The organism is Streptomyces sp. NPDC040589 (assembly GCF_055594445.1).
On sequence record NZ_JBVIWP010000013.1, the window covers coordinates 69,194 to 126,424 of the forward strand.

Annotated in this window: 52 protein-coding genes and 1 riboswitch (1 of these 53 running past the window's edge); of the genes, 40 read left to right on the forward strand and 12 right to left on the reverse strand. The window is 71.4% G+C overall.

Features of this window, described 5'->3' with window-relative positions:
• Positions 1–143: 143 nt before the first annotated feature.
• A complete protein-coding gene (bldD, locus tag ACZ58V_RS37700; protein ID WP_018570201.1) occupies positions 144–647 on the reverse strand; it encodes a transcriptional regulator BldD in 504 nt (167 codons plus the stop codon).
• Positions 648–913: 266 nt separating this feature from the next.
• Here bldD and pyrR point away from each other — a divergent pair, with 266 nt between their 5' ends.
• From pyrR to ACZ58V_RS37770, 14 genes are all read left to right on the forward strand, one after another.
• The gene (pyrR, locus tag ACZ58V_RS37705; RefSeq protein ID WP_184597184.1) at positions 914–1,480 is read left to right on the forward strand and encodes a bifunctional pyr operon transcriptional regulator/uracil phosphoribosyltransferase PyrR; all 567 of its coding nucleotides are present in this window, start codon (positions 914–916) and stop codon (positions 1,478–1,480) included.
• A gap of 98 nt (positions 1,481–1,578) precedes the next feature.
• On the forward strand, positions 1,579–2,556 hold the full coding sequence (locus ACZ58V_RS37710) for an aspartate carbamoyltransferase catalytic subunit (protein WP_184597182.1): 978 nt from the start codon (positions 1,579–1,581) through the stop codon (positions 2,554–2,556).
• Between the two features lie 5 nt (positions 2,557–2,561).
• The gene (locus ACZ58V_RS37715) at positions 2,562–3,848 is read left to right on the forward strand and encodes a dihydroorotase (RefSeq protein WP_468199011.1); all 1,287 of its coding nucleotides are present in this window, start codon (positions 2,562–2,564) and stop codon (positions 3,846–3,848) included.
• Positions 3,845–4,414 carry a PH-like domain-containing protein gene (locus ACZ58V_RS37720; protein WP_468199009.1) on the forward strand — a complete coding sequence of 190 codons (570 nt, stop codon included), beginning with the start codon at positions 3,845–3,847 and terminating at the stop codon, positions 4,412–4,414. Before ACZ58V_RS37715 ends, ACZ58V_RS37720 begins: the two co-directional genes overlap by 4 nt.
• On the forward strand, positions 4,411–5,553 hold the full coding sequence (gene carA, locus ACZ58V_RS37725; RefSeq protein ID WP_471295755.1) for a glutamine-hydrolyzing carbamoyl-phosphate synthase small subunit: 1,143 nt from the start codon (positions 4,411–4,413) through the stop codon (positions 5,551–5,553). The genes ACZ58V_RS37720 and carA overlap by 4 nt, the downstream gene beginning before the upstream one ends.
• A complete protein-coding gene (gene carB, locus ACZ58V_RS37730; protein ID WP_468199005.1) occupies positions 5,546–8,854 on the forward strand; it encodes a carbamoyl-phosphate synthase large subunit in 3,309 nt (1,102 codons plus the stop codon). Before carA ends, carB begins: the two co-directional genes overlap by 8 nt.
• Before the next feature lie 70 nt (positions 8,855–8,924).
• Positions 8,925–10,031 carry a quinone-dependent dihydroorotate dehydrogenase gene (locus ACZ58V_RS37735; RefSeq protein WP_468199003.1) on the forward strand — a complete coding sequence of 369 codons (1,107 nt, stop codon included), beginning with the start codon at positions 8,925–8,927 and terminating at the stop codon, positions 10,029–10,031.
• A complete protein-coding gene (gene pyrF / locus ACZ58V_RS37740) occupies positions 10,028–10,873 on the forward strand; it encodes an orotidine-5'-phosphate decarboxylase (RefSeq protein ID WP_468199001.1) in 846 nt (281 codons plus the stop codon). The genes ACZ58V_RS37735 and pyrF overlap by 4 nt, the downstream gene beginning before the upstream one ends.
• 277 nt (positions 10,874–11,150) lie before the next feature.
• On the forward strand, positions 11,151–11,474 hold the full coding sequence (locus ACZ58V_RS37745) for an integration host factor (protein WP_003977346.1): 324 nt from the start codon (positions 11,151–11,153) through the stop codon (positions 11,472–11,474).
• A gap of 58 nt (positions 11,475–11,532) precedes the next feature.
• Positions 11,533–12,126: a guanylate kinase gene (gene gmk, locus ACZ58V_RS37750; protein ID WP_382841061.1), complete on the forward strand. Its 594-nt coding sequence runs from the start codon at positions 11,533–11,535 to the stop codon at positions 12,124–12,126.
• 70 nt (positions 12,127–12,196) lie between these two features.
• Positions 12,197–12,469, forward strand: coding sequence for a DNA-directed RNA polymerase subunit omega (gene rpoZ / locus ACZ58V_RS37755; protein WP_003988945.1), 273 nt, complete (start codon positions 12,197–12,199; stop codon positions 12,467–12,469).
• Between the two features lie 115 nt (positions 12,470–12,584).
• The gene (gene coaBC, locus ACZ58V_RS37760) at positions 12,585–13,787 is read left to right on the forward strand and encodes a bifunctional phosphopantothenoylcysteine decarboxylase/phosphopantothenate--cysteine ligase CoaBC (protein ID WP_471295847.1); all 1,203 of its coding nucleotides are present in this window, start codon (positions 12,585–12,587) and stop codon (positions 13,785–13,787) included.
• A gap of 237 nt (positions 13,788–14,024) precedes the next feature.
• Complete coding sequence (gene metK / locus ACZ58V_RS37765; protein WP_468198997.1) at positions 14,025–15,233, forward strand: methionine adenosyltransferase; 1,209 nt, start codon at positions 14,025–14,027, stop codon at positions 15,231–15,233.
• 124 nt (positions 15,234–15,357) lie between these two features.
• Complete coding sequence (locus ACZ58V_RS37770) at positions 15,358–17,511, forward strand: primosomal protein N' (protein ID WP_471295761.1); 2,154 nt, start codon at positions 15,358–15,360, stop codon at positions 17,509–17,511.
• Between the two features lie 87 nt (positions 17,512–17,598).
• Here ACZ58V_RS37770 and ACZ58V_RS37775 read toward each other — a convergent pair whose 3' ends face one another.
• Positions 17,599–18,150 (reverse strand): hypothetical protein, encoded by a 552-nt coding sequence (locus tag ACZ58V_RS37775; protein ID WP_193480188.1) that lies wholly within the window; start codon positions 18,148–18,150, stop codon positions 17,599–17,601.
• A gap of 318 nt (positions 18,151–18,468) precedes the next feature.
• On the opposite strand from ACZ58V_RS37775, the gene fmt reads away from it, so the two are divergent.
• Entirely contained in the window at positions 18,469–19,401 is a 933-nt protein-coding gene (gene fmt / locus ACZ58V_RS37780; RefSeq protein ID WP_468198992.1) for a methionyl-tRNA formyltransferase, read from the forward strand.
• Positions 19,402–19,464: 63 nt separating this feature from the next.
• Positions 19,465–20,892: an RsmB/NOP family class I SAM-dependent RNA methyltransferase gene (locus tag ACZ58V_RS37785; protein WP_468198990.1), complete on the forward strand. Its 1,428-nt coding sequence runs from the start codon at positions 19,465–19,467 to the stop codon at positions 20,890–20,892.
• Here ACZ58V_RS37785 and ACZ58V_RS37790 read toward each other — a convergent pair.
• Complete coding sequence (locus tag ACZ58V_RS37790) at positions 20,873–23,020, reverse strand: MMPL family transporter (RefSeq protein WP_468198988.1); 2,148 nt, start codon at positions 23,018–23,020, stop codon at positions 20,873–20,875. The two genes, ACZ58V_RS37785 and ACZ58V_RS37790, sit on opposite strands and share 20 nt — an antisense overlap.
• A gap of 164 nt (positions 23,021–23,184) precedes the next feature.
• On the opposite strand from ACZ58V_RS37790, the gene rpe reads away from it, so the two are divergent.
• The 7 genes from rpe (at position 23,185) to ACZ58V_RS37825 (ending at position 30,533) form a co-directional block, all read left to right on the forward strand.
• Complete coding sequence (gene rpe, locus ACZ58V_RS37795; RefSeq protein WP_189726416.1) at positions 23,185–23,871, forward strand: ribulose-phosphate 3-epimerase; 687 nt, start codon at positions 23,185–23,187, stop codon at positions 23,869–23,871.
• Positions 23,872–23,949: 78 nt separating this feature from the next.
• Positions 23,950–24,993 (forward strand): sugar-binding transcriptional regulator, encoded by a 1,044-nt coding sequence (locus ACZ58V_RS37800; protein WP_468198985.1) that lies wholly within the window; start codon positions 23,950–23,952, stop codon positions 24,991–24,993.
• Positions 24,994–25,017: 24 nt separating this feature from the next.
• Positions 25,018–25,371 carry a barstar family protein gene (locus tag ACZ58V_RS37805; RefSeq protein ID WP_468199036.1) on the forward strand — a complete coding sequence of 118 codons (354 nt, stop codon included), beginning with the start codon at positions 25,018–25,020 and terminating at the stop codon, positions 25,369–25,371.
• 108 nt (positions 25,372–25,479) lie between these two features.
• A complete protein-coding gene (locus ACZ58V_RS37810; RefSeq protein ID WP_468198983.1) occupies positions 25,480–26,922 on the forward strand; it encodes a GuaB1 family IMP dehydrogenase-related protein in 1,443 nt (480 codons plus the stop codon).
• A gap of 419 nt (positions 26,923–27,341) precedes the next feature.
• On the forward strand, positions 27,342–28,808 hold the full coding sequence (locus tag ACZ58V_RS37815; protein WP_468198981.1) for an amino acid permease: 1,467 nt from the start codon (positions 27,342–27,344) through the stop codon (positions 28,806–28,808).
• A gap of 10 nt (positions 28,809–28,818) precedes the next feature.
• Positions 28,819–29,271 (forward strand): Lrp/AsnC family transcriptional regulator, encoded by a 453-nt coding sequence (locus tag ACZ58V_RS37820; RefSeq protein ID WP_003988931.1) that lies wholly within the window; start codon positions 28,819–28,821, stop codon positions 29,269–29,271.
• Positions 29,272–29,387: 116 nt separating this feature from the next.
• On the forward strand, positions 29,388–30,533 hold the full coding sequence (locus tag ACZ58V_RS37825; protein ID WP_471295849.1) for an MFS transporter: 1,146 nt from the start codon (positions 29,388–29,390) through the stop codon (positions 30,531–30,533).
• On the opposite strand, the gene ACZ58V_RS37830 is transcribed toward ACZ58V_RS37825, so the two are convergent.
• Positions 30,508–31,050 carry a Repetin gene (locus ACZ58V_RS37830; protein ID WP_471295766.1) on the reverse strand — a complete coding sequence of 181 codons (543 nt, stop codon included), beginning with the start codon at positions 31,048–31,050 and terminating at the stop codon, positions 30,508–30,510. The genes ACZ58V_RS37825 and ACZ58V_RS37830 overlap by 26 nt on opposite strands.
• Positions 31,051–31,360: 310 nt before the next feature.
• Here ACZ58V_RS37830 and ACZ58V_RS37835 point away from each other — a divergent pair, with 310 nt between their 5' ends.
• Both ACZ58V_RS37835 and ACZ58V_RS37840 read left to right on the forward strand, forming a co-directional pair.
• Entirely contained in the window at positions 31,361–32,149 is a 789-nt protein-coding gene (locus ACZ58V_RS37835) for a carbon-nitrogen hydrolase family protein (RefSeq protein ID WP_468198977.1), read from the forward strand.
• 44 nt (positions 32,150–32,193) lie between these two features.
• Positions 32,194–33,906 carry a flavin monoamine oxidase family protein gene (locus tag ACZ58V_RS37840; RefSeq protein WP_471295768.1) on the forward strand — a complete coding sequence of 571 codons (1,713 nt, stop codon included), beginning with the start codon at positions 32,194–32,196 and terminating at the stop codon, positions 33,904–33,906.
• Here the strand turns inward: ACZ58V_RS37840 and ACZ58V_RS37845 are convergent.
• Entirely contained in the window at positions 33,903–34,607 is a 705-nt protein-coding gene (locus tag ACZ58V_RS37845; RefSeq protein ID WP_468198972.1) for a DUF5995 family protein, read from the reverse strand. The genes ACZ58V_RS37840 and ACZ58V_RS37845 overlap by 4 nt on opposite strands.
• Positions 34,608–34,782: 175 nt before the next feature.
• On the opposite strand from ACZ58V_RS37845, the gene ACZ58V_RS37850 reads away from it, so the two are divergent.
• Entirely contained in the window at positions 34,783–35,913 is a 1,131-nt protein-coding gene (locus tag ACZ58V_RS37850) for a glycoside hydrolase family 6 protein (RefSeq protein ID WP_468199031.1), read from the forward strand.
• Between the two features lie 4 nt (positions 35,914–35,917).
• Here the strand turns inward: ACZ58V_RS37850 and ACZ58V_RS37855 are convergent, their stop codons facing one another.
• Together ACZ58V_RS37855 and ACZ58V_RS37860 are read right to left on the reverse strand one after the other, a co-directional pair.
• A complete protein-coding gene (locus ACZ58V_RS37855; protein WP_468198970.1) occupies positions 35,918–37,297 on the reverse strand; it encodes a uracil-xanthine permease family protein in 1,380 nt (459 codons plus the stop codon).
• A 119-nt stretch (positions 37,298–37,416) separates the two neighbouring features.
• Positions 37,417–38,625, reverse strand: coding sequence for an MFS transporter (locus ACZ58V_RS37860; RefSeq protein ID WP_471295770.1), 1,209 nt, complete (start codon positions 38,623–38,625; stop codon positions 37,417–37,419).
• A gap of 133 nt (positions 38,626–38,758) precedes the next feature.
• On the opposite strand from ACZ58V_RS37860, the gene ACZ58V_RS37865 reads away from it, so the two are divergent.
• Positions 38,759–40,027 carry an ROK family transcriptional regulator gene (locus ACZ58V_RS37865; protein ID WP_471295771.1) on the forward strand — a complete coding sequence of 423 codons (1,269 nt, stop codon included), beginning with the start codon at positions 38,759–38,761 and terminating at the stop codon, positions 40,025–40,027.
• Between the two features lie 16 nt (positions 40,028–40,043).
• On the opposite strand, the gene ACZ58V_RS37870 is transcribed toward ACZ58V_RS37865, so the two are convergent.
• Complete coding sequence (locus ACZ58V_RS37870) at positions 40,044–40,820, reverse strand: SDR family oxidoreductase (RefSeq protein WP_471295774.1); 777 nt, start codon at positions 40,818–40,820, stop codon at positions 40,044–40,046.
• A gap of 300 nt (positions 40,821–41,120) precedes the next feature.
• Entirely contained in the window at positions 41,121–42,041 is a 921-nt protein-coding gene (locus ACZ58V_RS37875; RefSeq protein ID WP_471295777.1) for an RNA polymerase sigma-70 factor, read from the reverse strand.
• Between the two features lie 254 nt (positions 42,042–42,295).
• Positions 42,296–42,426, forward strand: a riboswitch (FMN riboswitch).
• A gap of 144 nt (positions 42,427–42,570) precedes the next feature.
• Between ACZ58V_RS37875 and ACZ58V_RS37880 the strand changes: the two genes are divergently transcribed.
• The 9 genes from ACZ58V_RS37880 (at position 42,571) to ACZ58V_RS37920 (ending at position 49,954) form a co-directional block, all read left to right on the forward strand.
• Positions 42,571–43,194 (forward strand): riboflavin synthase, encoded by a 624-nt coding sequence (locus tag ACZ58V_RS37880; RefSeq protein WP_468198958.1) that lies wholly within the window; start codon positions 42,571–42,573, stop codon positions 43,192–43,194.
• Positions 43,191–43,835 carry a nicotinamide mononucleotide transporter family protein gene (locus ACZ58V_RS37885; RefSeq protein WP_382840712.1) on the forward strand — a complete coding sequence of 215 codons (645 nt, stop codon included), beginning with the start codon at positions 43,191–43,193 and terminating at the stop codon, positions 43,833–43,835. Before ACZ58V_RS37880 ends, ACZ58V_RS37885 begins: the two co-directional genes overlap by 4 nt.
• Positions 43,832–45,118 (forward strand): bifunctional 3,4-dihydroxy-2-butanone-4-phosphate synthase/GTP cyclohydrolase II, encoded by a 1,287-nt coding sequence (locus ACZ58V_RS37890; RefSeq protein WP_471295780.1) that lies wholly within the window; start codon positions 43,832–43,834, stop codon positions 45,116–45,118. Before ACZ58V_RS37885 ends, ACZ58V_RS37890 begins: the two co-directional genes overlap by 4 nt.
• Before the next feature lie 19 nt (positions 45,119–45,137).
• Complete coding sequence (ribH, locus tag ACZ58V_RS37895) at positions 45,138–45,623, forward strand: 6,7-dimethyl-8-ribityllumazine synthase (protein ID WP_184597131.1); 486 nt, start codon at positions 45,138–45,140, stop codon at positions 45,621–45,623.
• Between the two features lie 34 nt (positions 45,624–45,657).
• The gene (locus tag ACZ58V_RS37900) at positions 45,658–45,930 is read left to right on the forward strand and encodes a phosphoribosyl-ATP diphosphatase (protein ID WP_003988914.1); all 273 of its coding nucleotides are present in this window, start codon (positions 45,658–45,660) and stop codon (positions 45,928–45,930) included.
• Positions 45,931–45,985: 55 nt separating this feature from the next.
• On the forward strand, positions 45,986–46,834 hold the full coding sequence (gene hisG, locus ACZ58V_RS37905) for an ATP phosphoribosyltransferase (protein WP_189726388.1): 849 nt from the start codon (positions 45,986–45,988) through the stop codon (positions 46,832–46,834).
• A gap of 13 nt (positions 46,835–46,847) precedes the next feature.
• Positions 46,848–47,300 (forward strand): PH domain-containing protein, encoded by a 453-nt coding sequence (locus ACZ58V_RS37910; RefSeq protein ID WP_471295783.1) that lies wholly within the window; start codon positions 46,848–46,850, stop codon positions 47,298–47,300.
• A gap of 246 nt (positions 47,301–47,546) precedes the next feature.
• Positions 47,547–48,881, forward strand: a complete 1,335-nt coding sequence (locus ACZ58V_RS37915; RefSeq protein ID WP_468198948.1) for a hemolysin family protein — start codon at positions 47,547–47,549, stop codon at positions 48,879–48,881.
• Entirely contained in the window at positions 48,878–49,954 is a 1,077-nt protein-coding gene (locus ACZ58V_RS37920) for a hemolysin family protein (RefSeq protein ID WP_468198946.1), read from the forward strand. Before ACZ58V_RS37915 ends, ACZ58V_RS37920 begins: the two co-directional genes overlap by 4 nt.
• Before the next feature lie 23 nt (positions 49,955–49,977).
• On the opposite strand, the gene ACZ58V_RS37925 is transcribed toward ACZ58V_RS37920, so the two are convergent.
• Positions 49,978–51,840 carry an AAA family ATPase gene (locus ACZ58V_RS37925; RefSeq protein WP_468199029.1) on the reverse strand — a complete coding sequence of 621 codons (1,863 nt, stop codon included), beginning with the start codon at positions 51,838–51,840 and terminating at the stop codon, positions 49,978–49,980.
• Between the two features lie 433 nt (positions 51,841–52,273).
• On the reverse strand, positions 52,274–52,930 hold the full coding sequence (locus tag ACZ58V_RS37930) for a uridine kinase family protein (protein ID WP_468199026.1): 657 nt from the start codon (positions 52,928–52,930) through the stop codon (positions 52,274–52,276).
• A 196-nt stretch (positions 52,931–53,126) separates the two neighbouring features.
• Here ACZ58V_RS37930 and ACZ58V_RS37935 point away from each other — a divergent pair, with 196 nt between their 5' ends.
• From ACZ58V_RS37935 to ACZ58V_RS37945, 3 genes are all read left to right on the forward strand, one after another.
• Positions 53,127–54,512, forward strand: a complete 1,386-nt coding sequence (locus ACZ58V_RS37935) for a peptidase C39 family protein (protein WP_468198944.1) — start codon at positions 53,127–53,129, stop codon at positions 54,510–54,512.
• 91 nt (positions 54,513–54,603) lie between these two features.
• The gene (locus tag ACZ58V_RS37940; protein ID WP_471295787.1) at positions 54,604–54,750 is read left to right on the forward strand and encodes an SCO1431 family membrane protein; all 147 of its coding nucleotides are present in this window, start codon (positions 54,604–54,606) and stop codon (positions 54,748–54,750) included.
• Between the two features lie 97 nt (positions 54,751–54,847).
• Entirely contained in the window at positions 54,848–55,507 is a 660-nt protein-coding gene (locus ACZ58V_RS37945; protein ID WP_468198939.1) for a TetR/AcrR family transcriptional regulator, read from the forward strand.
• A 51-nt stretch (positions 55,508–55,558) separates the two neighbouring features.
• Here ACZ58V_RS37945 and ACZ58V_RS37950 read toward each other — a convergent pair whose 3' ends face one another.
• Positions 55,559–56,827, reverse strand: a complete 1,269-nt coding sequence (locus tag ACZ58V_RS37950) for a glycoside hydrolase family 18 protein (protein WP_471295790.1) — start codon at positions 56,825–56,827, stop codon at positions 55,559–55,561.
• A 331-nt stretch (positions 56,828–57,158) separates the two neighbouring features.
• Between ACZ58V_RS37950 and ACZ58V_RS37955 the strand changes: the two genes are divergently transcribed.
• Positions 57,159–57,231 carry the start of an acyl-CoA dehydrogenase family protein gene (locus ACZ58V_RS37955; protein ID WP_471295792.1) on the forward strand. The gene runs 1,100 nt beyond the window's last position, so 73 of the gene's 1,173 nt are visible here — the first part of the coding sequence; its start codon is at positions 57,159–57,161; its stop codon lies beyond the right edge, outside the window.

Sequence of the window (57,231 nt, forward strand, 5' to 3'; positions counted from 1 at the left end):
CGCGTAAAACTAGGCCTGCCCGGTCTTTCGGTCTGCCCAGAGGCGGGGGAGACACGCCCAAAAAAAAAGCTAAGCGAGCGCACCAAAACCCCGTCCCCCCCCCCCCCCCCCGGCGGCACGTTTCTGCGCTGGCCCCTGAGGGCTCAGGCCTCCTCGTGGGAGGCGACCGCGCGGCGCGCGTCCGCGTCCAGGACACCCCAGCTGATCAGCTGCTCGGTGAGGACGGACGGCGACTGGTCGTAAATGACGGCGAGTGTGCGCAGGTCGTCCTGGCGGATCGAGAGCACCTTGCCGTTGTAGTCACCGCGCTGCGACTGGATCGTGGCCGCGTAGCGCTGCAGGGGGCCCGCCTTCTCGGCCGGCACCGTGGCCAGCCGCTCCAGGTCCAGGACCAGCTTCGGCGGCGGCTCGGCGGCGCCGCCCGGGGTGGTGCCCGGAAGCAGCTCCTGCACGGGGACGCCGTAGAAGTCCGCCAGCTCGGCGAGGCGCTGTACGGTCACGGCGCGGTCGCCGCGCTCGTACGAACCGACCACGACCGCCTTCCAGCGTCCCTGGGACTTCTCCTCGACACCGTGGAGGGAAAGGCCCTGCTGGGTGCGGATCGCCCGGAGCTTGGCCCCGAGCTGTTTGGCGTATTCGCTGGACATATAGCTCCCCGGCACTGTGTCGACGCGGTCAGCTGTGTTGCCGGGCCGCGCGGCTGGTAACTCACTGTGAGGTTACGCAGCGTTACTCTGCCGCGTCAAGCCGAATGGTCCGCACCGACTCTTCCGTGGTATCAGCACTCGGTTAGGCCGAACGGGTGATCCGGGAGGGCTGTCGGAGTGATCGCGGGGACCTGCTACCGTGTATGGCGCAATCCCGACGTCCTTTAAGGTCCGTCCCGTGAGGCGGAGAAGGAGGTCCGTTTCGTATGGACACGCACGACACGCAGTCCGATGCCCGGCCCGTTCTCGAAGGGCCCGACATCGCGCGGGTGCTGACCCGCATCGCCCATGAGATCGTCGAGCGCGCCAAGGGCGCCGACGACGTGGTGCTCCTCGGCATTCCGACCCGGGGCGTCTTCCTCGCCCGGCGGCTCGCCGACAAGCTCGAGCAGATCACCGAGCGCAAGGTTCCGTGCGGCTCGCTCGACATCACCATGTACCGCGACGACCTGCGCATGCACCCGCCGCGTGCGCTGGCCCGCACCGAGATCCCCGGTGACGGCATCGACGGCAAGCTGGTCGTCCTCGTCGACGACGTGCTCTTCTCCGGCCGCACCATCCGGGCCGCCCTCGACGCGCTGAACGACATCGGGCGCCCGCGCGCGGTGCAGCTCGCCGTCCTCGTCGACCGCGGTCACCGCGAACTGCCCATCCGCGCCGACTACGTCGGCAAGAACCTCCCCACGTCGTTGCGGGAGACGGTCAAGGTCCAGCTCGCCGAGGAGGACGGTCGCGACACCGTGCTGCTCGGTGCCAAGCAGACCTCCCAGTAGCGCCTCAGGCGTACGCCGCTGTCGTACGCCGGCTCAGTGCGCCCTCGGGCGCGCCCGTCTGCCCGAATTCTCCTGAACTGCCTTACGGAGCCTGACAGATGCAGCGTCATCTCATCTCGGCCGCCGACCTCACCCGCGACGACGCCGTCCTGATCCTCGACACCGCCGAGGAGATGGCCCGGGTCGCCGACCGGCCGATCAAAAAGCTGCCGACCCTGCGCGGCCGCACGATCGTCAACCTCTTCTTCGAGGACTCCACCCGGACCCGGATCTCCTTCGAGGCCGCCGAGAAACGGCTGTCGGCGGACGTCATCAACTTCTCCGCCAAGGGCTCCAGCGTCTCCAAGGGCGAGTCCCTGAAGGACACCGCCCAGACCCTTGAGGCCATGGGCGTCGACGCCGTGGTCATCCGGCACGGCGCCTCCGGAGCCCCGTACCGGCTGGCGAACTCCGGCTGGATCGACGCGGCCGTCGTCAACGCCGGCGACGGCACCCACCAGCACCCCACGCAGGCCCTGCTGGACGCCTTCACCATGCGCCGCCGCCTGGTCGGCACGGACGCCGGACTCGGCCGGGACCTCGAGGGCAAGCGCATCACGATCGTCGGCGACATCCTGCACAGCCGGGTCGCCCGCTCCAACGTCGACCTGCTGCACACCCTCGGCGCCGAGGTCACCCTCGTCGCCCCGCCGACCCTGGTGCCCGTCGGCATCGAGACCTGGCCCTGCGAGGTGTCGTACGACCTCGACAGCACGCTGCCCAAGTCCGACGCGGTGATGATGCTGCGAGTACAGCGCGAGCGCATGAACGCCGCCTTCTTCCCGACCGAGCGCGAGTACTCCCGGCGCTACGGCCTCGACGGCGACCGCATGGCGCGGATGCCCGAGCACGCCGTCGTGATGCACCCCGGCCCGATGGTCCGCGGCATGGAGATCACCGCCGAGGTCGCCGACTCCGACCGCTGCACCGTCGTCGAGCAGGTCGCAAACGGAGTGTCCATCCGGATGGCCGTCCTGTACCTGCTGCTCGGTGGCAACGAACCCGCCGTCACCCAGTCCCGTACCGAGGAGAAGTAAGACCCATGAGCAAGATCCTGATCCGTGGTGCGAAGGTGCTGGGCGGCGAGCCGCAGGACGTGCTGATCGACGGCGGGACGATCGCCGAGGTCGGCAGCGGGCTGTCCGCCGAAGGTGCCGAGATCGTCGAGGCCGACGGCAAGGTGCTGCTGCCGGGCCTGGTCGATCTGCACACCCACCTGCGCGAGCCCGGCCGTGAGGACTCCGAGACCGTCCTGACCGGCACGCGGGCGGCGGCCAGCGGCGGCTACACCACCGTGTTCGCCATGGCCAACACCTTCCCCGTCGCCGACACCGCCGGTGTCGTCGAGCAGGTCTGGCGGCTCGGCAAGGAGCACGGCTACTGCGACGTCCAGCCCATCGGTGCCGTCACCGTCGGCCTGGAGGGCAGGAAGCTCGCCGAGCTGGGCGCCATGCACGAGTCGGCCGCCGGCGTCACCGTCTTCTCCGACGACGGCAAGTGCGTCCACGACGCCGTGATCATGCGCCGCGCCCTGGAGTACGTGAAGGCCTTCGGCGGTGTCGTCGCGCAGCACGCGCAGGAGCCGCGGCTGACCGAGGGCGCCGAGATGAACGAGGGCATCGTCTCCGCCGAGCTGGGGCTCGGGGGCTGGCCCGCGGTGGCCGAAGAATCGATCATCGCCCGGGATGTCCTGCTCGCGGACCACGTCGGCTCCCGCGTCCACATCTGCCACCTGTCGACCGCCGGGTCCGTCGAGATCGTCCGCTGGGCCAAGTCCCGCGGCATCGCCGTCACCGCCGAGGTCACCCCGCACCACCTTCTCCTCACCGACGAGCTGGTCCGCTCCTACAACCCGGTCTACAAGGTCAACCCGCCGCTGCGCACCGAGCGCGACGTGCTGGCCCTGCGCGAGGCGCTCGCCGACGGCACGATCGACATCGTCGCCACCGACCACGCCCCGCACCCGCACGAGGACAAGGACTGCGAGTGGGCCGCGGCCGCCATGGGCATGGTCGGCCTGGAGACCGCGTTGTCAGTGGTGCAGGAGACCATGGTCGACACGGGTCTGCTGGACTGGGCCGGCGTCGCCGACCGGATGTCCGTCAAGCCCGCGCAGATCGGACAGGCCACGGGCCACGGACGTCCCGTCTCGGCAGGTGAGCCCGCCAACCTCACCCTGGTCGACACGGCATACCGTGGGCTCGTGGAACCCGCGGGCTTCGCCTCGCGCAGCCGCAACACCCCCTACGAGGGGCGCGAGCTGCCGGGCCGTGTGACGCACACGTGGCTGCGGGGCAAGGCCACGCTCGTCGACGGGAAGCTCACGTGACACCTGTATTCCTGCTGGCCGCCGAGAAGGAATCGGCGCAAGTGACCGACTGGGCCGCCCGCATCGGCTGGGTCGTCGGCCTCGCCCTGTTCGTCGCGCTCGTCTACTGGCTGATGCGCGAGGGCTGGAAGTGGCGCGGCACCCTCCAGGGCGACCTGCCCGAGCTGCCCGTCACCCCGGACGACCCGGGCCCCGGGAAGCTGGCCATGAGCGGCCGCTACCACGGCTCCACCACGGCCGGTCAGTGGCTCGACCGCATCGTGGCCCAGGGCCTGGGTACCCGCAGCCGCGCCGAGCTCACCCTCACGGACGCCGGGCTCGACGTCGTACGCCCAGGGGCGAGCGACTTCTTCGTCCCGGCCGCACAGCTGCGTGAGGCCCGGCTCGACAAGGGCATCGCCGGCAAGGTCCTCACCGAGGGCGGCCTGCTGATCGTCACCTGGGCGCACGGCGACCGGCTGATCGACTCCGGGTTCCGCTCCGACCACGCGGCCGAGCACAACGAGTGGGTCGAAGCCATCAACTCCATGATCGAAACGAACACCAGGGAAGGCGCCGAACGATGACCACCTCCACCAGGGGAGCCGTCAAAACTCCCGCCGTACTCGTCCTGGAGGACGGCCGGATCTTTCGCGGCCGTGCTTACGGGGCCGTGGGGGAGACCTTCGGCGAAGCGGTGTTCTCCACCGGCATGACCGGCTACCAGGAGACCCTGACCGACCCCTCGTACCACCGCCAGGTCGTGGTGATGACCGCGCCGCACGTCGGCAACACCGGCGTGAACGACGAGGACCCCGAGTCGAAGAAGATCTGGGTCTCCGGATACGTCGTGCGCGACCCCGCGCGCGTGCCGTCCAACTGGCGCTCCCGGCGCTCGCTGGACGAGGAGCTGGCGAAGCAGGGCGTCGTCGGCATCTCCGGCATCGACACCCGCGCCCTCACCCGCCATCTGCGCGAGCGTGGCGCCATGCGCGTCGGCATCTTCAGCGGGGAGGCGGTGCGGGAGGACGGCACGCTGCTGGCCCGCGTCCAGGAAGCCCCCCAGATGAAGGGCGCGAACCTCTCCGCCGAGGTCGCCACCACCGAGCCGTACATCGTGCCCGCGATCGGTGAGAAGAAGTTCACCGTCGCGGCCGTCGACCTCGGTATCAAGGGCATGACCCCGCACCGCATGGCCGAGCGCGGCATAGAGGTGCACGTGCTCCCCGCCACCGCGACCGTCGAGGACGTCTACGCGGTCGACCCGGACGGCGTGTTCTTCTCCAACGGCCCGGGTGACCCGGCCACCGCCGACCACCCCGTCTCCGTCATGCGGGGCGTCCTGGAGCGCGGCACCCCGCTCTTCGGCATCTGCTTCGGCAACCAGATCCTGGGCCGCGCGCTCGGCTTCGGCACCTTCAAGCTGAAGTACGGCCACCGCGGCATCAACCAGCCGGTGCAGGACCGTACGACCGGCAAGGTCGAGGTCACCGCGCACAACCACGGCTTCGCCGTCGACGCACCGCTCGACCAGGTCTCCGAGACCCCGTTCGGCCGCGCCGAGGTGTCGCACGTCTGCCTGAACGACAACGTGGTGGAGGGGCTGCGGCTTCTCGACCGCCCCGCCTTCAGCGTCCAGTACCACCCCGAAGCGGCAGCCGGCCCGCACGACGCCGCCTACCTGTTCGACCGCTTCGTATCCCTGATGGAGGGCCAGCGTGCCTAAGCGCACCGATATCCAGTCCGTCCTGGTCATCGGCTCCGGCCCGATCGTCATCGGCCAGGCCGCCGAATTCGACTACTCCGGCACCCAGGCGTGCCGCATCCTGCGCGCCGAGGGCCTGAGGGTCGTCCTGGTGAACTCCAACCCGGCGACGATCATGACCGACCCGGAGATCGCCGACGCCACGTACGTCGAGCCGATCACCCCCGAGTTCGTCGAGAAGATCATCGCCAAGGAGCGCCCGGACGCCCTGCTGCCCACCCTGGGCGGCCAGACGGCCCTCAACACGGCCATCTCGCTGCACGAGGCGGGGACCCTCGACAAGTACGGCGTCGAGCTCATCGGCGCCAATGTCGAGGCGATCAACAAGGGCGAGGACCGCGACCTCTTCAAGGAGGTCGTCGAGGCCGTCCGTGCGAAGATCGGGCACGGCGAGTCCGCCCGCTCGGTCATCTGCCACTCGATGGAGGACGTCCTCGCCGGCGTCGAGACGCTCGGCGGCTACCCGGTCGTCGTCCGCCCCTCCTTCACCATGGGCGGCGCCGGCTCCGGCTTCGCCCACGACGAGGAGGAGCTGCGCCGCATCGCCGGGCAGGGCCTCACGCTCTCGCCGACCACCGAGGTGCTCCTGGAGGAGTCCATCCTCGGCTGGAAGGAGTACGAGCTGGAGCTGATGCGCGACAAGCACGACAACGTCGTGGTGGTCTGCTCCATCGAGAACTTCGACCCCATGGGCGTGCACACCGGCGACTCGATCACGGTCGCGCCCGCGATGACGCTGACCGACCGCGAGTACCAGACCCTGCGCGACATCGGCATCGCCGTCATCCGCGAGGTCGGCGTCGACACCGGCGGCTGCAACATCCAGTTCGCGGTGAACCCCGAGGACGGCCGGGTGATCGTCATCGAGATGAACCCGCGCGTGTCGCGTTCCTCGGCGCTCGCCTCCAAGGCGACCGGCTTCCCGATCGCCAAGATCGCGGCCAAGCTCGCCGTCGGCTACACGCTGGACGAGATCCCGAACGACATCACGCAGGAGACCCCGGCCTCCTTCGAGCCGACGCTCGACTACGTGGTCGTGAAGGCCCCGCGGTTCGCCTTCGAGAAGTTCCCGAGCGCGGACGCCACCCTCACCACCACCATGAAGTCGGTCGGCGAGGCCATGGCCATCGGCCGCAACTTCACCGAGGCCTTCCAGAAGGCCCTGCGCTCGCTGGAGAAGAAGGGCAGCCAGTTCACCTTCGTCGGCGAGCCCGGCGACAAGGCTCTCCTCCTGGAGGAGGCCGTCCGCCCCACCGACGGCCGCATCAACACCGTCATGCAGGCCATCCGCGCGGGCGCCACGCCCGAGGAGGTCTTCGAGTACACGAAGATCGACCCGTGGTTCGTCGACCAGCTCTTCCTCATCAAGGAGATCGCCGACGAGCTGGCCGAGGCGCCCGAGCTGACCGCCGACCTGCTCGCCGAGGCCAAGCGGCACGGCTTCTCCGACACGCAGATCGGTGAGATCCGCGGCCTGCGCGAGGACGTCGTCCGCGAGGTGCGGCACGCGCTGGGCATCCGCCCGGTCTACAAGACGGTCGACACCTGCGCCGCCGAGTTCGCCGCGAAGACGCCGTACTTCTACTCCTCCTACGACGAAGAGAGCGAGGTCGCGCCCCGCGAGAAGCCGGCCGTCATCATCCTGGGCTCCGGCCCGAACCGCATCGGCCAGGGCATCGAGTTCGACTACTCCTGCGTCCACGCCTCCTTCGCGCTGAGCGACGCGGGCTACGAGACGGTGATGGTCAACTGCAACCCGGAGACCGTCTCCACGGACTACGACACCTCCGACCGCCTGTACTTCGAGCCGCTGACGCTCGAGGACGTGCTGGAGATCGTCCACGCCGAGCAGCAGGCCGGACCCGTCGCGGGTGTCGTCGTCCAGCTCGGCGGCCAGACCCCGCTGGGCCTGTCGCAGGCGCTCAAGGACAACGGCGTGCCGATCGTCGGCACCTCCCCGGAGGCCATCCACGCCGCCGAGGACCGGGGCGCCTTCGGACGGGTCCTCCAGGAGGCCGGCCTCCCGGCCCCCAAGCACGGAACCGCCACCACCTTCGCCGAGGCCAAGTCCATCGCCGACGAGATCGGCTACCCGGTCCTGGTCCGCCCGTCGTACGTCCTGGGCGGGCGCGGCATGGAGATCGTCTACGACGAGACGCGCCTGGAGGCGTACATCGCCGAGTCGACCGAGATCAGCCCGTCCCGGCCGGTCCTGGTCGACCGCTTCCTCGACGACGCGATCGAGATCGACGTCGACGCGCTCTACGACGGCCAGGAGCTCTACCTCGGCGGCGTCATGGAGCACATCGAGGAGGCCGGCATCCACTCCGGCGACTCGGCGTGCGCCCTGCCCCCGATCACGCTCGGCGGCTTCGACGTCAAGCGCCTGCGCGCCTCCACGGAGGGCATCGCGAAGGGCGTCGGCGTCCGCGGCCTGATCAACATCCAGTTCGCGCTGGCGGGCGACATCCTCTACGTCCTGGAGGCCAACCCGCGCGCCTCCCGGACCGTCCCCTTCACCTCGAAGGCGACGGCGGTGCCGCTGGCCAAGGCCGCCGCCCGGATCTCGCTGGGCGCCACGATCGCCGAGCTGCGCGCCGAGGGCCTGCTCCCGGCCACCGGCGACGGCGGCGAGCTCCCGCTCGACGCGCCGATCTCCGTCAAGGAGGCGGTCATGCCGTGGTCGCGCTTCCGCGACATCCACGGGCGCGGCGTCGACACGGTCCTCGGCCCGGAGATGCGCTCCACGGGCGAGGTCATGGGCATCGACTCCGTCTTCGGCACGGCGTACGCCAAGTCGCAGGCGGGCGCCTACGGCCCGCTGCCCACCAAGGGCCGCGCCTTCATCTCGGTCGCCAACCGCGACAAGCGCTCGATGATCTTCCCGGCGCGCGAGCTGGTCGCCCACGGCTTCGAGCTGATGGCCACGTCCGGCACGGCCGAGGTGCTCAAGCGCAACGGCATCAACGCCACCGTCGTGCGCAAGCAGTCCGAGGGCACCGGCCCGAACGGCGAGAAGACCATCGTCCAGCTCATCCACGACGGCGAGGTCGACCTCATCGTCAACACCCCGTACGGCACGGGCGGCCGCCTCGACGGCTACGACATCCGTACGGCGGCCGTGGCACGGTCCGTGCCGTGCCTGACGACGGTCCAGGCGCTCGCGGCGGCGGTCCAGGGCATCGACGCCCTCAACCGCGGCGACGTGAGCGTCCGCTCGCTCCAGGAACACGCGGAACATCTGACCGCGGCCCGCGACTAGCAGCCCCGAGGGGGACACCGGAAACGGTGTCCCCCTCTTCGTGAGGACGCCACGTCTTCGTGAGGACATCATGTACAAGATCTTCTTCAGTCTCGTCTTCAAGCGGCTGGACCCGGAGCAGGCGCACCACCTCGCCTTCCGCTGGATCCGCCTGGCCGCCCGCGTCCCCGTGCTGCGCACCTTCCTCGCGGCCGCCCTCGCGCCCCGCCACAAGGAGCTGCGCACGGAGGCCTTCGGGCTGCGCATGCACGGCCCCTTCGGGCTCGCGGCGGGCTTCGACAAGAACGCCGTGGGTATCGACGGCATGGCGATGCTCGGCTTCGACCACGTCGAGATCGGCACGGTGACCGGCGAGCCGCAGCCCGGCAATCCCAAGCAGCGGCTGTTCCGGCTGGTCAAGGACCGGGCGCTGATCAACCGCATGGGCTTCAACAACGACGGCTCGCTGCGCGTCGCCGCCCGTCTGGCCTCCCGTACGCCGGTCTTCAGGACCGTCGTCGGCGTCAACATCGGCAAGACCAAGGTCGTACCCGAGGAGGAGGCCGTCGCGGACTACGTGAAGTCCGCCGAGCGGCTGGCGCCGTACGCCGACTACCTCGTGGTCAACGTCTCCTCCCCGAACACGCCCGGTCTGCGCAATCTGCAGGCCACGGAGGCGCTGCGCCCCCTGCTGAGCGCCGTCCGCGAGGCCGCCGACGGCGCGGTGTCCGCACGGCGTGTCCCGCTCCTGGTCAAGATCGCGCCGGACCTCGCCGACGAGGACATCGACGCCGTCGCCGACCTCGCCGTGGAACTCGGCCTGGACGGGATCATCGCCACCAACACCACCATCGCGCGCGAAGGACTCGGCCTGAGGTCCGACCCCGCCCTGGTCAAGGAGACCGGCGGCCTGTCCGGGGCGCCCCTCAAGGAACGCTCCCTGGAGGTCTTGCGCCGCCTCTACGCGCGCGTGGGCGACCGGATCACCCTGGTGGGCGTGGGAGGCGTCGAGAACGCCGAGGACGCCTGGCAGCGCATCCTGGCCGGTGCCACGCTGGTCCAGGGCTACAGCGCCTTCATCTACGAGGGGCCCTTCTACGCCCGCGACCTCCACAAGGGGCTCGCCGCGCGCCTGCGCACCAGCCCGTACGCCACGCTCGCCGACGCGGTGGGCGCCGACGTGAGGAAGACGGCATGAGTGGTCTCGAACCCTTCGGCGCGCGTCTGCGCCGGGCCATGGACGAGCGCGGCCCGCTCTGTGTCGGCATCGACCCGCACGCCTCCCTGCTCGCCGAGTGGGGCCTGAACGACGACGTGGCAGGGCTGGAGCGGTTCAGCCGCACGGTCGTCGAGGCCTTGGCCGACCGGGTCGCGGTGCTCAAGCCGCAGAGCGCGTTCTTCGAGCGGTTCGGCTCGCGCGGACTGGCCGTCCTGGAGACGTCGGTGGCCGAGGCCCGGGCGGCGGGCGCCCTGGTCGTGACGGACGCCAAGCGCGGCGACATCGGCTCGACCATGGCCGCGTACGCCGAGTCGTTCCTGCACAAGGACGCGCCGCTGTTCTCCGACGCGCTGACCGTCTCGCCCTACCTCGGCTACGGCTCGCTCAGCCCGGCCGTCGCACTGGCCCGGGAGAGCGGGGCCGGACTGTTCGTGCTGGCGCTGACCTCCAACCCGGAGGGCGGCGAGGTCCAGCACGCCGTACGGTCCGACGGCCGGAACGTCGGAGCGACGATGCTCGCGCACCTGTCCGCCGAGAACGCGGGGGAGGAGCCCCTGGGGTCCTTCGGCGCGGTCGTCGGCGCCACCCTCGGTGACCTGTCGTCGTACGACCTGGACATCAACGGCCCGCTCCTCGCGCCCGGCATCGGCGCCCAGGGGGCGACGCCGGCCGATCTTCCGGGGGTCTTCGGGGCGGCGGTGCGCAATGTCGTGCCGAACGTCAGCCGGGGAGTGCTACGCCACGGTCCCGACGCGGTCGCGCTGCGTGACGCCGCGGAACGCTTCGCGGAGGAGATCCGTCACGCTGTGACCTCCTCCTGACCACTTCCTGACCTTCTTGTGAGTCCTCCGACGAGTGGCCGGGGACGGGCTTGAGTCTGAATACATCCTCAAATCCGGGGCAGTATGTCCTAAATGTCTGTTCAGATGAAGGCTGACCAGGACTTTTCCGCTGTTCTCGCTGACTCTGGCGGACTTGCCCGCTAGTCTCCGACGAGAGTCAACGGGCAAGCGTGTTGCTCGTGGCTCCCCAGGTGTGGGGCGACTAGGTTCCTCACCGGTCCGTATCCGACAGTTCGACATCCGAGGTGACGTAGGCGTGGCTCTTCCGCCCCTTACCCCTGAACAGCGCGCAGCCGCGCTCGAAAAGGCCGCCGCGGCTCGCCGGGAGCGGGCCGAGGTCAAGAATCGACTCAAGCACTCCGGCGCCTCCCTTCACGAGGTCATCAAGCAGGGCCAGGAGAACGACGTCATCGGCAAGATGAAGGTCTCCGCTCTTCTTGAGTCCCTGCCGGGCGTGGGCAAGGTCCGCGCCAAGCAGATCATGGAGCGACTCGGCATCTCCGAGAGCCGTCGTGTGCGCGGCCTCGGGTCCAACCAGATCGCCTCCCTGGAGCGCGAGTTCGGCAGCACCGGTTCCTGAACCGGGCACTCCGGGGAAGCGAGTCCCGGGCACTCCGGGATTGCTGGATAATCGCTGCATGGCTGCAACACCCCGGGGGACGTCCCCCGTACCCCCGGACGTACGTCCGCGGCTGACCGTGCTCTCCGGCCCCTCCGGGGTCGGCAAGAGCACGGTCGTCGCCCATATGCGCAAGGAACATCCCGAGGTCTGGCTCTCCGTGTCGGCGACGACCCGCAAGCCCCGCCCCGGCGAGAAGCACGGAGTCCACTACTTCTTCGTCACCGACGACGAGATGGACAAGCTGATCGCCAACGGCGAACTGCTGGAGTGGGCCGAGTTCGCCGGCAACCGCTACGGCACGCCGCGTGCGGCCGTGCAGGAGCGCCTGGAGGCCGGTGAGCCGGTCCTCCTCGAGATCGATCTGCAGGGTGCCCGTCTGGTCCGGGAGTCGATGCCCGAGGCCCAGCTGGTGTTCCTGGCTCCTCCCTCCTGGGAGGAGCTGGTGCGCAGACTCACCGGGCGGGGTACCGAACCGCCCGAGGTGATCGAGCGCCGGCTCGAGGCGGCGAAGATCGAACTCGCCGCCGAGCCGGAGTTCGACACCACCCTGGTCAACACCTCCGTCGAGGACGTGGCTCGCGAGCTGCTAGCCTTGATGGACGTGGTGTGACCATCGCTGATCGATCCGATCCTCGCTGATCACCCCGACAGACTCTTTCCCACCCATCGGAAGGTAGAGCGTGTCCTCTTCCATCTCCGCGCCCGAGGGCATCATCAACCCGCCGATCGACGAGCTCCTCGAGGCCACCGACTCGAAGTACAGCCTCGTGATCTACGCGGCCAAGCGGGCCCGCCAGATCAACGCGTACTACTCGCAGCTCGGCGAGGGCCTCCTCGAGTACGTCGGTCCCCTCGTCGACACCCACGTCCACGAGAAGCCGCTCTCGATCGCCCTCCGCGAGATCAACGCGGGGCTGCTCACGTCCGAGGCCGTCGAGGGCCCGGCGCAGTAAGTAGTATTTCCAGCTTGACGCTGACTTTTCCACAGGCCCGGCAGGTCGACTGCCGGGCCTGTGGTGTGTCATGGAGTCGTACGTTGTGCCCGTTGCCGAGGTCCGGGGAGAACCGGTGGACAAGCCGAAGGTCGTTCTGGGGGTCAGTGGCGGCATCGCCGCGTACAAGGCCTGTGAGCTGCTGCGGCGGCTGACGGAGTCGGGCCATGACGTGCGCGTGGTGCCCACGGCCTCCGCGCTGCACTTCGTCGGCGCCGCCACCTGGTCCGCGCTCTCCGGGCACCCGGTCTCCACGGAGGTGTGGGACGACGTGCACGAGGTCCCGCACGTCCGCATCGGACAGCAGGCCGACCTGGTCGTCGTCGCCCCGGCCACGGCCGACATGCTCGCCAAGGCGGCCCACGGCCTCGCCGGCGACCTCCTGACCAACACCCTGCTCACCGCCCGCTGCCCGGTCGTCTTCGCCCCCGCCATGCACACGGAGATGTGGGAGCACCCGGCCACCCAGGAGAACGTGGCGACGCTGCGCCGCCGCGGTGCCCTCGTCATCGAGCCGGCCGTGGGCCGTCTCACCGGCGTCGACACCGGCAAGGGCCGGCTGCCCGACCCGGGCGAGATCTTCGAGGTGTGCCGCCGGGTGCTGGCCCGGGGCGTGGCCGAGCCGGATCTCAAGGGCCGGCATGTGGTGGTGAGCGCGGGCGGCACCCGCGAGCCCCTGGACCCGGTCCGGTTCCTGGGCAACCGCTCCTCCGGCAAGCAGGGCTACGCCCTCGCCCGCACCGCTGCCGCCCGCGGCGCCCGCGTCACGCTGATCGCGGCCAACAGCACCCTGCCGGACCCGGCCGGGGTGGACGTCGTCCCCGTCGGCACGGCCGCGCACCTGCGCGAGGCGGTGCTGACAGCCGCCGCCGACGCCGACGCCGTGGTCATGGCGGCGGCGGTGGCGGACTTCCGTCCGGTGGCCTACGCGGCCGGGAAGATCAAGAAGAAGGACGACCAGGAGCCGGAGCCGATCGCCCTGGTGCGGAATCCGGACATCCTCGCGGAGATCTCCACCGACCGGGTTCGCCCCGGACAGGTGATCGTCGGCTTCGCCGCGGAGACGGACGACGTGCTCGCCAACGGCCGCGCCAAACTGAAGCGCAAGGGCTGCGATCTGCTGGTGGTGAACGAGGTCGGGGAGCGCAAGACCTTCGGTTCCGAGGAGAACGAAGCCGTCGTGCTCGGCGCCGACGGCAGCGAGACCGCGGTGCCGTACGGACCCAAGGAAGCCCTGGCCGAAACCGTGTGGGACCTGGTGGCCGGGCGCCTCGGCTGATGTTTCAGTCGCCCTGCGCCTCGGCGAAACCCGGCCGATCGGGGCGTGGCGCCTCTGGCCAACGCCGCTCGCGATTGGGCAGAATGCCCGTGCCGCAGGTCACAGCACTCCCGAGTGGCGAGACAGGGGGGCCGTGGCCGAAGCGTGACCCGTAAACTGTTCCACGGACGGCGCGAGGTGCAGCCCTCGCCGTCCGCCAATGATCAGACAGCAGCCGCTGCAACCCCAGGGAGCGTTGTGTCCCGTCGCCTGTTCACCTCGGAGTCCGTGACCGAGGGTCACCCTGACAAGATCGCTGACCAGATCAGCGACACCATTCTCGACGCGTTGCTCCGCGAGGACCCGACTTCTCGCGTCGCCGTCGAGACCCTGATCACGACCGGCCTGGTGCACGTGGCCGGCGAGGTCACGACCAAGACGTACGCGGACATCGCGACGCTGGTCCGGAACAAGATCCTCGAAATCGGCTACGACTCCTCGAAGAAGGGCTTCGACGGCGCCTCCTGCGGCGTCTCGGTGTCGATCGGCGCACAGTCCCCGGACATCGCCCAGGGTGTCGACACGGCGTACGAGTCCCGTGTCGAGGGCGACGAGGACGAGCTCGACAAGCAGGGCGCGGGCGACCAGGGCCTGATGTTCGGCTACGCGACGGACGAGACCCCGACGCTCATGCCGCTGCCGATCTTCCTGGCCCACCGCCTGTCGAATCGCCTGTCCGAGGTGCGCAAGAACGGCACCATCCCCTACCTGCGCCCGGACGGCAAGACCCAGGTCACCATCGAGTACGACGGCGACAAGGCGGTCCGCCTGGACACCGTCGTGGTCTCCTCCCAGCACGCCTCCGACATCGACCTGGACTCGCTGCTGGCTCCGGACATCAAGGAGTTCGTCGTCGAGCCGGAGCTGAAGGCGCTGCTCGACGAGGGCATCAAGCTCGACACGGAGAACTACCGTCTCCTGGTCAACCCCACCGGCCGCTTCGAGATCGGCGGCCCGATGGGCGACGCCGGCCTGACCGGCCGCAAGATCATCATCGACACCTACGGCGGCATGGCCCGCCACGGCGGCGGTGCCTTCTCCGGCAAGGACCCGTCCAAGGTCGACCGCTCCGCGGCGTACGCGATGCGCTGGGTCGCCAAGAACGTCGTCGCCGCGGGTCTCGCCACCCGCTGCGAGGTCCAGGTGGCGTACGCGATCGGCAAGGCCGAGCCGGTGGGCCTGTTCGTCGAGACCTTCGGCACCGCCAAGATCGACGCCGAGAAGATCGAGAAGGCGATCGACGAGGTCTTCGACCTCCGTCCGGCCGCCATCATCCGCGACCTCGACCTGCTCCGCCCGATCTACGCCCAGACCGCGGCGTACGGCCACTTCGGCCGTGAGCTTCCCGAGTTCACGTGGGAGCAGGCGGACCGTGTGGACGCGCTGCGCAAGGCGGCGGGCCTGTAGGTCCGACGCCCTTACGGCACCGAGCGAGGCCCGGCACCCTTCGGGGGGCCGGGCCTCGTCGTGCCCCCCCCAGGGGCCTCGCCGGGGCCGCCGGTTGTCAGTGGTGTTTGGTAAGAATGCAAGCGTGAGCAGCGAGAACGGACAGGCGGACGGCGGTGCGCAGAGTGCGCCGCCCGAGCAGCTCGCGCTCATCCGGGAGAGCGTGCGGAAGGCCAACACGCCCCGGGCCAAGCCGCGGACCTGGCGGGGGGCCGCGCTCGCCAAGGAGCTGCCCGTCGCGCGCGTCCTCGTCGACAAGGGCGTGCTCCATCTCGACCGGTACTTCGACTACGCGGTGCCCGAGGAACTGGACGCCGAGGCCCAGCCGGGCGTGCGGGTGCGGGTGCGGTTCGGGGCCGGGCGGCACCGGGTGCGGGACGGACGGCGTGAGGGCGGCGGGCTGATCGACGGGTTCCTCGTCGAGCGACTGGCCGAGTCCGAGTACTCCGGGCCGCTGGCCGCCCTCGCCCAGGTCGTGTCGCCCGAGCGGGTGCTGAGCGAGGAACTGCTGGGGCTGGCCCGGGCGGTCGCCGACCGGTACGCGGGCAGCCTCGCGGACGTCCTGCAACTCGCGGTGCCACCGCGTAACGCGCGCGCCGAGCAGCGGGCCTCGCCCGCCCCCCTGCCGCCGCCCCCGGCTCCCGAGCCGGGATCCTGGCAGCGGTACGAGCGGGGAGCGGCCTTCGTGGAGTCCCTGGCGTCCGGCGGCGCGCCACGGGCCGTGTGGAACGCCCTGCCGGGGCCGCAGTGGAGCGAGGAACTGGCCCGGGCCGTCGCGGCGACCCTGGCCTCCGGGCGCGGGGCGCTCGTCGTCCTGCCCGACGGACGGGCCGTCGCGCGGGCCGACGCCGCACTGACCGCCCTGCTGGGGGAGGGGCGGCACGCGGTGCTCACCGCCGACGCGGGTCCCGAGAAGCGGTACGCGCAGTGGCTCGCGGTGCGGCGCGGTTCCGTACGGGCCGTGATCGGGACGCGGGCCGCGATGTTCGCGCCGGTCCAGGACCTCGGGCTCGTGGCCCTCTGGGACGACGGGGACGACAGCCACAGCGAGCAGCACGCTCCGCAGCCCCATGCGCGGGAGGTGCTCCTGCTGCGGGCGGCCCAGGACAAGTGCGGCTTCCTGCTGGGCAGCTGGGGCTGCACGGTGGAGGCCGCACAGCTCGTGGAGAGCGGGTGGGCCCGGCCGCTCGTCGCCGCGCGGGAGCAGGTGCGGGGAGCCGCTCCGCTCGTGCGCACCGTGGGGGACGGGGACCTCGCCCGGGACGAGGCCGCCCGGGCCGCCCGGCTGCCGACCCTCGCCTGGCAGGCCGTCAGGGACGGCTTGAAGCACGGCCCGGTGCTGGTGCAGGTGCCCCGGCGGGGATATGTGCCGCGCATGGCGTGCGCCAACTGCCGGGCGCCCGCGCGGTGCCGGCACTGCTCCGGGCCGCTGGAGACACGGGACGGCGGTGCCCTGTGCTGCGGGTGGTGCGGCCGCGAGGAGAGCGGCTGGCACTGCCCGGAGTGCGGTGCCTTCCGGCTGCGCGCCTCGGTGGTGGGCGCGCGGCGGACCGCCGAGGAACTCGGGCGCGCCTTCCCGGCGGTTCCGGTGCGGACCTCGGGGCGTGAACACGTGCTCGACACGGTCCCGGGGGCGCCCGCGCTGGTGGTGAGCACGCCGGGGGCCGAGCCGGTCGCCGAGGGCGGGTATGCGGCGGCGCTGCTGCTGGACGGCTGGGCCATGCTGGGTCGGCCCGACCTGAGGGCCGGGGAGGACGCGTTGCGGCGGTGGATCGCGGCCGGGGCACTCGTCCGGCCACAGTCGGCCGGCGGCACGGTGGTGGTCGTCGCCGAGCCGACGCTGCGCCCCGTCCAGGCGCTCGTGCGGTGGGATCCCGTCGGTCACGCGGTGCGGGAACTCGCCGAGCGGGCCGAGCTGGGGTTTCCGCCGGTGTCGCGGATGGCGGCCGTGTCGGGGCCGGCGGAGGCGGTGGCCGAGTTTCTCCGTACGGCCGAACTGCCGTCGGAGGCCGAGGTGCTGGGGCCGGTGCCGTTGCCCGTCCCGGCCGCGGGGCGACCGCGGCGGGTGGGGGCGCCGCCGCCGGGGGAGCAGTGGGAGCGCGCGTTGCTGCGGGTGCCGCCGGGGAAGGGAGCCGCGCTGGCCGCCGCGCTCAAGGCCGCGCAGGCCGCGCGGATGGCTCGGGGGAGTGCGAGCGGGGCCGGCGTCTGGGTGCGGATCGATCCGGCTGACATCGGGTGAGCTGCCGCGGAAGGTCCGGCGGGCATCGCCCGGATGTGCGGCTGCCCTCCCGAAGGCGTCCCGGGAGGGCAGGGCAAGGGGCGCGGTTCAGCCGTTGCGCGGGCCGGGGAACGCCGTCGGCCGTGCCTCGTCGCGGAGTGCGGGGCTGCCTGCCGTCGGCTGTGTGGGCATGGAGCGGGCCGCGGGGACCGTCGGGACCGTGGGCAGGCCGGTGGGCATACTGACCGTGCGACTGGCCGTCGGCTCCGGTGTGCGCTCCGGCTCGGCCGCGGCCGACTGGGCCGTGGCCGCGGCACGGCGTGCGCCGTAACGGCGGTGCACCGCCTGTTTGGTGACTCCGAGCGCGGAGCCCACCGCGTCCCAGGAGAAGCCGAGTGAGCGGTCGAAGTCCACTGCCGCGGTGACCAGGGTCTCGACACTGTCCCGCAGCTCCTGGGCGAGACGTACCGTCGGGGCGGGGGCGCGTCCGTAGACGACGAAGCCCGTGGAGGGGCCGGAGCGGCGCGGGCGGTAGACGTTGCCCAACTGGGCGGTGAGTGTGCGCAGTGCGTCCACCTGCCGGCGGACCCGCTCGATGTCCCGCACCAGCAAGTGCAGGCTGGCCCGAGCCTGGGCGTCGTGGGTTGCGTGGTCGGCCATGAACAAGCCTCTCGAACCGGCGTTGAAAGGAATGGGCCGTGATCACGGCCCGTTGTGGTCAACTCTGTCTTGACCAACGCGGATTCGCTCCGCGGGTCACGGTGTGGGGGCGTGGGGGCATATGCGTGCGCCCGTTTGCGCGGGGTGTGCGCCTGGGCCTTCGGCCTGGTCTCCCACTCGCGCACCGCCCGTAGCAGCCGATCAAGAGGTTGAGCTCTCCCATGGGGGCCGGGCGCCGTCGGCGGCTTTCCGTCGTATGGCTCATAGACTGGTGTGCTGCCCGTCGTTCATCCCCGCCCGAGAGGCCCCCACCACCCCATGAAGCTCGTCTTCGCCGGTACACCCGAGGTCGCCGTTCCCGCTCTGGACGCTCTTCTCGCCTCTGGGCGGCACGAGGTGGCCGCCGTCGTCACGCGGCCCGACGCGCCGGCCGGGCGCGGGCGCAGGCTGGTCGCGTCGCCCGTCGCCGAGCGCGCGGAGGAGGCCGGGATCGAGGTGCTGAAGCCCGCGAAGCCGAAGGACCCCGAGTTCCTGGAGCGGCTGCGGGAGATCGCGCCGGACTGCTGTCCCGTCGTCGCGTACGGGGCGCTGCTGCCGCGCGTCGCCCTCGACGTCCCCTCCCACGGCTGGGTCAATCTGCACTTCTCCCTGCTGCCCGCCTGGCGCGGGGCCGCGCCCGTGCAGCACTCCATCATGGCCGGGGACGAGATCACCGGGGCTTCGACCTTCCTCATCGAGGAAGGGCTCGACTCGGGGCCGGTGTACGGGACGGTGACCGAGGAGATCCGGGCCACCGACACCAGCGGGGACCTGCTGACGCGGCTCGCCTTCGCCGGTGCCGGGCTGCTCGCGGCGACCATGGACGGGATCGAGGACGGCACGCTGAAGGCCGTACCGCAGCCGGCCGACGGCATCAGCCAGGCCCCGAAGGTCAACGTCGAGGACGCCCACCTCGACTGGGGCGCTCCCGCGCTGCGCGTCGACCGGATGGTGCGGGGCTGCACCCCGGCTCCCGGCGCCTGGACCACGTTCCGCGGTGAGCGGCTCAAGCTCATCCAGGTCGCCCCCGTGCCCGACCGGACGGACCTCGCTCCCGGGCAGATCTCCGCGGGGAAGAACAACGTGTACGTCGGCACCGGTTCGTACGGTGTCGAGCTGCTGTGGGTGCAGGCCCAGGGCAAGAAGCCGATGAGGGCGGCGGACTGGGCGCGCGGCGTGCGGATCGGCGAGGGGGAGCGGCTCGGGGGCTGATGCCCCCGCTCCGGCGGCGTAGGCTGGACGGCGCACTTCTTCTCACACCCGGAGCACCTTTTCGTGAGCGAACAGCCCCGTCGGCCGCGCCCGTCCGGCAAGCCCTACCGCCGGCCCAAGAAGGACCCCGTCCGCATCCTCGCCTTCGAGGCGCTGAGGGCCGTGGACGAGCGGGACGCCTACGCCAACCTCGTCCTGCCGCCGTTGCTGCGCAAAGCGCGGGAGAACGAGGGACCCGAGAAGTTCGACGCGCGGGACGCGGCGCTCGCCACCGAGCTGGTGTACGGGACGCTGCGCTGGCAGGGGACGTACGACGCGGTCATCGCGACCTGCGTGGACCGGCCGCTCGGGGACGTCGACCCGCCGGTGCTGGACGTGCTGAGCCTCGGTGCGCACCAGTTGCTCGGGACGCGGATCCCGACCCACGCGGCCGTGTCCGCCACCGTCGAGCTCGCGCGGGTCGTGCTCGGCGACGGCCGGGCCAAGTTCGTCAACGCCGTGCTGCGGAAGATCGCGCAGGACGATCTGGACGGCTGGCTCGAGCGGGTCGCGCCGCCCTACGACGAGGATCCCGAGGACAACCTCGCCGTCGTCCACTCGCATCCGCGATGGGTCGTCTCCGCGCTGTGGGACTCCCTCGGCGGCGGACGCGCCGGTATCGAGGAGTTGCTGCGAGCCGACAACGAGCGGCCCGAGGTGACCCTGGTGGCGAGGCCCGGGCGGGCCACCGCCGAGGAACTGCTCGATGAGGACGCCGCCGTGCCGGGGCGCTGGTCGCCCTATGCCGTGCGGCTGACCGAGGGCGGCGAGCCGGGCGCCATCGAGGCCGTACGGGACGGGCGCGCGGGTGTGCAGGACGAGGGCAGCCAGCTCGTGGCGATCGCCCTCGCCAACGCGCCGTTGGACGGCCCCGACCGGCGGTGGCTGGACGGGTGCGCGGGGCCCGGCGGCAAGGCCGCGCTGCTCGGCGCCCTCGCCGCCGAACGGGGTGCGCTGCTGCTCGCCTCCGAGAAGCAGCCGCACCGCGCCGGGCTCGTGGCGGGCGCGCTGGACGGCAACCCGGGGCCGTATCAGGTGATCGCCGCGGACGGGACCCGTCCGGCGTGGCGGCCCGGCAGCTTCGACCGGGTCCTGGTCGATGTGCCGTGCACCGGTCTCGGCGCCCTGCGGCGCCGCCCCGAGGCACGCTGGCGGCGCCGGCCCGACGACCTGGAGGGGTTCGCGCCGCTGCAGCGCGGGCTGCTGCGCACCGCCCTGGAGTCGGTGCGGGTCGGCGGCGTCGTGGGCTACGCGACGTGCTCGCCGCACCTCGCCGAGACCCGGGCCGTGGTCGCCGACGTGCTCAAGCAGATGCCGGACACCGACCTCGTCGACGCGCGGCCGCTGCTGCCCGGCGTAACGGATCTCGGCGACGGACCCGACGTACAGTTGTGGCCGCATCTGCACGGGACCGACGCCATGTACCTGGCACTCATTCGTCGGACCGGCTGACCCCCGCTCCGACGCTCTCCCGGTTCGCCGCACCGCCGTCCTCCCTGGCCATCCGGTGCGGCCACCACACCTTCGGTCCCATGTCCAGGAACAGGGACGTCACCAGGACCGAGCGCACGATGAACGTGTCGATGAGGACGCCGAGGGCGACCGCGAAACCGATCTCGGCGAAGGCGACCATCGGGAGGGTGCCGAGGGCGGCGAACGTGCCGGCCAGCACCAGGCCCGCGGAGGTGATCACCGCGCCGGTGGCGGCGAGCCCCGTGACCACACCCCGTCTGGTGCCGTGGCGGGCCGCCTCCTCGCGGATGCGCGTGGTGAGGAAGATGTTGTAGTCGATGCCCAGGGCGACCAGGAAGACGAAGACGAACAGCGGGAAGTCGGTCGCCTCGCCCGCGTAGTCGAAGATGTACCGGAAGGCCAGCGCGCTGAGGCCGAGCGCCGCCGCGAACGACAGGATCACCGTGCCGACCAGCACCAACGGGGCGATCAGGGCGCGCAGCAGGACGCAGAGGATCAGCAGGACGACCAGCAACACCAGCGGAATGATCAGCACGTTGTCGTGCGTGGTCGCCTTGTCCATGTCGAGCAGGGCCGCCGTACCGCCGCCCACCTGGGCGTCGGCGCCCGGCACCGCGTGCACGGCGTCCCGGACCCGCTCCACGGTCTGTTTGGCGGCCTCGCTGTCCGCCGGGGCGGTCATGGTGGCCTCGAAGAGGACCTTGCCCTCGTAGATCGGTTTCGTGCCCGGCGGCAGTCCCAGAGACGTCGGGACCACGCCTTGCGTCTCCGCGACCGTTCGGCCCACCTGCTCGGCCTGCGCCCGGTTGCTCACGATGACCAGCGGATCGCCGCTGCCCGCCGGGAAGTAGCGCGCCGACACCTCCTGGCCGGTGATCGAGTCCGGTTTCCCGGTGAACGCGTCCGCGTTGCTGATGCCCTCCGCGCGCAGCTGGATCAGGCCCAGTGAGCAGATCGCCAGGGCGAGCGCCGTCACGGCCCAGGTGATCCGCGGGCGCCCGGCGATACGGCGGCCCGTGCGCGCCCAGACGCCGCTCTCGGTCGGGTCGGGGCTGCCGTAGTGCGGGATCGCCGGCCAGAAGATCCACCGGCCGCAGATCACCAGCAGGGCGGGGAACAGGCTCATCATCGCCAGCAGGGCGACGGCGACTCCGATCGCGGCGACCGGGCCCAGGCCGCTCGTGGAGTTCATCTCGGCGGCCAGCAGCACCAGCATGCTCAGCACGACCGTCGCGCCGGAGGCGAGCACCGCAGGGCCGGCCCGGTGCAGCGCCAGGGCCATCGCCTCGTGCCGGTCCTCGTGCCGGCGCAACTCCTCCCGGTAGCGGGCGACCAGCAACAGGGCGTAGTCCGTCCCCGCGCCGAAGACGAGCACCGTGAGGATGCCGGCGCTCTGGCCGTTGACCGTCAGGCCCGCGTGCTCGGCCAGCAGGTAGATCAGCGCCTGGGAGGTGAAGAGCGCGCAGACCACCGCGATCAGCGGCACCACCAGCAGGGTCAGGCTGCGGTAGGTGATGAGCAGCATGACGATGACGACGACCATCGCCGAGAACAGCAGTGTCGAGTCGATGCCCTCGAAGGCCTCGGCGAAGTCCGCGGAGGTGCCGCCCGGGCCGGTGATGTGCACGGCCAAGCCGCCGCCGCCCTCGCCGACGTCGTCCCTGATGGAGTCGACGGCGGGCGAGATCCGCTCCCAGCCCTGCTCGTCCATCGTGATCGGCACGAGGACCTGCGCGGCCCGCGGGTCGACCTGCCGGTCGTAGACGGGCCCGCGTGTCTCCGCGCCCCGGATGCCGTGGTCCCGCAGCTGCTTGAGCTGTCGCACGTCCTCGGCGATCTGCGCCCGGTCCTGAGCCGTCAGCCCGCCGTCCCGGGCGTAGATCACGACCGCCGGGATCTGCTCCGGCCGGAAGTCCTCGGAGATCTCCAGCACCTGCGTCGACTCCGCCGACCCCGGCAGCCAGGACGCCGCGTCGTTGTCCTGCGCATCGGTGAGCTTCATAGCGAACGGCGCCGCCACGAACAGCACGACCAGCCACAACACCAACACCAGCCACTTGGCCCGCCGCCCGCAGACAAGATGCCCGATGCCCTGCTTCCCGGTCATGGAGTCTCCCTCGGCGAATGCGCCCCGTAAGGGGCGCGGGGCGGTGACACAGGCGGCTCCGCCGCGTGGGCGCGAGCAACCCCGTACCACCCGCAGCCGAACGGATCAGCCAGCCTTTCGGGACCCCCGCCGCCCAAGCCCGGTGCAGCGCATAGGCTTAGGCCATGGCCGCGCAGATCAACCCCAGCATCCTGTCCGCCGACTTCGCCCGTCTCGCGGACGAGGCGAAGGCCGTGGAGGGAGCCGACTGGCTCCACGTCGACGTCATGGACAACCATTTCGTCCCGAACCTCACGCTCGGGGTGCCGGTCGTAGAGTCGCTCGCCCGTGCGACGGACACTCCGCTGGACTGCCATCTGATGATCGAGGCCCCCGATCGGTGGGCGCCCCAGTACGTGGAAGCGGGGGCCGGTTCCGTCACCTTCCATGTCGAGGCGGCCGCCGCTCCGGTCCGGCTCGCCCGGGAGATCCGTGCCAAGGGCGCCCGCGCCTCCATGGCGCTGAAGCCCGCGACACCCATCGAGCCGTACGAGGACCTGCTCCCCGAGCTCGACATGCTGCTGATCATGACGGTGGAACCGGGCTTCGGGGGACAGGCCTTTCTCGACATCATGCTTCCGAAGATTCGCCGCACCCGCGAGTTGATCAGCAAGCACGGTCTGGAGCTCTGGCTCCAGGTCGACGGCGGAGTTTCGGCGTCCACCATCGAGCGCTGCGCCGACGCCGGAGCCGACGTCTTCGTGGCCGGATCGGCGGTCTACGGGGCAAAAGACCCGGCCGAGGCGGTACGTGCACTACGCACGCAGGCTGAGGCGACGACGGCCAAGGCATCCTGGGCCTGCGACCACTGAGCCACAGCAAAGTGAACGGCTTCGATCAGGGCTGATCAAGTGCGCCGGATCTGCAAGGATGAACGGCGAATCCAGAGTGTGAACAGCAGTGAGGAGATCGCCGTGTCGGGTATGTCGGCGGGCCGGTCAGCCATGCGGATGGGACCCGCTGAGCTGGTGCAGGCGGCGGCCATGGCCCGCCGCTTCTACCTCGAGGGCAAGTCCAAGATCCAGATCGCGGAGGAGTTCGGCGTCAGCCGCTTCAAGGTGGCCCGGGTCCTGGAGACCGCCCTCGAACGGGATCTCGTGCGTATCGAGATCCGTGTGCCGGCCGAACTGGACGCGGAGCGCTCGGACGCGCTCCGCGCCCGCTACGGCCTCAGGCACGCTGTCGTGGTCGAGTCCCCGGCCGAGGCCGAGGAGACACCGGACCCCGAGAACCTGGGAGAAGTGGCCGCCGACCTGCTCGGCGAACTGGTCAACGAAGGTGATGTGCTGGGACTGGCCTGGGGCCGTTCCACGATCCACATGGCGGCGGCGCTCGACCGGCTGCCGCCGTGCACGGTGGTGCAGCTGACGGGCGTGTACGACGCCGGGACCGCCGAGCGCGGCTCCGTCGAGGCCGTACGCCGCGCCGCCCAGGTGTCCGGGGGCGACGCCCACCCCATCTACGCGCCGATGCTGCTGCCCGACGCGGCCACGGCCACGGCACTGCGCAACCAGACGGGGATCGCCCGGGCCTTCGAGCACTTCGACAAGGTCACCGTCGCCTGTGTCTCCATCGGCTCCTGGGAGCCGGGCATCTCCACGGTGCACGACATGCTCAGTGACGAGGAGCGCGCGCACTACGCCTCTCTCGGTGTCGCCGCCGAGATGTCCGCGCACCTCTTCGACGCGGAGGGCCGCCGGGTCGGCCGGGACCTGGGCGAGCGGTGCATCACGGTCAAGACCCACCAGCTCCGCCGCGTCCCCGAGGTCGTCGCCATCGCGGGCGGGCAGCGCAAGGGGCCCGCGATCGACGCGGTGCTGCGGTCCGGGCTGGTCACCAGCCTGGTCACGGACACGTCGGCCGCGGACTACCTGATGACGGCGGGCCCGGCGCCGAAGTCCGCGCTCAACAGGGCCGACCCGGACGGAGCCTGACGGATGGTGAGGGAGTCGCACCAGGTGCCGGACGACCCGGCGGGCCGGATCGTGCTCGTTCTGGACCTCGACGGCGTCACGGACAAGGCGGGCCTCATGGACCGCTGCGCCCGGGACCTGGCCCTGCCCGACTGGTTCGGCCGCAACTGGGACGCCCTCGCCGACTGCCTGGCCGACCCCGCCCTCTGGCCCGAGGGGTCCGAGGAGCGGGGGCTGCTGGTCGTCGTACGGGGCTGGCGGACGTACGCCGAGACGCGGCCCGAGGAGTGGCAGGTCGCGGAGGAGATCTTCGCCGAGGCGACGGACCGGGGCCCGGGCCTCTTCGTGACCCTCGGGCTTGGAGCATCCTCCGAGAGGCCTCCTGACCAGCCTGGATGATCTGCTCAGGGACGTCCGGGCCCTCGTCGTGGGAGAATGAAGTACGTGCTCTTTCCCCCGGACCGTCCGGTTCGGGGGTCACCTCTGATCGACTGGGATGTGCAGCACGTGCGTTTCCTCAATGACATCCAGCCCGGGTACGACCTGACGTACGACGACGTCTTCATGGTGCCGAGCCGCTCCGCGGTCGGCTCGCGGCAGGCCGTCGACCTCAGCTCCCCGGACGGCACGGGCACCACCATCCCGCTCGTCGTCGCCAACATGACCGCCATCGCAGGCCGCCGCATGGCCGAGACCGTGGCCCGCCGCGGCGGCCTCGTGGTGATACCGCAGGACATCCCGAACGACGTGGTCACCGACGTCGTCTCCTGGGTGAAGAGCCGGCACCTGGTGCTGGACACCCCGATCATCCTGTCCCCGCACCAGACGGTCGCGGACGCGTTGGCGCTGCTGCCCAAGCGCGCGCACAACGCCGGTGTCGTCGTCGACGAGAACCACAAGCCGGTCGGCGTGGTCACCGACGCCGACCTGTCCGGCGTGGACCGCTTCACGCAGCTCGCCGAGGTCATGTCCCGGGACCTGCTGCTCGTCGACGCGGACATGGACCCGGGCGAGGCCTTCAACACCCTCGACCACGCCAACCGCCGCTACGCCCCCGCGGTCAACCGGGACGGCTCGCTCGCCGGCATCCTGACCCGCAAGGGCGCCCTGCGCGCCACGCTCTACCAGCCGGCCACCGACGCGCAGGGCCGGCTGCGCATCGCCGCCGCCGTCGGCATCAACGGCGACGTTGCGGGCAAGGCCCGGCAACTGCTGGACGCGGGTGTCGACGCGCTCGTGATCGACACGGCCCACGGCCACCAGGAGTCGATGATCAGCGCCCTGAAGCTGGTGCGCGACCTCGACCCGCAGGTGCCGATCGTCGCGGGCAACGTGGTCGCCGCCGCGGGTGTGCGCGACCTGATCGAGGCCGGCGCGGACATCGTCAAGGTCGGTGTCGGCCCCGGCGCCATGTGCACCACGCGCATGATGACCGGCGTCGGACGGCCGCAGTTCTCCGCCGTGCTGGAGTGCGCCGCCGAGGCGAAGAAGTACGGCAAGCACGTGTGGGCCGACGGCGGCGTCCGCCACCCCCGTGATGTGGCCATGGCCCTCGCGGCCGGTGCGTCCAACGTGATGGTCGGCTCCTGGTTCGCGGGCACCTACGAGTCCCCGGGCGACCTCCAGCACGACGCCCAGGGCCGGGCGTACAAGGAGTCCTTCGGCATGGCCTCCGCGCGTGCCGTGCGCAACCGCACGTCGGAGGAGTCGGCGTACGACCGCGCCCGCAAGGCGCTGTTCGAGGAGGGCATCTCCACCTCCCGCATGTTCCTCGACCCGGCCCGCCCGGGAGTCGAGGACCTGATCGACTCGGTCATCGCGGGCGTCCGCTCCTCCTGCACCTACGCCGGAGCCGGCTCCCTGGAGGAGTTCGCCGAGAAGGCCATCGTCGGCATCCAGAGCGCCGCCGGCTACGCCGAGGGCAAGCCCCTGCACGCCAGCTGGAGCTGACACGCCAACGCCCTTGCGTACGGCCCCCGGTGTCCCGCCCTGCGGGAAACCCGGGGGCCGTTTCGGCTGGCGTGGGCCCTACCGTCGGTGCATGGAGATCGCCGCCTGCCCGGTGATCAACGGCTTGATCGACGGCGTCCCGCATGACCGGGCCGACCCCCGCGCGTTTCGCGTCAGGGCCCTCTGACGGCTCCTTGCGCAACGGTCGACAGCCGTCCCGCAACGAACACCCACCGAGTCCCGAGGAACGCAACGATCTTGCGGGGATGCGCAAGGTTGCTGCATTTCACCAGCAACGCCGATCCTCGTAGGCTGTCGCCTCGTACGTGGCGTGGCAGGGACCCCGCTCGGTGGGTCTCTGCTCCAGAGGTGCCGCCGGTCCCTGCCGCCCTGACCGGCAGCGATAAGGAGCCCAGCACGTGCTCGACCAAGGCGCACCCCCGCACAGCAGTAGTCAGACCGACCCGCCCGCCCCGGGCGTCGGTGCGCGCCTCATGCGTCGCAAGCCGGTGGAGAACCTGGTCGAGGAGGGTGGCCAGGGTGAGGGAGGGTCGCTGCGGCGCTCCCTCGGCCTGTGGCAGCTCACCATGATCAGCATCGGTGCCACCCTCGGCACGGGCATCTTCGTCGTCCTCGGCGAGGCCGTCCCCAAGGCGGGCCCGGCCGTCACGCTCTCCTTCGTCATCGCCGGCCTCACCGCCCTGTTCTCGGCCCTGTCGTACGCCGAGCTCGCGGGCACCATCCCGGTCGCCGGGTCCTCGTACTCGTATGCGTACGCAACGATGGGTGAGCTGATCGCCTGGATCTGCGGCTGGTGCCTGGTCCTGGAGTACGGCGTGTCCGTCGCGGCCGTCGCGGTCGGCTGGGGCGAGTACCTCAACGAACTGCTCGACGGGACCATAGGCGTCACCATCCCGGCCGCCCTGTCCGCCCCGCCCGGCGACGGCGGCGTGTTCAACCTGCCCGCGCTGATCGTCGTCCTGCTCGCGATGGCGTTCCTGCTGGGCGGTGCCAAGGAGTCCGCCCGCGCCAACACCGTCATGGTCATCGTGAAGATCGCCGCGCTGGTGATGTTCTGCGCCATCGGCGTCCAGGGCTTCCGCTCCGGCAACTACGAGAACTTCATGCCGCTGGGCATGGCGGGTGTCAGCGCCGCCGGAGCCACGCTGTTCTTCTCCTACATCGGCTTCGACGCCGCCTCCACCGCCGGCGAGGAGGCGAAGAACGCCCAGCGCGACCTGCCCCGGGCGATCATGCTGTCGCTGGTCATCGTCACGGCGCTGTACGTCCTCGTCGCCGCCGTCGCGGTCGGCGCCAAGCCCTGGAAGAACTTCACCGACTCCGAGGCCGCCCTCGCCCAGATCATGCGCGAGGTCACCGGGCAGACCTTCTGGGGCACGCTGCTGGCGTTCTGCGCGGTCATCGCCATCGCGAGCGTGGTCCTGACCGTGCTGTACGGCCAGACCCGCATCCTCTTCGCCATGTCCCGTGACGGGCTGGTGCCGAAGGTCTTCTCCAAGGTCCACCCGAAGACCAAGACCCCCCGCGCCAACACCCTGATCGTGTCGCTGTTCTGCGGTGTGCTCGCCGCCGCGATCCCGCTCGGCCAGCTCGCCGACGCCACCAGCATCGGCACCCTGTTCGCCTTCGCGCTCGTCAACGTGGCCGTCGTGGTCCTGCGCCGGACCCGCCCGGACATGCCCCGCACCTTCCGGGTGCCGCTCTCCCCGGTCATGCCGGCGCTGGGCTTCGGCTTCTGCCTCTGGATGATGGGCAGCCTGTCGGCCGTGACCTGGGTGGTCTTCGGTGTCTGGATGGCCGCCGGGCTCGTGTTCTACTTCGGGTACGGCTACCGCCGTTCCCGACTCGCACCATCCGAGAAGTGATCTACCCACTGTGCTGAACGATCTCGACGAACGCATCGTGCACGCCCTCGCCGAGGACGCCCGCCGCTCCTACGCCGACATCGGCCAGATCGTCGGCCTGTCCGCACCCGCCGTGAAACGGCGCGTGGACCGGCTGCGCGCCACCGGAGCCATCACCGGCTTCACCGTCCGGGTGGACCCGGGTGCCCTCGGCTGGGAGACCGAGGGGTTCGTCGAGATCTACTGCCGGGGGAACACCTCCCCGGAGACCATCCAGCGGGGCCTGGAGCGCTATCAGGAGGTCGTGGCCGCGTCCACCGTCACCGGGGACGCGGACGCGATCGCCCAGGTCTTCGCCTCCGACATGCGGCACTTCGAACGGGTCCTGGAGCGGATCGCCGGGGAGCCGTTCGTCGAGCGGACCAAGTCCGTGCTCGTGCTGTCGCCGCTGCTGCGGCGCTTCTCGTCGGGATCGCCGACGTAATCCAGCGGCGTGATCGGCCCGACCGGCCTACCATCGGTGTCATGACCTGGCGACATTGATCCACAGCCGCGCCTTCCGAGGAGCGCCGTGGGCGCCGTACGTCCGGCGTCCGCCGGCTGACCGGCACGCTGTACCGCTACGCGTTCCTCGAAGAGTTCGTCCTGCTCTACCCGGTGTACGCGCTGTTGTTCCGCGACACCGGGCTGTCGGTCTGGCAGATCTCCTCCCTGTTCGCCCTGTGGTCGGTCACCGGCGTGGCTCTCGAGGTCCCGTCGGGCGCCTGGGCCGACGCCGTGTCGCGTCGCCGGCTGCTCTGGCTCGGCCCGCTGCTCACCGCCGCCGGCTTCGCCCTGTGGACGCTCCTCCCGTCGTACGGCGCCTTCGCGCTGGGCTTCGTGCTCTGGGGCATGGGCGGAGCCCTCGCCTCCGGCGCGTGCGAGGCGCTGGTCTACGACGAACTGGAGCGGCTCGGCGCGGCCGACCGGTACGCCCGTGTCATGGGCCGGGCCCGTGCGGCCGGCCTGGTGGCCGTGATGGCGGCGACCGGACTGGCCGGACCCGTGTTCGCCTGGGGCGGCCACACCGCCGTAGGCGCCGCCAGCGTGCTGGTGTGCCTGCTGGCGGCGGCCACGGCGACCCGGCTCCCGGAACACCGGACCCCGACGGCCGGGCAGGACGGCTGGACCGCGACCCTGAGGGCCGGGCTCGCCGAGGCCCGCGCCGACCGGTCCGTACGCGGAGCGATCCTGCTGGTCCCGGCCGTCACCGCCGTGTGGGGCGCCCTCGACGAGTACACGCCGCTGCTGGTCCGGGACACCGGAGTCTCCGACGCGCTGGTGCCCTACCTTCTGCTGCTGATCTGGGCGGGCGCCACAGCCGGAGGACTGCTGGCCGGGGCGGGCGAACGCCTCGGCACGAAGGGCCTCGCGGCGCTGCTCGCGGGCACGGCACTCGCCCTGGCCGTGGGCGCCGGTGCCGGCACCCTGGCCGGAATCGCCCTCGTGGCACTCGCCTTCGGCGGCTTCCAGGCGGCGAGCGTGCTGGCCGACGCCCGGCTCCAGCAGCGCATCGACGACTCCGGCCGGGCCACCCTCACCTCGGTCGCCGGGCTGGGCACGGACCTGGCCACCGTCGCCGTGTACGTCGGCTACGGGGCGCTCGGCACGGCCACCGGACACGGCACGGCCTTCGTGTGGTTCGCCGTGCCGTACCTGGTGACCGCGCTGCTGCTGGCTGCTAGAGGTCGGGCTGCCAGGGGGTGACCGAGAAGTCGCCGGTCCCCTTCTTGACCTTCTCGAAGGGCGCCGAGCCCACGCACTTGGGCAGGTCCTTCGTCTCGACCGGGGAGCCCGTCGAGGCCCAGCTGTAGCCCAGCCGGTCGCGGTGACCGAGGTCGTGCACGGTGATCCCGACCCGCTTGCCCTTCGCGCCGGGCAGGTCGGAGGAGGTGATCACACCGGAGACGACGGCCACCTTGCCGCCGGTGAGCAGGCAGTCCACCTTCGCCTTCGCCCGGGCGCCCTCGCCGTTCAGGTAGTGGCTCCACTCGAACGTACCGGTGGCCTTCATCGGGTCGGCCTTGTCCTTCGCGGCCAGATGCGCGTCGAAGGAGAAGGTGATGTCGTCCCCGGCCGAGCGGTACAGCTTGGCCTTGCCGGTGAGCGCGGCGGCCTCACGCTTGCTCTCGTCGGGGGCGGAGGCTCCGGCGGAGCCTGCCGCGGCGGCGACGGTGAGCAGCAGCGCGGAGCCGAGTAAGGCGGTCTTCGTACGGCGGTTCATGGCGGTCCCTTCCGCAGGTGACGCACGTCAACTGGACGCTCACCACTGTCCCGGCGCGGCGCCCGTGCCACATCGCTCCGGGGACGTGACCCCGCCTCCGCCGCCCGGAGGGGAGTACCGCACGGGCCTGCGCCCAGGGGATGACGGGACATACGACCGCGGGGCTTGCAACGAATCGCCGTCGGCCCCCCGAGGGACGCAATGATCAGCTCATCGGCGCGCAACGGCTGCTCCTTGTCCGCCCGAGCCCGCCGACCGTACCGTCTATCAGGCCCCCGAAATCCCCCCCGCGTCCCGGTGAGGAACACGCATGCGCACCGCCCTGCTCCAGAGCTCCGGCCGCCCCGGCTCCACCGTCGAGAACCTCAAGTTCCTCGACGAGGCCGCGGGCCGGGCCGCCGCCGCGGGCGCCGGGCTGCTCGTCACGGCGGAGATGTTCCTGACCGGGTACGCGATCGGCGACGACATCGGCCGCCTCGCCGAGCCCGCCGACGGAGACTGCGCGGACTCCGTCGCCGAGATCGCGACCGGCCACGGTCTCGCGATCGCCTACGGCTACCCCGAGCGGGCGGGCGACGCCGTGTTCAACTCGGCCCAGCTGATCTCCGCCGACGGCACCCGTCTCGCGAACTACCGCAAGACCCACCTCTTCGGCTGCTTCGAGCGCGACCACTTCACACCGGGGGACCAGCCGGTCGTCCAGGCGGAGATCGACGGTCTGCGCGTCGGGATCCTGATCTGCTACGACGTGGAGTTCCCGGAGAACGTCCGCGCCCACGCCCTCGCCGGCACCGACCTGCTGCTCGTCCCGACGGCCCAGATGCACCCGTTCCAGTTCGTCGCCGAGTCGATGATCCCGGTGCGTGCCTTCGAGAACCAGATGTACGTCGCGTACGTCAACCGGGTCGGCCGGGAAGGCGAGTTCGAGTTCGTGGGGCTGTCCACGCTCGCCGGGCCCGACGGGGTCGCCCGCACCCGGGCCGGACGGGGCGAGGAGCTGGTCCTCGCCGATGCCGACCCGGTCCTCCTCGCCGCGTCCCGCGAGGCCAACCCGTATCTGCTGGACCGGCGCCCGGGCCTGTACGGGTCGCTCGCCTGATCCCCCCGCACCTATCTGTTTCTTCTGCAAGGAGTCCGTACCCCATGACGTCCACCGTGCCCAACGCCGTCGAGCACGCAGACGCGCAGCAGCCGCCGATCACCATGTTCGGCCCGGACTTCCCGTACGCCTACGACGACTTCCTCGCCCACCCGGCGGGTCTCGGGCAGATACCCGCGACCGAGCACGGCACGGAGGTCGCGGTCATCGGCGGCGGCCTGTCCGGCATCGTCGCCGCGTACGAGCTGATGAAGATGGGCCTCAAGCCGGTCGTCTACGAGGCGGACCAGATCGGCGGCCGGCTGCGGACGGTGGGCTTCGACGGGTGCGACGAGTCCCTCACCGCCGAGATGGGCGCGATGCGCTTCCCGCCGTCGTCCACGGCGCTCCAGCACTACATCGACCTGGTCGGTCTTCAGACCCAGTCCTTCCCCAACCCCCTCGCGGAGGCGACCCCGTCGACCGTCGTCGACCTCAAGGGCGAGTCGCACTACGCCGAGACGGTCGCCGACCTGCCCCAGGTCTACCGGGACGTCGCCGAGGCGTGGAACCGGTGCCTGGAGGAGGGCGCCGACTTCTCCGACATGAACCGGGCCCTGCGCGAGCGGGACGTCCCGCGCATCCGCGAGATCTGGTCGCGGCTCGTCGAGAAGCTCGACAACCAGACCTTCTACGGCTTCCTCTGCGACTCCGAGGCGTTCAAGTCCTTCCGGCACCGCGAGATCTTCGGACAGGTCGGCTTCGGCACGGGCGGCTGGGACACCGACTTCCCCAACTCCATCCTGGAGATCCTGCGCGTCGTCTACACCGAGGCCGACGACCACCACCGCGGCATCGTCGGCGGCTCCCAGCAACTGCCGCTGCGCCTCTGGGAGCGCGAGCCCGCGAAGATCGTCCACTGGGCGCAGGGGACCTCGCTCGCGAGCCTGCACGACGGCGGCGAGCCGCGTCCGGCGGTGACCCGGCTGCACCGCACGGCCGGCAACCGCATCACGGTGACCGACGCGCACGGCGACATCCGCACCTACCGGACGGCGATCTTCACCGCCCAGTCCTGGATGCTGCTGTCGAAGATCGACTGCGACGACTCGCTCTTCCCGATCGACCACTGGACGGCCATCGAGCGGACCCACTACATGGAGTCCTCGAAGCTCTTCGTGCCCGTGGACCGGCCCTTCTGGCTCGACAAGGCCGTCGACGACAGCGGAAATCCGACCGGCCGGGACGTCATGTCGATGACGCTCACCGACCGTATGACGCGCGGGACGTACCTGCTCGACGACGGCCCGGACAAGCCCGCCGTCATCTGCCTCTCCTACACCTGGTGCGACGACAGCCTGAAGTGGCTGCCGCTGTCCGCGAACGAGCGGATGGAGGTCATGCTGAAGTCACTCGGCGAGATCTATCCCAAGGTCGACATCCGCAAGCACATCATCGGCAACCCGGTGACCGTCTCCTGGGAGAACGAGCCCTACTTCATGGGCGCGTTCAAGGCCAACCTGCCCGGCCACTACCGCTACCAGCGGCGCCTGTTCACGCACTTCATGCAGGAGGAGCTGCCCGAGGACAAGCGCGGCATCTTCCTCGCCGGCGACGACATCTCCTGGACGGCCGGCTGGGCCGAGGGCGCCGTCCAGACCGCACTCAACGCGGTCTGGGGCGTCATGCACCACTTCGGCGGCACGACCGACCCGACCAACCCGGGGCCCGGCGACGTCTATGACGAGATCGCGCCCGTCGAGCTGCCGGAGGACTAGGAGTACTCGGGTAGGGGCGTGAGCAGCATGCGCCCCGCGAGGCCCGCCGCCGCGTCCAGGTGCTCGGTGAACTCCTGGGCCACGTCGGGGAGTCCGCGCAGTGCCCACAGGGCCCGGGCCGCCGTCCAGGTGGCGTCCCGGGCGCGGTCCAGGCTCCAGGAGCCCAGCAGATGGGTCAGCGGGTCGGCGATCTGGAGGAGATCGGGGCCCGGCATCAGATCTTCGCGGATGCGCTCCTCCAGCGAGACGAGGAGATCGCCCACCGTGTCGAACTCGTCCTCCAGCTCGGCGGGTGCGCAGTCGAGCGTACGGCAGGTGTCCACGACGGCCAGCGCGAGATCGTGCCCGATGTGCGCGTTGATGCCCGCGAGGGCGAACTGCAACGGCCGTACCCCGGGATGGCGGCGGAACTGGAACAGCGGCCGCCAGCAGGCGGGTGGGCGCCGCTCTCCGGCCGCCGCCGCGACGGCCTCCAGGTACCGCTCCGCGAACCGTACGTCCAGCGTGATCGCGGCGTGCGGGTCCGCGAACCGCCCGGTGTCGACGTACCGGTCCACCGCCTCCGTCACGGCGAGGTAGACGCGGTTGAAGACGGCCACCCCGTCCCGGGGGTGCAGGGCCGCGTCGAGGGCGCGCATACGGGAGATGACTCCGTCGACCGGAGTGTCCACGGCTGGGGGGACTTGTTCGCATCGCGGCATGCGGGCAGAGTCCCAGCTCTAGGCTGGCGGGAGTACCGGCTGGCCCGGCGCTTCCCCGAAACGAGGGAACGCCGCCCGCCGCAGGGGGAGGGGGAGCAGCACCGTGTCAGGCTTACGTGCCCAGCGCCTGGCCGCCCGCAGGGCCGAGCGCAGGCGCGCCGCCCGGCGCGGCGCGATGGTCGTGGCGGCCTCCGTCGTGGTCGCGGCCGGCGTGGTCGCCGGGGCGCTCTCCGCGGTCGACGACCGGCGATCCTCGGACGAGGCCCGGGCCCCCGAGGTGTCCGCCTCGCCCCGTCTTGCGCCCCTGCCCGCGGTGCCCTCGGTGTCCCCGTCGGTCTCCGGCTCCGCCTCGCCCACACCGTCTTCGACGAAGAGCGCCGTCCCCGCGCCCTCACCCCCGAGGACGGAGACCGGGAAGCAGAAGCCGGCCCGTGCCGTGACCGGACGGCTCTACCGCCACCCCGACTCCCAGGTGCTCGACTGGATCCGGGCCCACGACGGCGACCCGCGCCACGCGGTCATAGCGTCCCGCATCGCCGTCCGGCCGGCCGCCGTCTGGTTCGCCGACTACGCCCCGGACACGCTCACCGCCCGGGTCGCCGCGGTGACGTCCGGCGGCGCGGCACAGGGCCGGGTGCCCGTCGTCGTGCCGTACGCGATACCCGGCCGGGACTGCGGCGGTCACTCCCAGGGCGGGGCGCCCGACCTGGACGCGTACGACGCCTGGATCGACCGGTTCGCGGCCGGGCTGGGATCCGGCGAGGTCATCGTCGTCCTGGAGCCGGACTCGGTCGCCCAGACCGAGTGCCTCTCCGCCGGTGCACGCGCGGACCGCTTCGCCTCGCTGGCCCGGGCCGGCCGGGTCCTGAAGGCCGCCAGCCCCCGGGCACGCGTCTACTTCGACGCGGGACACTCGGGCTGGAACGCGCCCGGCAAGCAGGCGGCATGGCTGCGGCAGGCCGGTGCCGCATCGCCCGAGTCCTCCGACGGGATCTTCAGCAACGTCTCCAACTTCCACACCACGGCCGACGAGGTCGCCTACGTCCGGCGGGTCCTGGACGCCCTCGGCGGCCCGGCGAGCCTGGGCGCCGTCATCGACACCAGCCGCAACGGCAACGGCGCCCCGGCCGACGGGGAGTGGTGCGACCCGTCGGGCCGCAAGCTCGGCCGGACACCGACCCTCGGCACCGGCGAGGCCCGGATCGACGCCTACCTGTGGGTGAAGCTGCCCGGGGAGTCGGACGGCTGCAAGGGCAGGCCGGGGACCTTCACGGCGTCGTACGCCTACGACCTGGCCTCGCCGTAGGACGCTACGACTTGGCGTCGTCGTAGGAGGAGGTGCCCTCGTCCAGCAGCGGATGCTGCGTCTTCAGATGGGCCGGGGCGAAGGCCCGCAGGGCGTGGTAGCCGGTGATGACGACGATCGTGCCGAGCGCGATACCGCTCAGCGAGAACGTGTCCGTGAACTTCATGGAGACGTTGCCGACGCCGATGATGATGCCCGCCGCCGCCGGGACCAGGTTCAGCGGATTGCGCAGATCCACCCGGGCGTTGAGCCAGATCTGGGCGCCGAGCAGGCCGATCATGCCGTACAGGATGACGGTGATGCCGCCGAGCACCCCGCCCGGGATCGCCGCGACGACCGCGCCGAACTTCGGGCAGACGCCGAACAGCAGGGCGAAGCCGGCGGCGGCCCAGTAGGCGGCCGTCGAGTAGACGCGGGTCGCGGCCATCACGCCGATGTTCTCGGAGTACGTGGTGTTGGGCGGGCCGCCGACCGCGGTGGACAGCATCGAGCCGACGCCGTCGGCCGAGATCGCCGTGCCGAGCTTGTCGTCCAGCGAGTCGCCGGTCATCTCGCCGACCGCCTTCACATGCCCGGCGTTCTCCGCGACCAGCGCGATGACGACCGGCAGGGCGACCAGGATCGCCGACCACTCGAAGGACGGGCCGTGCAGCGTCGGCAGCCCGATCCAGTCGGCCTGCCCCACGCCGGACAGGTCCAGCCGCCAGTGGTCGGTGACCTTGCCGCTCGCGTCCACCGAGTGGATCTTGCCGAAGACCAGGTCGGACACCCAGGAGAGGCCGTATCCGAAGACCAGCCCGAGGAAGATCGCGATCCGCGACCAGAAACCCCGCAGACAGACGACCGCCAGACCGGTGAACAGCATCGTCAGCAGGGCCGTCCACTGGTCCTGCGGCCAGTACGTCGAGGCCGTCACCGGTGCCAGGTTGAAGCCGATCAGCATCACCACGGCGCCGGTCACGATCGGCGGCATCGTGGCGTGGATGATCCGCGCCCCGAACCGCCGCACGGCGAGCCCCACCAGGAACAGCGCGGCGCCGACGACGAAGACCGCGCCGGTGACGGTGGCGCTGCTGCCGCCCTGCGCGCGGATGACCGCCGCCACACCCACGAAGGACAGCGAGCAGCCCAGGTAACTGGGGACGCGACCGCGTGTGGCCAGCAGGAACACGACCGTCGCGACGCCCGACATCATGATCGCGAGGTTGGGGTCGAGGCCCATCAGGACCGGAGCCACGAAGGACGCCCCGAACATGGCCACCACGTGCTGGGCGCCGAGCCCGGCCGTGCGGGGCCACGAGAGCCGCTCGTCGGGGCGGACCACCGCGCCGGGCGCCGGGGTGCGTCCGTCGCCGTGCAGTTTCCAGCGGACGCCGAGATCCATGGTGCGGTATCGCTTTCGTCGTGCGTGCGAGTATCCGGACCATTGTCCGGGTGCGTCGGCGGTGCTGGTGACCGGGGCCGATCAGGGCGTGCGCGTGGCCACCCGGGCCGGGTGTCGGCTCAGGGCCGCGGGTCGGGAACCGCCGCCGCGTCCGGCCGGCTGATCTTCGCCCGGTCGCCCGGGCGCAGCACCCGCGCGAACGCCACCAGGCCGCAGGACAGCAGCGTCACCAGGCAGAACGACACCATCAGACTGGTCGCCTGGGCCAGCATGCCGATCGCGCTCGGCGCGATCAGGCCCGAGGTGTACGTGATGGTCGCGACGCCCGCGATGGCCAGGCTCGGGTTGGAGCCGCTGCGGCCCGCCGCCGCGAAGCACAGCGGTACGACGACCGCGATGCCCAGGCCCATCAGCGCGAACCCGCTCATGGCCACCGCCGGACGGTCCGCGACGACGATCAGCAGACCGCCGAGAACGGCGAGCACGCCGCTGACCCGTACGGTCCGTACGGCACCGAAGCGGTCCACGACCCTGTCGCCGGCGAACCGGGCGACGGCCATGGTGAGCGTGAAGCCCGTCGTGCACGCCGCCGCGAGACCCGCCGAGGTCTCCAGCTGCTCGCGCAGATAGACCGCCGACCAGTCCAGGCTCGCGCCCTCGGCGAACACCGCGCAGAACCCGATCGCGCCGATGAGCAGCGCCGACCGGGGCGGCAGCGCGAACCTCGGGGGCGGCTCCTCGTCCTCGGCGGGCTGGAGATCGAGCACCCACCGGCAGGACAGCACGCCGACGACGGTGAGGACCACCGCGGCCAGCACGTGGTGCAGCCGGGCGTCCGAGCCGAGGTGCGCGGCGAGCGTGCCGGCCGCCGAGCCGATCAGGGCACCCGCGCTCCACATGCCGTGCAGCCCGGACATGATCGACCGGCCGAGGCGGTTCTCGACCTCGACGCCCAGCGCGTTCATCGCCACGTCCGCCATGCCCGCCGTCGCGCCGTAGGTGAACAGGGCCAGGCAGAGCGTGAGCAGGTTCGGGGCGAGGGACGGCAGGACCAGCGCGAGGGTCCACAGGGCGATCAGTCCGCGCAGCGCGTTGCGGGCTCCGAACCGGTGGCTGACGCTGCCGGCGAGCGGCATCGCGACGGACGCGCCGAGCGCGGGGAAGGCGAGCGCGATCCCCAACTGCCCGGCGCTCACGCCCGCGTGGTCCTGGATCCAGGGCACGCGGGTGGCGAACGAACCGGTCACGGCGCCGTGCACGGCGAAGACCGCGGCCACGGCGTACCGGGACCGTCTCACCTCGCGCAGTTCGTCGACCACGTTGCCCATTCTGCGGTCCCCCTCCAGGTCTCTGCCGCGCTCACGTCAGGCGGCCGTAAACTATCAGGAACCCTGCCTGATAATAAGAGGGTTTCCCGGCGGGCCACGGCCGGCGGACCCGCCGATCTGGAAGGATCCCGGCATGCCCGCATCCCCGAGCACCGCCCGGGCCATCAACGACCGGCTCGCCCTGCGTCTGCTCCAGCAGGAGGGCCCGCTGACGGCAGGGCAGTTGAAGCAGCTGACCGGTCTGTCCCGGCCGACCGTCGCCGACCTCGTCGAACGCCTCACCGCCGCGGGTCTGATCACGGTCGTCGGGGAGGCGGGGGAGCAGCGGCGCGGGCCCAACGCCAAGGTGTACGGCATCGTCGCCGACCGGGCGCACCTCGCCGCGCTGGACATACGCACCGAGGGCGTCTCCGTGGCCCTCGCCGACCTGGTGGGCCGGGTCCTGGCCGAGGCGTCGGTGCCCATCACGGGTGACATGGGAACGGGTCCCGCCGTGGAACAGGCGGTCGCCCTGGTCGAACGCGTGGTGAAGGAGGCCGGCGCCGACCGGCCGCACACCGTCGGCATCGGGGCGCCCGGCCTGATCGACCCGGCCAGCGGCGAACTCCGTGACTCCTCCGGGCTGCCGGAGTGGCACCGGCGCCTGGTCGCGGCCCTCCAGGAACGACTGCCCGAGGCACGGGTGAGCGTCGAGAACGAGACCAACCTCGCGGCGCTGGCCGAGCAGCGCGACGGCGCCGCCCGGGACCGGGACACCTTCGTCCTGCTGTGGCTGGGTCACGGCACGGGCGCGGCCGTGGTCCTCGACGGCGCGCTGCGCCGCGGTGCCTCCGGGGGCACCGGCGAAATCGGCTTCCTCCCGGTCCCGGGCGCGACCACGCTGCCGTCCGCGACGGACTGCGAGGGCGGCTTCCACGGCCTGGCCGCGGCGACCGCGGTCGTGGACCTGGCGGCGGAATGCGGGGTGCCGGCGGAGCCGGGGCAGGAGCCGTCCGAGGTGGGGGTGGTACGGGCGGCGGTGGGTGTGGTGCGGGGTGCGGTGGGACAGGTGCGGGCGGCGGAGGGCGAGAGCTCTCGGCCCGAGAGCCCGGACGAGACGCCCGAGCCCGCGGACCGTTTCCTCGACGCCCTCGCCGATCGTCTCGCCGTCGGAGTCGCCTCCGTGGTGGCGATTCTGGACCCCGGGTGCGTGGTGCTCGGGGGTGAGGTCGGGCAGGCCGGGGGTGAGGAGCTCGCCGGCCGGGTGCAGGACCGCATCGCCCGGATGACGCCGCTGCCCACGGAGGTACGGACGACCACCCTGGGCGGCGGCGCGGTCCTGCGCGGCGCCCTCCTCACGGCCCGTGACCGCGCTCAGGAGGAGCTCTTCACCCCCGGGGAGCGGCCGATCCAGCGCTGGTAGGGCACCCGGGACCCTCCTACGCCTGGGACCGCCCGCTCCCCGTCCGTACCTGCCCGCCCCCGAACCGCCGGGCCAGATACTCCTCGAACGTCCCCGTGCCGACCGCCCGCCGCGGCGTCAGATGACCCCCGCCACGGAAGCCGCGGTACGCCGCTCCCCACAGCGGTACGTTCACCACCGCACGACGCCGCCCGGACGCCTTCAGGTACGCGCGGGCCAGCGACTCGAACGTCCGCACCTCCGGCCCGCCCATGTCCTCGACCCGTCCCGCCGGCGCACCCGCCGCCAGCTCGACCAGCCGGTCCGCGACCTCGGCCACCTCGACCGGCTGGTCCCGGACACCGGCCGGCAGGAAAAGGACCGGCAGCTTCGACAGCCCCTGCAGCACCATGACCAGCAGGTCGTAGAACTGCGTCGCCCGCAGCACGGTCCAGCCGAGCCCCGACCCCTCGACCAGCCGCTCCACGGCGAGCTTGCTCTTGTAGTAGCCGAAGGGCACCTGGTCGACGCCCACGATCGAGATGTAGACGAGGTGCCGCACACCGGCCCCGCGCGCCGCTCCGATCAGGTTCGCCGCCGCCTGCTCATCGCCCTTCTGCGCCGACGCGCAGTGCACGATCGTGTCCACACCGGCGACGGCCGCGTCCAGCGCGTCCCCGCTCTCCATCAGGTCGACCGCGTACGGCTGGGCGTGCCGGCTGAGCGCCCGCACCTCGTGCCCGTCCGCGCGCAGCCGCTCGGCGACGAGCCGGCCGAGTGTTCCGGTGCCGCCGGTCACCAGGATCGTGGTCATGCCGTTCAGTCCCTTCGAAGGCCCGGGCGCTCCGGCTGGAGCGCCCTTCGTCAGCTGAGACCGAACAGCCCCTGCCGAATGTGACAGACACACCCGGCAATCCCACGACCGGGCCCGACGGGTCCCACGACCGGGCCCGACGGGTCCCACGACCGCGCCCGACGGGTCCCACGGCCGGGCCCGACAGGTCCTACGGCCGGGCCCGGCGCGTCCTACGACCGGGCCCGACGGGTCCCACGACCGGGCCCGACAGGTCCCACGACCGGGCCCGGCGCGTTCTACGGCCGGGCCCGGCGCGTTCTACGACCGGGCGAGCTGGCGCCGTGCGAACGCCAGCTTCTCCGGATTGACCACGGCCCGCACCCCGGTGACCAGCCCGTCGCGTATCTCGAACGCCGCCAGCCCGACGAGCGTGTCGCCCGCCCAGGTCGCCAGCCCTGGCGCGCCGTTGACCTCGACCGGCACGAAGTCCAGACCCACCGAGAACTTCGGGCCCCCGCCCGCCAGGAACTGGGCGATCCTGGGACCGCCCTCGATGGGCCACCGGGCCGCCGTGACCTTGCCGCCACCGTCGCTCCACCACGTGGCATCGGCCGCGAGCAGCTTCTCCAGTCCGGCCAGGTCGCCGTCGCGGGCCGCCGTGATGAACGACGTGACCAGCTCCTCCTGCTGCTCGGACGCGGGCTCGAAACGGGCCTGGGGCTCGCCCACCCGCCGCACGGCCCGGCGGTACACCTGACGGCAGTTCGCCTCGCTCAGATCCAGAACCCCGGCGATCTCCCGATGCCCGTACCCGAACGCCTCCCGCAGCACGTACACCGCCCGTTCGGTCGGTGTGAGCCGCTCCAGCAGCACCAGCATCGCCATCGACACGGCGTCCCGCTGCTCGGCCGACTCCTGGGGGCACCACCCACGCCCTTCAGGCAGTGGGGGAGGACCGAGCGCGCCGTGCCCGGTGACCACCGGCTCCGGCAGCCAGGTTCCGACATACCGCTCGCGCCGGGCGCGCGCGGACGTCAGCCGGTTCAGGCAGAGGTTCGTGACGACCTTGGCGAGCCAGGCCGCCGGACGCTCGATCCCCGCACGGTCGGCGCCGCTGTAGCGCAGATACGCGTCCTGGACCGCGTCCTCGGCCTCCTCGGCGGAGCCCAGCAGCCGGTAGGCGAGCGAGAACAGCCGGGGCCGGTGGACCTCGAACTCGTCGGCGATCGTCGTGGTCATGGGGCTCACCCTGCCAGAACGCCGTCCGTACGGCGTGGGAAGGCCCGGCGACGGGCAAGGGCCGTCGTCACCGCCGCCGGGCCGGTCCGCGAGGTCGTGTCAACCCTGGAGCCGACCCTAGAAAGGACTAGACCACACCGTCAATAGGTGTGTACCAACCTCGGTGAGCGCGGCGATACGGTCTGTGAGGCAGCCCACACCCTTCGCCTCTTTGAACGTCGATCAGGCGTGGCACACTGGCCGTGTACCAGTAGCAGCGCACTCCGGGGTCGGTGAAAGTCCGAACCGGCGGTTACAGTCCGCGACCCGGTCGCCTCCAGCGATCGGTTGACCAGGTGAAATTCCTGGACCGACGGTTAAAGTCCGGATGGGAGGCAGTGCGCGGCGGGCAGGCATACGTGCGTGCCGCCGAAGAAGTCCGTCCTCCGGGCGGACTCCGTCCGGCGTCACCCCCGGTGTCCCTGCTCGTACATCTGTCGTCATCGACAGCCCCGGAGTCCGTGCCCGAAGAGGCAGGAGGACCCGGGAAGTGTTCACCGGAATCGTCGAAGAGCTGGGCGAGATCACCGCCGTCGAGACCCTCGACGACGCCTGTCGCTTCCGCCTGCGCGGTCCCATCGTCACCCAGGGCGCCAAGCACGGCGACTCCATCGCGGTCAACGGCGTCTGCCTCACGGTCGTCGACCACGAGGGCGACGAGTTCACCGCCGACGTGATGGCCGAGACCCTGAACCGCTCCAGCCTGGGCGCCCTCGCGGTCGGCACCCGCGTCAACCTCGAACGCCCCATGGCCGTCGGCGAACGCCTCGGCGGGCACATCGTGCAGGGCCACGTCGACGGCACGGGCGAGATCCTGGAACGCAAGCCGTCCGAGCACTGGGAGATCGTGAAGATCTCCCTCCCCGCGGACCTCACCCGCTACGTGGTCGAGAAGGGCTCCATCACCGTCGACGGCATCAGCCTCACCGTCGTCGACGCCGGCCCCGACTACTTCACCGTGAGCCTCATCCCCACCACCCTCGCCCTGACCACGCTCGGCCACAAGGGACCCGGCGACCCGGTCAACCTCGAGGTGGACGTCATCGCCAAGTACGTCGAACGGATGCTGGGCGACCGTGTGCTGGGCGACCGTGTGCAGGGGGCGGACCGGTGAACTGGCTCAACTCCGAGGCCTTCTCGCTCTTCGGCCAGCACATCAAGTGGTCGGACATGATCGGCAACGTGATCGGTCTGATCGGCCTCGCCTTCGGCTGGCGACGCTCCCTGTGGACCTGGCCCGCCCAGTTCCTCTCCGGCCTCATCCTCTTCGCGGCCTTCGCCACCGCCCACCTCGCGGGCAGCGCCGGCAAGCAGATCGTCGTGATGCTCGTCGCCACGTACGGCTTCTGGCAGTGGAACCGCGGCCGGCAACAGGCCCAGGACGGCTCCATCGCCGTACGGTTCGCCACCTGGCGCGAGCGCGGGGCACTGGCCGGCGCGGCCGTCGTCGGCACCCTCGCGGTCGGCGGCCTGTTCACCGCCTTCCCGACCCTCTCCTGGGACCCCTGGCCGGACGCGTACATCTTCGTCGGCACCGTCGTCGCGATGTACGCCCAGGCCCGCGGCATGGTCGAGTTCTGGTTCGCCTGGCTCCTGGTCGACCTGGTCGGCGTCCCGCTGAACTTCGCCAACGGCTTCGCCTTCTCCGGCTTCGTCTACATCATCTACGGCGCGCTCGTCCTGTGGGGCCTGCGCGACTGGTGGCTGCGCTCGCGCGCGGCAGCACAGCCCACCCTGGAAGGAGCGCCGGCATGAGCGCCGCAACCGTCCTGTACACCGACGACATCGAGGACTTCGCGCTCGACCCCGTCGAGCAGGCCATCGCCGACATCGCGGCGGGCCGCCCGGTCGTGGTCGTCGACGACGAGGACCGGGAGAACGAGGGCGACCTCGTCATCGCCGCCGAGAAGGCGACCCCCGAGATCGTCGCCTTCATGATGAGCGAGTGCCGCGGCCTGATCTGCGCCCCCATGGAGGGCGACGAACTCGACCGGCTGCGCCTGCCGCAGATGGTCGAGGACAACACCGAGTCGATGAAGACTGCGTTCACGGTCTCCGTGGACGCCTCCGCCGCGCACGGCGTGAGCACCGGCATCTCGGCCTCCGACCGCGCCACCACGCTCCGGTTGCTCGCCGACGGCATCACGGGGCCCGACGACTTCGTCCGCCCCGGCCACATCTTCCCGCTGCGCGCCCGGCCCGGCGGGGTCCTGACCCGCAACGGCCACACCGAGGCCGCCGTCGACCTCGCCCGCCTCGCGGGCCTGCGCCCGGCCGGAGCGATCGTCGAGATCGCCGGCGAGGACGGCACGATGCTGCGCCTGCCCGAGCTGATCCCCTTCGCCCGCAAGCACGGCCTGACGATCATCTCCATCGAGGACCTGATCGCCTACCGCCGCGGCAGCGAGCCCACCGTCCGCCGTGAGGCCAAGACCCGACTGCCCACCGCCCACGGCACGTTCACGGCGTACGGCTACCGCTCGAACGTCGACGGCGTCGAGCACGTCGCCCTCGTGCACGGTGAGATCGGCGACGGCCAGGACGTCCTCGTCCGCGTTCACTCCGAGTGCCTCACCGGCGATGTCTTCGGCTCCGCCCGCTGCGACTGCGGACCCCAGCTGGACGCCTCCCTGGCCCGTATCCAGGCCGAGGGCAGGGGAGTGGTGGTCTACCTGCGCGGACACGAGGGCCGCGGCATCGGCCTGATGTCCAAGCTGCGCGCCTACGAACTCCAGGAGCGCGGCCGCGACACCCTCGACGCCAACCTCGAGCTCGGCCTGCCCGCCGACGCCCGCGACTACGCGGCCGGCGCCCAGATCCTGGCCGACCTCGGTGTGCACGGCGTGCGGCTGCTGACCAACAACCCCGACAAGACCGACGCGCTCGTCCGCCACGGCATCGCCGTCACGGCACGCGTGCCGATGCCCGTGAGCGCCGGCGAGCACAACCTCCGCTACCTGCGCACCAAGCGGGACCGGATGGGCCACGACCTGCCCTGGCTCGACACGACCACCGTGCCGGCCTGCAGCAACCAGTAAGAAAGCAAGAGGGAGAGACGTGAGCGGCAAGGGTGCACCGGAACTGTCCGTACGCAATGTGGGTGACCTCAGGGTCGCCGTCATCGCGGCACAGTGGCACGAGAAGGTGATGGACGGTCTGGTCGACGGCGCCCTGCGCGCCCTGCACGACCTGGGCATCGACGAGCCGACCCTGCTCAGGGTCCCCGGCAGCTGGGAGCTCCCGGTGGTCGCCAAGGTCCTCGCGGGCCGCGGCTACGACGCGATCGTGGCCCTGGGCGTCGTCATCCGCGGTGGCACACCCCACTTCGAGTACGTGTGCCAGGGCGTGACCCAGGGCCTGACCCAGGTGTCGGTCGAGACCGGCGTCCCGGTCGGCTTCGGCGTGCTGACCTGCGACACCGACGAGCAGGCCCTGGACCGCGCGGGCCTGCCCGGCTCGAACGAGGACAAGGGACACGAGGCGGTAACGGCGGCGGTGGCGACCGCGGCCACCCTCCGCTCGGTATCCGAACCCTGGCGCTGAGGCGCCCCCTACACCGCGTAGGCTAGGCGTCACCATGTCCAAGAAGACGTTCGAGGAGCTCTTCACCGAGCTCCAGCACAAGGCCGCCCAGGGCGATCCCGCCACTTCCCGCACCGCAGAGCTGGTCGAGAAGGGCGTCCATGCCATCGGCAAGAAGGTCGTAGAAGAGGCTGCCGAGGTCTGGATGGCCGCCGAGTACGAGGGCAAGGAGGCGGCCGCCGAGGAGATCTCGCAGCTGCTGTACCACGTCCAGGTGATGATGGTCGCCCGCGGCATCTCCCTCGACGACGTCTACGCCCACCTGTAAGCCGCGGTCAGCCGCACCCGTTCCCGTACGACACCACGCAAAGGAAGCCGACCTCATGCTGCGCATCGCCGTCCCCAACAAGGGTTCCCTGTCCGGCCCTGCGGCGGAGATGCTGCATGAGGCCGGCTACCAGCAGCGCCGGGAATCCAAGGAGCTGCGGATCGTCGACCCGGTGAACGAGGTCGAGTTCTTCTACCTCCGCCCCCGCGACATCGCCATCTACGTCGCCTCCGGCCAGCTGGACATCGGCCTCACCGGACGCGACCTGCTCATCGACTCGGGCGCCGACGCCGAGGAGATCCTCCCGCTCGGCTTCGCCCGCTCCACCTTCCGCTACGCCTGCAAGCCCGGCACCATCGGCGGCCTGGCGGACCTCGCCGGCAAGACCGTCGCCACCTCCTACGAGGGCATCGTCGCGGCGCACCTCGCCGACCACGGCATCGACGCCTCCGTCGTCCACCTCGACGGCGCCGTCGAGACCGCCATCCAGCTCGGCGTCGCCCAGGTCATCGCGGACGTCGTCGAGACCGGCACCTCGCTGCGCAACGCGGGCCTCGAGGTCGTCGCCGAGCCGATCATGAAGTCAGAGGCCGTCGTGATCCGCCGCACCGGCGCGGACGCCGACGACCCCAAGGTGCAGCAGTTCCTGCGCCGCCTCCAGGGCGTCCTGGTCGCCCGGACGTACGTGATGATGGACTACGACTGCCGCGTGGAGCAGCTGGAGAAGGCCGTCGCCCTCACCCCCGGTCTGGAGTCGCCGACCGTCTCCCCGCTGCACAACGAGGGCTGGGTCGCCGTCCGCGCGATGGTCCCGGCCAAGGAGGCGCAGCGGATCATGGACGACCTCTACGACATCGGCGCCCGGGCCATCCTGACCACGGCCATCCACGCCTGCCGTCTCTGAGGGGCGTACTCCGATGTCCGATCTGCCCACCCTGCCCGTCACGTTCCGGCCGGGCAGCACCCGAGCGGTGCTGCTCACCGCCGCCGTCGCGATCCTGGTCGTCATCACGGCCGTCGCGATGCTGCTGAAGCAGCTCAGCCCCGCCGAGCGCCTCAGCTTCGTCCTCACGGCGCTTCTGCTGGACGCGGTGCTGCTCCTGCTGGCCCGGCCCAAGGTCGTCGCCGACGAGTCGGGCGTCACCGTGGTGAACCTCACGAACAAGCGCCGGCTGGAGTGGGCGGAGATCCTTCAGGTGACCCTCCGGCCCGGCGACCCCTGGGTGTTCCTCAACCTCAGCGACGGCACCAGCCTGCCTGTCCTCGGTATTCAGCCGGGTATCGCCAGGCAGCGGGCGATCGCCGACGCCCGGGCCCTGAGGGCGCTGGCCGAGGCCCGTTCCGTGGCGCACGAGCGGCCTCAGAGCTGACTCGGGCAATCCACAGGGCGGCCGCCACTGCCGCACCGGGCCGTGTCTTGATTAATCTGTTGGCGGAGGCGTGAACGGATGCGCCTCCGCCTCTGCTGCCCCGCCCGGTGCACCGAGGCTCCTGCTAACCGAGGAGTGACCCTCTCCGGCGATGGACGGATCGTCCTGTAGTACCTGCGCCGCCCCCTGCCGACATAGCGCGTACCCCGTTTTCGAGGTACGCGGCCTTGCGGAGGCGGCGGCATCATGACCACCCCCCTGCTGCTCCTGGCAGCCGCGTTCCTGCTGATTCTCGCCAACGGATTCTTCGTGGCGGCCGAGTTCGGACTCGTGACGGTCGAGCGGCCCGAGGCCGAGAAGGCCGCCGCCGAGGGCGACCGGCGCGCCCATCGCGTCGTCGAGTCGCTCAAGGAACTGTCCTTCCAGCTCTCCGGCACCCAGCTCGGCATCACCATCACCTCCCTCGTCGTCGGCATGCTCGCCGAACCGGCGCTCGCGGAGCTGCTGCACGGCCCGTTCACCTCGATCGGCATCCCCGAGGGAGCCGTCTCCGGTGTCACGGTCGTCGTCGGCATGCTGCTGGCCTCCGCCGTGCAGATGGTGATCGGCGAGCTCCTGCCCAAGAACTGGGCGGTGTCCAGGCCGCTTCAGGTCGCGCGCTTCGTCGCGGGACCGCAGCATGTCTTCGCCCGGCTGTTCCGCCCGGTCATCGCCGGCCTCAACGCCGTCGCGAACCGGCTCGTGCGCGCCCTGGGCATCGAGCCCACCGAGGAGCTGGCCTCCGCCCGCACCCCCGGCGAACTCGTCTCCCTGGCCCGTCACTCGGCCCGGGCCGGCGCCCTGGAACAGGACACGGCCGACCTCTTCGTCAGAACCCTTTCGCTGGGTGAGCTGACCGCGCAGCACGTGATGACGCCCCGCGTGAAGGTCAGCGCCCTGCAGTCCTCGGCCACCGCCGAGGACGTGGTCAACCTGACCCGGGCCACGGGCCTGTCCCGCTTCCCCGTCTACCGGGAGAAGATCGACGAGGTGGTCGGCATGGTCCACCTCAAGGACGCCCTGGCCGTGCCCGTGCGGGACCGGCTGCGCACCCCCGTCGGCCGCATCGCCCGCCCGGCGCTGCTCGTCCCCGAGACGCTGCCCGTACGTCCGTTGCTCGCCCGCCTGCGCAGCGAGCAGCCCATCGCGGTCGTCGTCGACGAGTACGGCGGCACGGCCGGCGTCGTCACACTGGAGGACATCGTCGAGGAGATCGTCGGCGAGGTCCGCGACGAGCACGACGGACACGACCTGCCCGAGCTGGCCTCCGCACCGCCGGAGGACGGCAGGCCCGCCTGGGACGTCGACGGCAGCTGCCGTGTCGACATCCTGCTGCGCATAGGCCTCGACGTGCCGGAAGGCCCGTACGAGACCGTCGCGGGCCTGATCGCCGATCTGCTGGGCCGCATTCCGGCCGTCGGCGACAAGGCGGAGCTGCCCGGCTGGCGGCTGTCGGTGCGCCAGGTCGGCCACTACCGCGCGGAGCGGGTCCGGCTCGTGCGGACGGCCCCGGTGGCCGCCATGGTGGAGGCCGCCCGATGAGCGTGCTCCAACTTCTCTTCGCCGCGCTGCTCGTGCTCGCCAACGGCTTCTTCGTCGGTGCCGAGTTCGCGCTCGTCTCCGTACGCCGCAGCCAGATCGAACCGCTCGGCACCGCCCGCGCCCGGCAGGTCCTCTACGGGCTGGAGCGGCTGCCGCAGATGATGGCGGCGGCCCAGTTCGGCATCACGATCTGCTCCCTCACCCTCGGCGCGGTCGCCGAACCGACCGTCGCGCATCTGCTGGAGCCGGTCTTCGAGTGGATCCACCTGCCGCACGGCATGATCCACCCGCTGACCTACGTCATCGCCCTCGCCGCGGTGGTCTTCTTCCACCTCGTCATCGGCGAGATGGTCCCGAAGAACCTGGCGATGGCGGCCCCCGAGAAGGTCGCGCTGTGGCTCAGCCCCGGCCTGGTCTGGTTCGCCCGCTTCTGCAAGCCGATCACCGCCGCGCTCGGCGCCGTCTCCCAGGGCATCCTGCGGCTCTTCCACGTCGAGCCCAAGGACGAGGTCGAGGCCGTCTTCACCAGCGAGCAGCTCAACCGGCTCGTGGAGGACGCCGGCCAGGCGGGCCTGCTCGACCCCGAGGAGGCCGAACGCCTGGAGGACGCCCTGGAGCTGGGCTCGCGCCCTGTGACGGACGTCCTGCTGAAGCGGGAGTCCCTGGTGACGGTCAGCCCGTCCGTCACCCCCGGGCGCATCGTCGAACTCACCGCCCGGACCGGGTACTCCCGGTTCCCGGTCGCGACCGAGAACGGGGCGTTCATGGGCTATCTGCATGTGAAGGACGTCCTGGACCTGGAGCACTCCGACCGGGCCGTGCCGCAGCAGTTGTGGCGGCCCATGACGACGCTGCGGTCCGAGCTGCCGCTGGACGACGCGCTGACGGTGATGCGACGGGCCGCGACGCACCTGGCCCAGGTGGCCGACGGGTCGGGGAAGGTGCTCGGGCTGGTCGCGCTGGAGGATGTGCTGGAGCTGTTGGTGGGGGAGGTCCGGGATCCCGCGCACCGGGAAGTCCCCGAGATCAGGCTGACCGAGCCGAGGTCCGGCGAGGAGGTGCTGGCGACATAGGCTCGGCCGCCCCACGCCGCTACTCACAGTCCGGGCGGATCCTGCGGCCCCCGCCCGGACAGCACCTCCCCGTACGCCTGCATCAGATCCGGCAACCGCAACGTCGCCAGATCCTCCCGGCCCAACACCCCGGGATACACGGAAAGCCGCAGATCCCGGTACGCGCAGCTCTTCTCGTAGAGGGTCCGCAGGAACCGCCCGTTGCCGAGTTCGTCGATCCACCCCTGGTCGACCACATGCCCGGCGATGGACCGCAGTTCGTCGAGGGATTCCTCGTCCCACAGGTCGCCGTTCTCCGCGGCGAGCACCTTGCCGATCTCGGTGAGTTCGAGGGGACGGTAGGAGGGGAAGTCGACGCGGGTGGTGAAGCGGGAGGACAGCCCGGGGTTGGCGGCGAGCAGGCGGTCCATGCCCTCCGGGTAGCCGGCCAGGATCACCACGAGATGGTCGCGGTTGTCCTCCGCCCGCTTCAGCAGCACCTGGAGCGCCTCGTCGCCGTACGCGTCGCCCTTGCCGTAGCCGGAGTTGGACAGCGAGTACGCCTCGTCGACGAAGAGGACGCCGCCGAGGGCCGAGTCGATCAGCTCGTTGGCCTTCACTGCCGTCTGCCCGAGGTACTCGCCGACCAGGTCGGCCCGCTGGGCCTCCACGAGATGGTCGCCGCCGAGCAGCCCGAGGGCGTAGAAGACACGGCCGAGGATGCGGGCGACGGTGGTCTTGCCGGTGCCGGAGGGGCCGGAGAAGACGAAGTGCCGCTTGGGCGGCTGGACCGGCAGGCCCTGCCCGGCCCGCAGCCGGGCCATGTTCAGCTGCGCCGACAACGCTTTGACCTGGCGTTTCACCGGCTCCAGCCCCACCATGCGCTCCAGCTCGGCGAGTGCCTCCTCCAGTAAGGCGGGATCGGTTGGCCCGGCGGGCAGGGACGGTGCCGGGGAGAACTTCTCGCGCACGGCCGGGTCCGTCTCCGGCGGCAGGGGAGCGGAGGCCGGCGGCTCGAGGTCGGGCAGCCTCAGGTCGCGGCCCTCGGTGCCGAAGAGCGGGTCGAACCCGTCCGGCCCGTCCACGGTGTCCTGGCCGAGGCCGGGGAGCGTGATCGCCGCGAGGTCGGTGGAGTCGTCGTATCCGTCGCCCTCGGCGATCGCGGCGAGCCGGGCCGAGGTGTCCATGAAGGCCGGGTCGACGCGGTGCACGGCCCGGTACAGGGGGAGCGCGGCGGCGCTGCGGCCGGTGCCCTCGTGTGCCCGGGCCAGCCAGTAGCGCAGCTCCTTGCGCTGGGGCTGCTCGCTGCGGCAGCGCATCAGGGCGGCGGACAGCAGCGGTTCGGCCTGGCCGTACATCTCCAGACGGACCCGGGCCATGCCGCCGAAGAGCCCCGCCTCGATGCCGAGCATCGGGTCGTCGAGGAGCGGGTCGGTGTGGCGGACGAGCTGCTCCCAGTCCTTGACCAGGTAGGCGCGGCAGGCGTGCAGGAAGCGGACCTGGGCGTCGGTGTCCACCGGCGGCAGCCCGGCGAGGGCCCGGTCCAGCTCGGGGACGTGGCGGCCGTCCAGCCAGTGGGAGGCGTGCGCGAGCAGCAGGTCGCGAGGGCTCTCCAGCACCGGCTGCACCCACCAGCCCAGCCAGTACCAGGAGTTGAGGGTGCGGCGATAGCGGGAGCGCTGCTCCCCGAAGCGGTCCCGGTGCCGGAACATCCTGAGCAGCGCGGTCGTCGTGTCGACGCGCAGCGCGTGCAGCCCGAGCCAGCCGTCGGCCATCCCGGGGTCCATCCGCACGGCGGCGCGGAACTCCTCCTCCGCCTGCGGATAGGCGCCCATGGTGTAGGCATCGACGCCTCGCAGCCAGGCGAGGTCGGCCGGGGCCTGCGGGCCCTGCGTGCCGAAGTCCATCACGTCCCCCACGAACCGTGCCCCCGTCGGTATGCCAACGAGCCGTCCCCCCAGCCGGCTGCCCTGCTCGAACCGCTGTGCCACGGACCGGAGTTGCGAGGTGCGCGGAGCAACCGCCCGTAGGTCGCGACGAGGGCATCGTACCTGCGGGGGCGGCGCGCCCGAAGGGTGCCGCACGGGCCGTTCGGCGAGGTGGGAGCGGATGCGGCGCACTCGCGCACGGTGACCGAGTGTGAGCGTTCCGCGCCTCGCGGGGCCCGGAAAAACGGAAGAAGACAGAACGAAGCCCCCGATCACGGGGGAACAACCGGGGGCTTCGCGTCTGTGGGCGGCTCCGAATGGCCGCACATTGAGAACGTAAGTCCTGTACGGCCCACCGGTCAAGCCGAGTTGAAGCACTCCGGCAAGTTCCACCGCAAGCGCCTTCACAAGGTCAGCACACTGCGGGCGGTCCGTCACCGTGCGTGAGGAACTGGTCCGGTCCAACCGTCCCAGCAGGTCCCGGAAACACCTCGTACCCCTTGTCTCCCTGCCGTACCAGAAGATCGGCGAAGGGCCGCGAGGGATCGTCGGCGAAGTGCCGGCGCTCCGCCGGGACCCATCCGTTCCAGAACTCCCGCTGTTCCTCCCCGTCCCGCGACCGCCCTCGCGCCCAGGCCTCCTCGCGCGGCAGCTCCATCCACAGCAGCAGGGCCAGGCGGGGGCGCAGCGCCCGGCGTCCCGCGCCGACGCCCTCGATGAGGATCACCGGTGCGGGCGGCAGTGGCTGCGGCGGGCCGAAGCGGCGGGCCCGCCAGTCGTAGGGGGCGTAGTGCGCGGTCCGGCCGTCGGTCAGCGGCTCGATCACCTGGTCCCGCAGCCGTCCGGTCCAGCCGAACAGTTCCTCGTGGCTGGCGATGTCGTCGAGGCGCAGCACCGGCGCGCCGCCGAGCACCCCGGCCAACTGCTCGGCGAACGTGGTCTTCCCGGATCCGGCGTGCCCGTCGACGCCGACGAGCCGGACCGGGCCGCAGGAGGGGGAGAGACGGCGGATCCGGGAGGCCAGGTCACGGACGGCGGGCCCCGGCGCGGGGCGGAAGGACGGATTCATCTCGCGCAGAACTCTAACCAGACAGTTCACGGGCTCCTGCCACTGGTCGACGCCAATATTGGTGGGCGTGGCGCGGGCCGAAGTGCTGGCAGGACCCGGCGGGCTGTGCTCATATGTGGCGCACACGCATGTGCGACCGACCGTGCAACGGACCTGCCCCGCCCCTGCCCGACTCCGACACCCGGGGGTCCCCGCCATGAGCAGAGCCGAACAGCCGTCCCGCAGAACCGTCCTGGCCGCCGCGGTCGTCGCCGCCGTCACCGCGAGCGCGGGTCCGGCGGCCGCCGACACCGAGATCTCCATGACGCACGACACCGACACCACGGACCCCGCCCGGGCGGTCCCGGCCCGCACCGTGGACAACCGGGCCTGGGTCTCGTACGGCGACTGGCGCGGCGGCACCGCCCGAGGGACCCGTGCCGTCGCGGGCGCCCGCCCGGGCCTGGTGATCGCGAAGCCCGCCGGAACCGCCGACTACAAGGACCCGCACACCGGCACCACCGCCCCTTGGGAGTACGGCACCTGGACGTCCCCCGTCCACCGGCTCGCCGTCCCCGCGACGGAGGCGATCGTCTCCTGGAACGCGCGCACCCCGGCCGGCACCTGGATCCAGGCCGAGCTCAAGGGCACCTACACCGACGGCACCAGCAGCCCCTGGTACGTGATGGGCCGCTGGGCCGCGGGCGACCAGGACATCCGGCGCACCTCGGTCGACGACCAGAGCGACGGCAAGAGCACCGTCTGGACGGACACGCTGGCCGTCGACGACCCGGCGACGGGCCTGCGCCTGGCCTCCTGCCGCCTGCGTCTGACGCTGTACCGCGAGCCGGGCACCAAGGCCACGCCCACCGTGTGGCGGCTCGGCGCGATGGGGTCCGACGTCCCCGACCGGTTCACCGTCCCGGCGTCCGCGCCCGGCCTCGCGAAGGAACTGGTCGTCCCGCGGTACTCGCAGGAGATCCACAAGGGCCAGTACCCCGAGTACGACAACGGCGGCGAGGCCTGGTGCAGCCCGACCTCCTCCCAGATGATCGTCGAGTACTGGGGCGGCCGGCTCACCCCGAAGCAGCTGGCCTGGGTGGATCCCTCGTTCGCCGATCCGCAGGTGTGCCACGCGGCCCGCTTCACCTACGACCACCAGTACGCGGGCTGTGGCAACTGGCCGTTCAACGCCGCCTACGCGGCCACGTTCAAGGACCTCCAGGCCGTGGTCACCCGGCTCGGCTCGCTCACCGACCTGGAGAGGCTGATCGCGGCGGGCATCCCGGCCATAACGTCCCAGTCCTTCCTGAAGGAGGAGCTGACCGGTGCCGGGTACGGCACCGCCGGGCACCTGATGACCGTCATCGGCTTCACCGCCTCCGGCGACGTGATCGCCAACGACCCCGCCTCGGCGAGCAACCAGGCCGTGCGGCGCGTCTACCGGCGGCGCGAGTGGGAGAACATCTGGCTGCGGACCAAGCGGTACAACGCCTCCGGCAAGGTCGTCTCCGGCACCGGCGGCGTCTGCTACCTGTACTTCCCGGCGAGTCCGACCGCGGCCCAGCGCGAGGCGCTGACAGCCGTGGGCGTGCGCGTGTGACCAAGCTCTCGGCCGCAAAAGCCGCTTCGGGTGGCAAGGTGGGCGGAACTTCGGGGGAAGTCCGCCCGCCCCAAAGGATCAGCGAGAAGCCATGACCGCACACTCAGCCGCCGCCGCCGCCGCCGGCGTTCGCACGGGCGGCCCCAAGGACGAAGGCCCGAAGATCGTCGAGCAGGTCATGGGCTGGACGCTCGTCGTGGTCGTCGCGATGCTCGTGACCCAGCTCGGGCTGCTCTGACCCCTGCCCGGAGCGCTGTGACCTGACCCACGGCCCGGCCCTGCGACCTGCCATACTGCGAATGTCCCTCCTCGCCCGCCTGGAACCAGGGTCGAAATTGAATATCAGTCAACAGCCTGCCGCGCGCCCCAGAGCCCGCGGCACCGAGCGCTCGCTGGCGCGCCGTGCCGAACTCATCGCCATCGGCCGGAGGTTGTTCGCCGACACGTCCTACGACGCCCTTTCGATGGACGACATCGCCCGGCAGGCGCACGTCGCCAAGGGGCTCATCTACTACTACTTCCAGTCCAAGCGGGGCTACTACCTGGCCATCATCCAGGACTCGGTCACCGACCTGGTCACCCTGGCGGCGGGCGGACTCGAACTGCCCCCGGTCGACCGTGTCCAGCGCACGATCGACAGCTATCTGCGCTACGCCGAGCACCACCAGGCCGCGTACCGCACGATCGTCAGCGGCGGGGTCGGCTTCGACACCGAGGTGCACGCCATCCGGGACGGTGTGCGCGAGGCCATCGTCGCCACCATCGCCGAGGGCGCGTACGGCCGTGTCGACATCACCCCGCTGGCGCGGATGGGTCTGCTGGCCTGGGTGTGCAGTGTCGAGGGCGCCACCCTCGAATGGATCGACCGCCCCGAACTGCCCCGCGAGACCATGTGCGAGCTGCTGGTGAAGGGCCTCGGCGGCGCTCTGCGGGCGATCGAGGACCTGGACCCCGCCTACCCGGCCCCGCAGGCGGCCGCCCGCCAGGACGCGTGAGACGGGGGCGGAGGGCCCGTCACGGTCCCTCCACCCCCGAATCGCCCCGCCCTACTTGATGGCCTTGATCAGCTCACCGTTCGCCGTGTCGCCGCTCAGCTCCCAGAAGAACGTGCCGCCCAGACCCTGCTGGTTCTTGTACGTCATCTTGGTCCCGATGGTCGCCGGGGTGTCGTAACTCCACCAGTTGTTCCCGCACTTGGCGTACGCCGTGCCGGCCACCGTCCCTGTCGCCGGGCACTTGGCCTTGAGCACCTTGTAGTCGTCGATGCCCTGTTCGTACGTGCCCGCCGCCGGGCCGGTCGCGGTGCCGCCGGGGGCCGACTGGGTGACGCCCGTCCAGCCGCGGCCGTAGAAGCCGATGCCGAGCAGCAGCTTCGAGGCGGGGATGCCGAGGCCCTTGAGCTTCGCGATGGTCGCCGACGTGTGGAAGCCCGCCTTCGGGATGCCGGAGTACGAGGTCAGCGGAGAGTGCGGGGCCGTCGGTCCTGCGGCGTCCCAGGCGCCGAAGAAGTCGTACGTCATCGGGTTGTACCAGTCGACGTACGGGGCGGCGCCCGCGTAGTCCGCCGCGTCGATCTTGCCGCCCGGGGTGGCGTCGGCCGTGATCGCCGCGGTGACGAGGTTGCGGGAGCCGAACTTGGCGCGCAGGGCCTGCGTCAGGTTGCGGAAGGCCGCCTTGCCGCTGGTGTCGCAGGTCGCGCCGCAGGCGTTCGGGTACTCCCAGTCGATGTCGATGCCGTCGAAGACGTCGGCCCACTTGGAGTTCTCGACCAGGTCGTAGCAGGACTGGGCGAAGGCGGCCGGGTTCCTGGCGGCCTCGCCGAAGCCGCCCGACCAGGTCCAGCCGCCGAAGGACCACAGGACCTTGAGGTTCGGATGCTTCCGCTTCAGCTCGCGCAGCTGGTTGAAGTTGCCGCGCAGCGGCTGGTCCCAGGTGTCGGCCTTGCCGTCGACGGAGTCGGCGGCGGTGTAGGCCCGGTCGGTGGCCGCGTAGGCGTCGCCCATCGCGCACTTGCCGCCGGTGACGTTGCCGAAGGCGTAGTTGATGTGGGTGAGCTTCGCCGCCGAGCCGGACGTCTCGATGTTCTTGACGTAGTACTTGCGGTCGTAGGTGCCCCATTCGGTGAAGTACCCGAGGACCTTGGAGCCGGCGGCCCTGGAGCCGGGTGCGGCCTTCGATGCCGCGGCGGCCTCCTGAGCCGAGGTCGCCGCGGTGGCGGTCGAGGTGCCCGCGCCGGCCAGGAGACCGGCGCCGAGGACGGCGCAACAGGCCGCGGACACGATGGCCCGAAGGCGGGAGCGGTGAGGGGTGTGCATCCGGTGTCTCCTCGCGGGGAGAGGGAACGCGCGCCGATTGGCATGAGCGCGATGAATCGGTGAAGCGAAACGGTAGGAGGACTAGACCAGTGCGGTCAATGGTTCGGACCAATTTCGATCCGGCTGATGTGCTCGGGTATTACCTGAAGTAAGCGGTCGTTAACTGGTGACTGCGTGCCTCCGATCGGGCATACTCACAGCGCACAGCCGCTGGTCAGCAGCTTCCGAGACCCGGGACTGCAAGCATCGGCCAGGCACCAGATCGACCCGGCGGCGCCGCCCCCACCCATGGGCCCGACCGCCAGTGCCCGACAGGGAGGAGAGCGTCGCCATGCCCGACCGCGCCCCGCAGCCGGTGGACCGACAACTGCCCACGGAGGAGGCCCGGGAACTGATCTCACTCG

Bases quoted from the DNA above. Each gene is read 5' to 3' on its own strand.
- gmk (WP_382841061.1), top strand. From the start codon at position 11,533: ATGGCTGCAACACCCCGGGGGACGTCCCCCGTACCCCCGGACGTACGT.
- ACZ58V_RS37950 (WP_471295790.1), bottom strand. From the start codon at position 56,827: ATGCACACCCCTCACCGCTCCCGCCTTCGGGCCATCGTGTCCGCGGCC.
- ACZ58V_RS37940 (WP_471295787.1), top strand. From the start codon at position 54,604: ATGACCGCACACTCAGCCGCCGCCGCCGCCGCCGGCGTTCGCACGGGC.
- ACZ58V_RS37710 (WP_184597182.1), top strand. From the start codon at position 1,579: ATGCAGCGTCATCTCATCTCGGCCGCCGACCTCACCCGCGACGACGCC.
- ACZ58V_RS37890 (WP_471295780.1), top strand. From the start codon at position 43,832: ATGAGCGCCGCAACCGTCCTGTACACCGACGACATCGAGGACTTCGCG.
- bldD (WP_018570201.1), bottom strand. From the start codon at position 647: ATGTCCAGCGAATACGCCAAACAGCTCGGGGCCAAGCTCCGGGCGATC.
- ACZ58V_RS37870 (WP_471295774.1), bottom strand. From the start codon at position 40,820: ATGACCACGATCCTGGTGACCGGCGGCACCGGAACACTCGGCCGGCTC.
- ACZ58V_RS37915 (WP_468198948.1), top strand. From the start codon at position 47,547: ATGACCACCCCCCTGCTGCTCCTGGCAGCCGCGTTCCTGCTGATTCTC.
- ACZ58V_RS37935 (WP_468198944.1), top strand. From the start codon at position 53,127: ATGAGCAGAGCCGAACAGCCGTCCCGCAGAACCGTCCTGGCCGCCGCG.
- ACZ58V_RS37830 (WP_471295766.1), bottom strand. From the start codon at position 31,050: ATGAACCGCCGTACGAAGACCGCCTTACTCGGCTCCGCGCTGCTGCTC.
- ACZ58V_RS37775 (WP_193480188.1), bottom strand. From the start codon at position 18,150: ATGGCCGACCACGCAACCCACGACGCCCAGGCTCGGGCCAGCCTGCAC.
- ACZ58V_RS37790 (WP_468198988.1), bottom strand. From the start codon at position 23,020: ATGACCGGGAAGCAGGGCATCGGGCATCTTGTCTGCGGGCGGCGGGCC.
- pyrF (WP_468199001.1), top strand. From the start codon at position 10,028: ATGAGTGGTCTCGAACCCTTCGGCGCGCGTCTGCGCCGGGCCATGGAC.
- ACZ58V_RS37840 (WP_471295768.1), top strand. From the start codon at position 32,194: ATGACGTCCACCGTGCCCAACGCCGTCGAGCACGCAGACGCGCAGCAG.
- hisG (WP_189726388.1), top strand. From the start codon at position 45,986: ATGCTGCGCATCGCCGTCCCCAACAAGGGTTCCCTGTCCGGCCCTGCG.
- ACZ58V_RS37925 (WP_468199029.1), bottom strand. From the start codon at position 51,840: ATGGACTTCGGCACGCAGGGCCCGCAGGCCCCGGCCGACCTCGCCTGG.
- ACZ58V_RS37900 (WP_003988914.1), top strand. From the start codon at position 45,658: ATGTCCAAGAAGACGTTCGAGGAGCTCTTCACCGAGCTCCAGCACAAG.
- ACZ58V_RS37865 (WP_471295771.1), top strand. From the start codon at position 38,759: ATGCCCGCATCCCCGAGCACCGCCCGGGCCATCAACGACCGGCTCGCC.
- ACZ58V_RS37875 (WP_471295777.1), bottom strand. From the start codon at position 42,041: ATGACCACGACGATCGCCGACGAGTTCGAGGTCCACCGGCCCCGGCTG.
- ACZ58V_RS37850 (WP_468199031.1), top strand. From the start codon at position 34,783: ATGGTCGTGGCGGCCTCCGTCGTGGTCGCGGCCGGCGTGGTCGCCGGG.
- ACZ58V_RS37735 (WP_468199003.1), top strand. From the start codon at position 8,925: ATGTACAAGATCTTCTTCAGTCTCGTCTTCAAGCGGCTGGACCCGGAG.
- ACZ58V_RS37910 (WP_471295783.1), top strand. From the start codon at position 46,848: ATGTCCGATCTGCCCACCCTGCCCGTCACGTTCCGGCCGGGCAGCACC.
- ACZ58V_RS37930 (WP_468199026.1), bottom strand. From the start codon at position 52,930: ATGAATCCGTCCTTCCGCCCCGCGCCGGGGCCCGCCGTCCGTGACCTG.
- ACZ58V_RS37845 (WP_468198972.1), bottom strand. From the start codon at position 34,607: ATGCCGCGATGCGAACAAGTCCCCCCAGCCGTGGACACTCCGGTCGAC.
- pyrR (WP_184597184.1), top strand. From the start codon at position 914: ATGGACACGCACGACACGCAGTCCGATGCCCGGCCCGTTCTCGAAGGG.
- ACZ58V_RS37835 (WP_468198977.1), top strand. From the start codon at position 31,361: ATGCGCACCGCCCTGCTCCAGAGCTCCGGCCGCCCCGGCTCCACCGTC.
- fmt (WP_468198992.1), top strand. From the start codon at position 18,469: ATGAAGCTCGTCTTCGCCGGTACACCCGAGGTCGCCGTTCCCGCTCTG.
- ACZ58V_RS37860 (WP_471295770.1), bottom strand. From the start codon at position 38,625: ATGGGCAACGTGGTCGACGAACTGCGCGAGGTGAGACGGTCCCGGTAC.
- ACZ58V_RS37715 (WP_468199011.1), top strand. From the start codon at position 2,562: ATGAGCAAGATCCTGATCCGTGGTGCGAAGGTGCTGGGCGGCGAGCCG.
- ACZ58V_RS37920 (WP_468198946.1), top strand. From the start codon at position 48,878: ATGAGCGTGCTCCAACTTCTCTTCGCCGCGCTGCTCGTGCTCGCCAAC.
- carA (WP_471295755.1), top strand. From the start codon at position 4,411: ATGACCACCTCCACCAGGGGAGCCGTCAAAACTCCCGCCGTACTCGTC.
- rpe (WP_189726416.1), top strand. From the start codon at position 23,185: ATGGCCGCGCAGATCAACCCCAGCATCCTGTCCGCCGACTTCGCCCGT.
- ACZ58V_RS37855 (WP_468198970.1), bottom strand. From the start codon at position 37,297: ATGGATCTCGGCGTCCGCTGGAAACTGCACGGCGACGGACGCACCCCG.